The organism is Burkholderia sp. Ac-20379, assembly GCF_017104645.1.
Classification (GTDB): domain Bacteria; phylum Pseudomonadota; class Gammaproteobacteria; order Burkholderiales; family Burkholderiaceae; genus Burkholderia.
Genome location: NZ_JAAGPF010000010.1, coordinates 1 through 53,213 on the forward strand (window position 1 = coordinate 1; position 53,213 = coordinate 53,213).

46 protein-coding genes, 1 pseudogene and 1 riboswitch are annotated in these 53,213 nt (G+C 65.2%); of the genes and pseudogenes, 18 read left to right on the top strand and 29 right to left on the bottom strand.

The window, feature by feature from the left end; translation table 11 throughout:
* The 6 genes from G3N92_RS02370 to G3N92_RS02395 form a co-directional block, all read left to right on the top strand.
* Window positions 1-481, top strand: a 481-nt coding sequence (locus G3N92_RS02370; protein ID WP_206125831.1) for a hypothetical protein, incomplete at its 5' end; no start/stop codon positions are given.
* On the top strand, window positions 478-1,113 hold the full coding sequence (locus G3N92_RS02375; RefSeq protein WP_206125832.1) for a hypothetical protein: 636 nt from the start codon (window positions 478-480) through the stop codon (window positions 1,111-1,113). The genes G3N92_RS02370 and G3N92_RS02375, both read left to right, overlap by 4 nt.
* 277 nt (window positions 1,114-1,390) lie before the next feature.
* Window positions 1,391-2,677, top strand: coding sequence for a toxic anion resistance protein (locus tag G3N92_RS02380; protein WP_206125833.1), 1,287 nt, complete (start codon window positions 1,391-1,393; stop codon window positions 2,675-2,677).
* A gap of 1 nt (window position 2,678) precedes the next feature.
* The gene (locus G3N92_RS02385; RefSeq protein WP_206125834.1) at window positions 2,679-3,095 is read left to right on the top strand and encodes a hypothetical protein; all 417 of its coding nucleotides are present in this window, start codon (window positions 2,679-2,681) and stop codon (window positions 3,093-3,095) included.
* Window positions 3,096-3,131: 36 nt separating this feature from the next.
* A complete protein-coding gene (locus tag G3N92_RS02390) occupies window positions 3,132-4,058 on the top strand; it encodes a heavy metal-binding domain-containing protein (RefSeq protein ID WP_206125835.1) in 927 nt (308 codons plus the stop codon).
* Window positions 4,059-4,081: 23 nt separating this feature from the next.
* Window positions 4,082-4,921 carry a heavy metal-binding domain-containing protein gene (locus G3N92_RS02395; protein WP_206125836.1) on the top strand — a complete coding sequence of 280 codons (840 nt, stop codon included), beginning with the start codon at window positions 4,082-4,084 and terminating at the stop codon, window positions 4,919-4,921.
* Window positions 4,922-4,967: 46 nt separating this feature from the next.
* On the opposite strand, the gene G3N92_RS02400 is transcribed toward G3N92_RS02395, so the two are convergent.
* The 9 genes from G3N92_RS02400 to G3N92_RS02440 all read right to left on the bottom strand — a co-directional run bounded on the left by G3N92_RS02400 (window position 4,968) and on the right by G3N92_RS02440 (window position 14,413).
* On the bottom strand, window positions 4,968-5,762 hold the full coding sequence (locus G3N92_RS02400) for a glucose 1-dehydrogenase (RefSeq protein ID WP_339385926.1): 795 nt from the start codon (window positions 5,760-5,762) through the stop codon (window positions 4,968-4,970).
* 47 nt (window positions 5,763-5,809) lie between these two features.
* Complete coding sequence (locus G3N92_RS02405) at window positions 5,810-7,288, bottom strand: FGGY family carbohydrate kinase (RefSeq protein WP_206125838.1); 1,479 nt, start codon at window positions 7,286-7,288, stop codon at window positions 5,810-5,812.
* Between the two features lie 25 nt (window positions 7,289-7,313).
* A complete protein-coding gene (locus tag G3N92_RS02410; RefSeq protein WP_206125839.1) occupies window positions 7,314-8,396 on the bottom strand; it encodes an ABC transporter permease in 1,083 nt (360 codons plus the stop codon).
* Between the two features lie 27 nt (window positions 8,397-8,423).
* A complete protein-coding gene (locus G3N92_RS02415; RefSeq protein WP_206125840.1) occupies window positions 8,424-9,995 on the bottom strand; it encodes a sugar ABC transporter ATP-binding protein in 1,572 nt (523 codons plus the stop codon).
* Complete coding sequence (locus G3N92_RS02420) at window positions 9,992-10,651, bottom strand: DUF2291 family protein (RefSeq protein ID WP_206125841.1); 660 nt, start codon at window positions 10,649-10,651, stop codon at window positions 9,992-9,994. Before G3N92_RS02420 ends, G3N92_RS02415 begins: the two co-directional genes overlap by 4 nt.
* Before the next feature lie 78 nt (window positions 10,652-10,729).
* Window positions 10,730-11,677, bottom strand: a complete 948-nt coding sequence (locus G3N92_RS02425) for a D-ribose ABC transporter substrate-binding protein (protein WP_206125842.1) — start codon at window positions 11,675-11,677, stop codon at window positions 10,730-10,732.
* A 79-nt stretch (window positions 11,678-11,756) separates the two neighbouring features.
* Complete coding sequence (locus tag G3N92_RS02430; RefSeq protein WP_339385927.1) at window positions 11,757-12,554, bottom strand: GolD/DthD family dehydrogenase; 798 nt, start codon at window positions 12,552-12,554, stop codon at window positions 11,757-11,759.
* Between the two features lie 70 nt (window positions 12,555-12,624).
* Entirely contained in the window at window positions 12,625-13,566 is a 942-nt protein-coding gene (locus G3N92_RS02435; RefSeq protein ID WP_206125843.1) for a transketolase C-terminal domain-containing protein, read from the bottom strand.
* Window positions 13,559-14,413: a transketolase gene (locus G3N92_RS02440; RefSeq protein WP_206125844.1), complete on the bottom strand. Its 855-nt coding sequence runs from the start codon at window positions 14,411-14,413 to the stop codon at window positions 13,559-13,561. The genes G3N92_RS02435 and G3N92_RS02440 overlap by 8 nt, the downstream gene beginning before the upstream one ends.
* Window positions 14,414-14,596: 183 nt before the next feature.
* Between G3N92_RS02440 and G3N92_RS02445 the strand changes: the two genes are divergently transcribed.
* Window positions 14,597-15,358 carry a DeoR/GlpR family DNA-binding transcription regulator gene (locus G3N92_RS02445; protein ID WP_206125845.1) on the top strand — a complete coding sequence of 254 codons (762 nt, stop codon included), beginning with the start codon at window positions 14,597-14,599 and terminating at the stop codon, window positions 15,356-15,358.
* 89 nt (window positions 15,359-15,447) lie between these two features.
* Here the strand turns inward: G3N92_RS02445 and G3N92_RS02450 are convergent, their stop codons facing one another.
* The 4 genes from G3N92_RS02450 to G3N92_RS02465 form a co-directional block, all read right to left on the bottom strand.
* On the bottom strand, window positions 15,448-15,711 hold the full coding sequence (locus tag G3N92_RS02450; RefSeq protein ID WP_206125876.1) for a hypothetical protein: 264 nt from the start codon (window positions 15,709-15,711) through the stop codon (window positions 15,448-15,450).
* The gene (locus tag G3N92_RS02455) at window positions 15,708-16,118 is read right to left on the bottom strand and encodes a hypothetical protein (RefSeq protein ID WP_206125846.1); all 411 of its coding nucleotides are present in this window, start codon (window positions 16,116-16,118) and stop codon (window positions 15,708-15,710) included. Before G3N92_RS02455 ends, G3N92_RS02450 begins: the two co-directional genes overlap by 4 nt.
* A 115-nt stretch (window positions 16,119-16,233) precedes the next feature.
* Window positions 16,234-16,695: a hypothetical protein gene (locus tag G3N92_RS02460; protein WP_206125847.1), complete on the bottom strand. Its 462-nt coding sequence runs from the start codon at window positions 16,693-16,695 to the stop codon at window positions 16,234-16,236.
* 251 nt (window positions 16,696-16,946) lie between these two features.
* Window positions 16,947-25,202, bottom strand: coding sequence for a hemagglutinin repeat-containing protein (locus tag G3N92_RS02465; RefSeq protein WP_206125848.1), 8,256 nt, complete (start codon window positions 25,200-25,202; stop codon window positions 16,947-16,949).
* Between the two features lie 122 nt (window positions 25,203-25,324).
* On the opposite strand from G3N92_RS02465, the pseudogene G3N92_RS02470 reads away from it, so the two are divergent.
* Window positions 25,325-25,543: pseudogene (locus G3N92_RS02470) on the top strand (type II toxin-antitoxin system HipA family toxin); the annotation flags it as partial.
* A 16-nt stretch (window positions 25,544-25,559) separates the two neighbouring features.
* Here the strand turns inward: G3N92_RS02470 and G3N92_RS02475 are convergent.
* Window positions 25,560-26,519: a LysR substrate-binding domain-containing protein gene (locus tag G3N92_RS02475; RefSeq protein WP_206125849.1), complete on the bottom strand. Its 960-nt coding sequence runs from the start codon at window positions 26,517-26,519 to the stop codon at window positions 25,560-25,562.
* A gap of 168 nt (window positions 26,520-26,687) precedes the next feature.
* On the opposite strand from G3N92_RS02475, the gene G3N92_RS02480 reads away from it, so the two are divergent.
* The 3 genes from G3N92_RS02480 to G3N92_RS02490 all read left to right on the top strand — a co-directional run bounded on the left by G3N92_RS02480 (window position 26,688) and on the right by G3N92_RS02490 (window position 29,890).
* Window positions 26,688-27,947, top strand: coding sequence for an MFS transporter (locus G3N92_RS02480; RefSeq protein WP_206125850.1), 1,260 nt, complete (start codon window positions 26,688-26,690; stop codon window positions 27,945-27,947).
* Between the two features lie 358 nt (window positions 27,948-28,305).
* Window positions 28,306-29,670: a DUF3422 domain-containing protein gene (locus G3N92_RS02485; RefSeq protein ID WP_206125851.1), complete on the top strand. Its 1,365-nt coding sequence runs from the start codon at window positions 28,306-28,308 to the stop codon at window positions 29,668-29,670.
* Window positions 29,671-29,719: 49 nt separating this feature from the next.
* Window positions 29,720-29,890: a hypothetical protein gene (locus tag G3N92_RS02490; protein WP_206125852.1), complete on the top strand. Its 171-nt coding sequence runs from the start codon at window positions 29,720-29,722 to the stop codon at window positions 29,888-29,890.
* 104 nt (window positions 29,891-29,994) lie between these two features.
* Here G3N92_RS02490 and G3N92_RS02495 read toward each other — a convergent pair whose 3' ends face one another.
* From G3N92_RS02495 to G3N92_RS02515, 5 genes are all read right to left on the bottom strand, one after another.
* Entirely contained in the window at window positions 29,995-31,272 is a 1,278-nt protein-coding gene (locus tag G3N92_RS02495; protein ID WP_206125853.1) for an MFS transporter, read from the bottom strand.
* A gap of 61 nt (window positions 31,273-31,333) precedes the next feature.
* The gene (locus G3N92_RS02500) at window positions 31,334-32,497 is read right to left on the bottom strand and encodes a porin (protein ID WP_339385928.1); all 1,164 of its coding nucleotides are present in this window, start codon (window positions 32,495-32,497) and stop codon (window positions 31,334-31,336) included.
* Between the two features lie 450 nt (window positions 32,498-32,947).
* Window positions 32,948-33,697 carry an SDR family NAD(P)-dependent oxidoreductase gene (locus G3N92_RS02505; RefSeq protein ID WP_206125854.1) on the bottom strand — a complete coding sequence of 250 codons (750 nt, stop codon included), beginning with the start codon at window positions 33,695-33,697 and terminating at the stop codon, window positions 32,948-32,950.
* A 133-nt stretch (window positions 33,698-33,830) separates the two neighbouring features.
* The gene (locus G3N92_RS02510) at window positions 33,831-34,730 is read right to left on the bottom strand and encodes a LysR substrate-binding domain-containing protein (RefSeq protein WP_206125855.1); all 900 of its coding nucleotides are present in this window, start codon (window positions 34,728-34,730) and stop codon (window positions 33,831-33,833) included.
* A gap of 228 nt (window positions 34,731-34,958) precedes the next feature.
* Window positions 34,959-35,150: a hypothetical protein gene (locus G3N92_RS02515; protein WP_206125856.1), complete on the bottom strand. Its 192-nt coding sequence runs from the start codon at window positions 35,148-35,150 to the stop codon at window positions 34,959-34,961.
* A gap of 439 nt (window positions 35,151-35,589) precedes the next feature.
* Between G3N92_RS02515 and G3N92_RS02520 the strand changes: the two genes are divergently transcribed.
* The gene (locus G3N92_RS02520) at window positions 35,590-36,267 is read left to right on the top strand and encodes a hypothetical protein (protein ID WP_206125857.1); all 678 of its coding nucleotides are present in this window, start codon (window positions 35,590-35,592) and stop codon (window positions 36,265-36,267) included.
* Between the two features lie 216 nt (window positions 36,268-36,483).
* Here the strand turns inward: G3N92_RS02520 and G3N92_RS02525 are convergent, their stop codons facing one another.
* Window positions 36,484-37,842: an MFS transporter gene (locus G3N92_RS02525; protein WP_206125858.1), complete on the bottom strand. Its 1,359-nt coding sequence runs from the start codon at window positions 37,840-37,842 to the stop codon at window positions 36,484-36,486.
* A gap of 274 nt (window positions 37,843-38,116) precedes the next feature.
* Between G3N92_RS02525 and G3N92_RS02530 the strand changes: the two genes are divergently transcribed.
* From G3N92_RS02530 to G3N92_RS02545, 4 genes are all read left to right on the top strand, one after another.
* Window positions 38,117-38,677: an XRE family transcriptional regulator gene (locus tag G3N92_RS02530; protein ID WP_206125859.1), complete on the top strand. Its 561-nt coding sequence runs from the start codon at window positions 38,117-38,119 to the stop codon at window positions 38,675-38,677.
* Between the two features lie 153 nt (window positions 38,678-38,830).
* A complete protein-coding gene (locus G3N92_RS02535; RefSeq protein ID WP_206125860.1) occupies window positions 38,831-39,367 on the top strand; it encodes a GNAT family N-acetyltransferase in 537 nt (178 codons plus the stop codon).
* Window positions 39,368-39,764: 397 nt separating this feature from the next.
* Window positions 39,765-40,907: a porin gene (locus tag G3N92_RS02540; protein ID WP_206125861.1), complete on the top strand. Its 1,143-nt coding sequence runs from the start codon at window positions 39,765-39,767 to the stop codon at window positions 40,905-40,907.
* Between the two features lie 109 nt (window positions 40,908-41,016).
* On the top strand, window positions 41,017-42,012 hold the full coding sequence (locus tag G3N92_RS02545; RefSeq protein WP_206125862.1) for a methyltransferase domain-containing protein: 996 nt from the start codon (window positions 41,017-41,019) through the stop codon (window positions 42,010-42,012).
* 9 nt (window positions 42,013-42,021) lie between these two features.
* Here G3N92_RS02545 and G3N92_RS02550 read toward each other — a convergent pair whose 3' ends face one another.
* The 5 genes from G3N92_RS02550 to G3N92_RS02570 all read right to left on the bottom strand — a co-directional run bounded on the left by G3N92_RS02550 (window position 42,022) and on the right by G3N92_RS02570 (window position 45,684).
* Window positions 42,022-43,056, bottom strand: a complete 1,035-nt coding sequence (locus G3N92_RS02550; protein ID WP_206125863.1) for a YncE family protein — start codon at window positions 43,054-43,056, stop codon at window positions 42,022-42,024.
* Window positions 43,057-43,085: 29 nt separating this feature from the next.
* Window positions 43,086-43,808, bottom strand: a complete 723-nt coding sequence (locus G3N92_RS02555) for a phosphatase PAP2 family protein (RefSeq protein ID WP_206125864.1) — start codon at window positions 43,806-43,808, stop codon at window positions 43,086-43,088.
* A gap of 61 nt (window positions 43,809-43,869) precedes the next feature.
* The gene (locus tag G3N92_RS02560; protein ID WP_206125865.1) at window positions 43,870-44,556 is read right to left on the bottom strand and encodes an energy transducer TonB; all 687 of its coding nucleotides are present in this window, start codon (window positions 44,554-44,556) and stop codon (window positions 43,870-43,872) included.
* Window positions 44,557-44,561: 5 nt separating this feature from the next.
* Window positions 44,562-44,972 (bottom strand): biopolymer transporter ExbD, encoded by a 411-nt coding sequence (locus G3N92_RS02565; protein ID WP_277396130.1) that lies wholly within the window; start codon window positions 44,970-44,972, stop codon window positions 44,562-44,564.
* 28 nt (window positions 44,973-45,000) lie between these two features.
* Window positions 45,001-45,684, bottom strand: coding sequence for a MotA/TolQ/ExbB proton channel family protein (locus G3N92_RS02570; protein WP_241014530.1), 684 nt, complete (start codon window positions 45,682-45,684; stop codon window positions 45,001-45,003).
* A 280-nt stretch (window positions 45,685-45,964) separates the two neighbouring features.
* Here G3N92_RS02570 and G3N92_RS02575 point away from each other — a divergent pair, with 280 nt between their 5' ends.
* Window positions 45,965-46,645: a winged helix-turn-helix domain-containing protein gene (locus G3N92_RS02575; RefSeq protein ID WP_206125867.1), complete on the top strand. Its 681-nt coding sequence runs from the start codon at window positions 45,965-45,967 to the stop codon at window positions 46,643-46,645.
* Window positions 46,646-46,736: 91 nt separating this feature from the next.
* Window positions 46,737-47,792 carry a hypothetical protein gene (locus tag G3N92_RS02580; RefSeq protein ID WP_206125868.1) on the top strand — a complete coding sequence of 352 codons (1,056 nt, stop codon included), beginning with the start codon at window positions 46,737-46,739 and terminating at the stop codon, window positions 47,790-47,792.
* Between the two features lie 137 nt (window positions 47,793-47,929).
* Here G3N92_RS02580 and G3N92_RS02585 read toward each other — a convergent pair whose 3' ends face one another.
* The 4 genes from G3N92_RS02585 to G3N92_RS02600 all read right to left on the bottom strand — a co-directional run bounded on the left by G3N92_RS02585 (window position 47,930) and on the right by G3N92_RS02600 (window position 52,901).
* Window positions 47,930-50,659, bottom strand: a complete 2,730-nt coding sequence (locus tag G3N92_RS02585) for a TonB-dependent receptor (protein WP_346778324.1) — start codon at window positions 50,657-50,659, stop codon at window positions 47,930-47,932.
* Between the two features lie 506 nt (window positions 50,660-51,165).
* The gene (locus G3N92_RS02590; RefSeq protein WP_206125870.1) at window positions 51,166-51,795 is read right to left on the bottom strand and encodes a VC0807 family protein; all 630 of its coding nucleotides are present in this window, start codon (window positions 51,793-51,795) and stop codon (window positions 51,166-51,168) included.
* A gap of 147 nt (window positions 51,796-51,942) precedes the next feature.
* Complete coding sequence (locus G3N92_RS02595; RefSeq protein WP_206125871.1) at window positions 51,943-52,680, bottom strand: CbtA family protein; 738 nt, start codon at window positions 52,678-52,680, stop codon at window positions 51,943-51,945.
* Window positions 52,681-52,691: 11 nt separating this feature from the next.
* Entirely contained in the window at window positions 52,692-52,901 is a 210-nt protein-coding gene (locus G3N92_RS02600) for a CbtB domain-containing protein (RefSeq protein ID WP_206125872.1), read from the bottom strand.
* A 58-nt stretch (window positions 52,902-52,959) separates the two neighbouring features.
* A riboswitch (cobalamin riboswitch) is annotated at window positions 52,960-53,096 on the bottom strand.
* Window positions 53,097-53,213: the final 117 nt, after the last annotated feature.

A 53,213-nucleotide genomic window follows, 5' to 3' on the forward strand; every position in this document is an offset into this window, starting at 1 on the left:
TGGCGAGCGGCTCGCGGCGGTGGCCACGCGCGACGTGGTCGCGGGCTTGCCCGCGAGCGGCGCGACCTACAGCGCCCCGACCTGGGCGGGCCCGAACAACGAGGTGCCGCTCGAACCGGTCAAGGGCCGCCCCGGCGTTTACCTGTTGAGCACCGAGTTCCTCTATCCGACGCTGCCGAGCGACGGCGAACTGTCGGCGAACCTCGGCGACCTGGCCGCGAACGTGCGCTTCTTCGACGGTGTGGCGCGCATCCCGGTGGCGCCCGCGCCCGGCAACGACGATTCGGCGCCGATCGACGCCACCCGGCGCATCGCCGATACCGCGCCGTACGCGAAGGACGGCCGTTGCCTGATCGAACTGCGTCTTTCGGAACCCGAAACGCTGACCATCAAGACCATCGGCGATTACACCGCCTGCGGCTTCGGCCACAACGTCTCCGCCGACGGCATCTACCGGCTCACGAAAACTCACGCGAAATGAAAATGCTCGTGCATCTCGCCACGGCCGCCGCCCTGTTCGGCGCCGCCGCCACCGCGTTCGCGGCCTGCGACGTGGCGCCGTCTCGCTGCGACGGCAACCCGCCGCTGCCCGCCGCGGTCAAGAAGCTGATTCCGGCCGGCTACACCGAGATCGATCATCTGGCCGGCTCGCTGACCGATGCAGGGCGCAAGGATTATCTGGTCGTGGCGCATCGCGCGCCCGACACGCAGCAGCAGCCGTCGGTGCGGCCGCTGCTCGTGATCGTGCAGAACGCCGACGGCACGTACACGCTGGCGGCGCGCAACGATCGGGTGGTCATGAAGGCCGACGACGGCGGCATTTCCGGCGATCCGTATCTCGATCTCGACACCAACGGCCTCGCGATCAAGAACCGCTATTTCTCGGTGCAGAACGGCGTGGCCGCCGGCCCGAATCACTGGAGCGACAACATCACGTTCCATTACGATCCGGCGCGGCGCACCTGGCTGTTCCATCAGGAAATCGTGCACGACAGCGCGATGAATCCCGATCAAAACCCGAACGCCGACGCGCTGTTGCCGGACAAGGCCACCGTCACGCGCGCGGACCGCAACAAGCCGGTCACGTTCGACGCGTGGCGGCCGAAAAACTGAGATCGTCAGCCATACGAAATAATCGAATCGGCGATTCGAAAGCGGATTTCTCACAGTGCGGCAAGCGCGTTGCCGCACTGCAAAAAACCATTCAGGACTTCCACACAACGGCTATCGTTTGGTGATATAAATCGCTACGCAATTCCGATCCCATGTGGCTGAATTGGTAAAAAATGAAAGATTCGAGAGACCTTCCCCTGCCTTCCCGCTGACACCGCCCGCGCCGCGGCACCTCCGATTTCCCCCTGCTTCCCCTGACTCTTCGACGAGTACCGGTATGAGCGAACCTGTGTCCAAGCCGAGTTCGGCCGATTCAAGCCACGCGCCGATGGATCTGTCGGCGTATCTCAATCCCGCGAGCGAAACGCCCGCCATGCCCGATCCGGCGGTTGCCTCGCCCGAGCCTTCCCTGCCGGCCCCGCTGCCGCCCGACATGCTCGTGCCGATGGCGCCCGAGGCGCGGCTCGTCGATCTCGCCTCGCTGTCGCCCGAGCAGCAGACGCTGGCCCGCGAACGCGCCGCCCGGATCCGCTTCGACGACGGCACCTCCACGCTGCGCTTCGTCGATCAGGCGCTGCAGCCGCTCGCCACCGCGTCGCGTCGTCTGCTGTCCGAAACGACCGTGGGCGAGGCCGGCGAAATCGGCCGCATCGCGGCGGCCGTGATCGACGGCATCAAGATCCTGCGGATCGAGGAATTGCAGCAGGAAGCGCACGACGCCGCGCCGAAGGCCACCGGCCTGCTGGCGCGCCTCGGCCGCATCGGCAAGGTCGCCCACGGCGCGGTGAAATCGTTTCAGGAAAACCGCAAGGCGTTCCTCGCGCTGATGGACGACGAAGTCGCGCGGGCGCGCCGCATCCAGGGCGACCTGATGGTCACGATCCAGCAGCTCGACCAGCAATCGCAGGCGGTGCGTCACGGCGTGTCTGAACTGTCGCTGTCGATCGCGGCCATGCAGATCGCGCTCGATCGCGGCGTGGACGAAGCCGAGGCGCTGCGTCAGGTGGCGCTGCGCACGCGCACGGCCGGCGACGCGGCCATCGCGATGGATTACCGCAACACGCTCGCGAATTTCCGCGGCCGCATCGCCGACCTGCGCGAGGCGATGATCTCGGCGGCCAGCCTGATCCCGCTGATCGCATCGAACCGCAAGGCGGCAGAAACGCGCGCCAGCAAGCTCGGCACCGGCATCATGGTGACCATCCCGCGCCTGATGGCGGTGGCCGCGCAAGCCGTGGTGCAGGCCGACACGCGCCGCGCCGGCGAGGAAAGCGAGAAGCTCGACGCCGCCGCGCGCCAGATCACCGCGCTGGCCGTGCAGGGCAGCCACGAGGCGGCCGTGGAAGCGGCGCGCAGCCTCGGCGGCGATCCGCGCAACATCGACGCGCTGGCCGCCGCGGCCGCGCAATCGGTCGAGACGATGAAGGACGTGCTGGCGATCGAGCAGCAGGTGCAGGCACAGGATCGCGAACGCGAACAGAAGCTGATCGCCGTGCGCGACCAGCTCGTGGCGGGCATGAGTGGCGTGCAGGCCGATGCGCTCGCGCGCCCGCTGGAGCGCTGAGATGAGCGATGCCGATCATGTCGCGAGCGCGGGCAGCGCTGCCCCGCTCGCCAATTTCGATCTGGATACCGCATGGCTGCGCCACGCGCAGGCCGATCGCGCGAGCTTCTTCGAGCGCTTCGTGGCCATCGTCTCGCAAGCGCTGCCGCATCACGCGCAGGTGCATACGGTGCGGCGCGGCTTGCTGCGCAAGACCGAACACGTGGTCGGCATCTCGATCACGTTCGACACCGAAACCTTCGTCATGCGCATGAACGACGGCCACCACCTGAGCACCGAGGTCGAGAAGAAGGTGCGCGGCGTGGTGCTGTCCACCCGCGCGCTCGCGCCCGGCGCATGGATGCAGGCCGTGATGGCGCAGGTGCACGCCAGCACCGATCACGCGCGCGCCATCTCCGAGCTGCTGGCCGGGCTCTGATTTCCCAGGCATTCACACCACTTCGAGGAGCGCTCGATGGGTTGGTTGAAATCGCTGTTCGGCGGCACGGGGGCGGCAACGCCTGCCAGCGGCTCGCCGTTGCCCTCCAATGCGCCGGTGGCGCGCAAGCTGCCCGACGGCCCGTTCTTCGACGCGGACGAGGTGCCGTACCTCGTGCGCCAGCGGCTCGCCGATTCGAAGCGCTGCGCGCTGCCGTGGGTGTCCACGCTGACCGTGGCGGAGCTGTCGCTGGCGCGCAGCCACGGGCTGCGGATGATCGCGCCGATCGCGGCCACCTGCTGGATGCACTACGGCTATTCGTGGACCGAGGGGCACGCGCAAGGCTGGCACCGCGCGCTCGATCGCCTGCGCGCCGAAGCGGCCGCGCTGGGCGCGAACGCCGTGATCGACACGCGCATGGTCAGCACCGATCTCGAAGCCGGCGACAGCATGGATTACTCGCTGATCGGCACCGCCGTGCGCATCGAAGGCCTGCCGCCGAGCCCGCAGCCGATCGTCTCGACCGTGCCCGCGCTCGAATTCATCCAGTTGCTCGAAGCCGGCATCGTGCCGGTGGGAATCGCCGTGGGCGCGCATTTCGAGTGGAGCACCACGCCGCTCGACGCCCAGCCCGGCGACACCTGGAGCGGCAACCGTCCGCTCAATAAAACGGCCCAGTTCTGGGAACGCATCCGCCGCCGCGCGCATGCCGACCTGCGTTCCGACGCCCGCCGCCAGGGCAATGGCGTGCTCGCGCCGCTGCATTTCGGCGAGCTGTTCTACGACGAGGACACCGGCCTCGGCCGCGTGCTCGGGCGCCACATCGTGATCGGCACGGTGGTGGATTACGACGAACGCGTGCCGTTCGCGCATCCGGTCGAGTTCGTGATCGACCTCAGCGAGCGTCCCGACAACCTGCGCAGCACCGGCGAGCATCACCGCGCCTACGACGACAGCCTCTGAATCCTTCCCAGCGAGAGACCGGAATGAGCGACACCACCACGCAGCAAGCCACCCCGCAGCTTCCCGCCACCGCGCGCGAGCGCCTGCAGGGGTTACGCAGCAAGGCGCATCCCACCGCCGTCTTCACCTCGGATCTGTCCGTCAACGAATTCCTGCTGGTGCGCAAGGCCGGCTTCGAGCCGATCGGGCTGTGCGTCGGCAGCAGCATCTATCACGTCGGCATCCAGTACGGCGCATGGAATAAAAATCAGGAACTCGAAGTGTTATCGCAGGCCATGTACCACGCGCGCGAGCTGGCCATGTCGCGGATGCGCGAGGAAGCGCGCGAGATGGGCGCGCACGGCATCGTGGGCGTGCGGCTCGACATCAAGCATGTGGAGTGGGACGCGAACATCCTCGAATTCGTGGCGATCGGCACGGGCGTGGTGCACCACCACGAGCGCGAGGGCTTCCGCGCGCACGACGGCGGCCCGTTCACGTCGGATCTGTCCGGTCAGGATTTCTACACGCTGCTGAACGCCGGGTACCGGCCGATCGAACTGGTGATGGGCAGTTGCGTGTATCACGTCGCGCATCGCGGCCTGCTCAAGGCCTGGGGCCAGGCGTTGCGCAACGTGGAGCTGGAGGAATTCACGCAGGCGATCTACAGCGCGCGCGAGCTGGCGATCGAGCGCATGCAGGTGGAAGCGCAGACGGCCAAGGCCGAGGGCGTGATCGGCACGACGATCCACGAGAAATCGTATCGCTGGGAAAGCCATGTGATCGAGTTCTTCGCGATCGGCACGGCGGTCACGCCGCTCAACGCCGAGATCGACGCAAAGGACATCCCGGCGCCCACCTTCGTGCTGTCGGTCAACGACTGACGCCCGGCACGCGCGCGCCGACCTAACCGGTGCGCGCGCCCTGCCGTCACGACATGAACATCCCGCCGTCCACGTTGATCGTCTGCCCGGTGATGTAGCCGGCATCCTCCGACGCCAGGAACGCCACCAGCCCGGCCACGTCGCTGCCCTTGCCGGCGCGCTTCATCGGGATGTTCTCGACCCACTCGGCCATCAGCTCGCCCGGCTTGTAATCGCCGAGCAGCTTGCCCCAGGCCTCGTCGTTGTAGGCCCACATGTCGGTGGTGATGATGCCCGGGCAGAACGCGTTGACGGTGATGCCGGTGGGCGCAAGTTCCTTGGCGAGGCTCTGCGTGATGCCCAGCACCCCGAACTTGCTGGCCGCGTAGTGCGGCGTGTAGACGAAGCCCTGGCGCGCCTGCCCCGACGCCGTGTTGATCAGCCGGCCGCCCTTGCCCGCGCGCAGCATGCGCGTGGCCGCTTCCTGGCAGCACAGGAACACGCCCTTGGTGTTCACGGCCATCACCTTGTCCCATTCGGCTTCGGTCAGGTCGGGCAGCTTCGCGATGGTGATCACGCCGGCGTTCTGCACCGAAATGTCCACCTCGCCGAGCTTGGCGGCCACCTCGTCGTACAGCGCGGTCACGTCGGCCTTGCTCGTCACGTCCGCTTCCACGGCGATCGCGTCGCAGCCCAGCTCGCGCAGCCGCGCGGCCGCGTCGTGCACGCTCTTCTCGTTGGCCGACACGCACACCTTCGCGCCTTCCTGCGCGAAGCGCTCGGCAATGCCGAAACCGATGCCGCGGCTGCCGCCCGTCACCACCGCCACCTTGTTCACGAACCGCTTTGCTTCGTTCGCCACCTTGCGTTCTCCTGAATACGTTCCGTTGAGAGTGATTCGATGCCGCGTCACAGACGCTCGATCCAGCGCAGCCACTGCGCATGGTTGCGCGCCGCCGCCTCCACGCCCTCGCCCGGCTCGATGCGCCGCGCGATCACGCGCTGCGCGCGCCATGCCTCCAGCGTGCCGATCAGGCCGGCTTCGAGCGCCGCCAGCGCCGCCGCGCCCGACGCGGAAATCTCGCTGAGCACCAGCGTGCTGACGGGCCGGTTCAGCGTGTCGGCCAGCGTCTGCAACAGGAACGGCCGCTGCACGAGCCCGCCGTCGAGGTTCAGCTCGCTCAGCGGCACGCCGGCGGCCTGCTCCATGACGGTGATGACGTCCTTGATCTGATAGATGATCGACTCGTACGCCGCCCGCGCCACCTGCTGCCACGACGTCGAGAAATTGAGGCCGACGATCTGCGCGCCGCCCGGGTATTTCCAGTGCGGGCAGCCGATCCCGGAAAACGCCGGGATCACGTACACGCCGCCGTTGTCGTGCTCGGTGAACGCGCGCTCGGCATCGGCGAAATCGTCGAACAGGTTCAGCTTTTCCTTGAGGAACGCGGGCGTGGAGCCGGCGCTGATCACGATCCCTTCGAGCGCGTAATCCACGCGCTCGCCGGCCGCGAAGCACAGCGTGGACACCAGCCCGTGCGCCGGCGCTTGCGGCGCATGGCCGACGTTCATCAGGATCGACGAGCCGGTTCCGAGGGTGGCCTTCGCCACGCCCGGCATCAGGCAGCCCTCGCCCACGGCGGCCGCGTGCGAATCGCCGATCATCGAGACGATCGGCACGGGCCGCGCGAGCAGGCCGTCGAAATCGGTCGCGCCGAACGGCGAGGCCGACGGGCGCGGCTCGGGCAGCTTCAGGCCGTTCAGCCCGAATCGCTCGATCAGCTCGCGATCCCATTCGAGCGCGGCCAGGTCGAACAGCAGCGTGCGCGACGCATTGGTGTAATCGGTGCAATAGGCGGCGCCGCGCGTGAGGCGATACAGCAGCCAGCTGTCGACGTTGCCGAAATACGCCTCGCCGCGCGCGATGCGCTCGCGCACACGCGGTTCGTTCTCGTTCAGCCAGATCAGCTTGCTGCCCGAGAAATACGGGTCGATCAGCAGCCCGGTGCGTTCGAGGATCAGCGGTTCGAGGCCGTCGCGCTTGAGCCGCTCGCAGATCGGCAGCGAGCGCTGACATTGCCACGACACGGCCGGCACCAGCGGCCGCCCGGCCTCGTCCCACAGCACCACGGTTTCGCGCTGGTTCGAGATGCCGATGCCGGCGATGCCGTTCGCGTCGCCGCCCTGTTCGCGGTAAGCCGCCAGGCACTGCGCCACCGCTTGCAGCACCGAGGCGTACAACGCTTCGGGGTCCTGCTCGACGAAGCCGGTACGCGGATGCGTGCACGGCACGGCCACGAAGCCGCGCGCGTGCACCTGCCCCTGCGCGTCGAAAATCAGCGCCTTGGTGCCGCTGGTGCCCTGGTCGATCGCCAGAATGGTTTGCATGGGTCGTGCGCTCCGCGTGCGTGGCTCAGGCCGTCAGGGAAACCATGCGCGATTGCAGGCGCTGCTGGAGCTGATCCACCACCACCGCGAAGATGATCACGAGGCCCTTGATCACCATCTGCCAGAAATCGCTGATGCCGCACATCACCATGCCGTCGCCGAGGATGCTGATCACGCACGCGCCCACCACCGAGCCGAACACGGTGCCGCGCCCGCCCATCAGCGCCGTGCCGCCCAGCACCACGGCCGCGATCGCGTTCAGTTCGTAGGTCTGGCCCGTCAGCGGGTGCGCGGTTTGCAGCTGCGCCGTGATCACGAGCCCGACGATCGCCGCGCAGAAGCCCGAGAACATGTAGACGAACAGCTTGACGCGATGCGTGCGGATGCCCGAGAACTTCGCGGCCTGCTCGTTGCCGCCGATCGCGTAGATGCGGCGGCCGAGCGGCGTCTTGCGCGCGATGAAGATGGTCAGGATCGCCAACAGCGCCATGATCCACACCGGCGTGGACAGGCCCATGATCGTGCCGTTGCCGATGAATTCGAAGCCGGTGTTGCCGAGCGCCGGGTTGCCTTCGAGATCGGCGAACGTGCTGCCGTTGTTGACCAGCAGCGCAGCGCCGCGCACCACGTACAGCATGCCGAGCGTGGCGATGAACGGCGCCACGTTCAGCGCCGTGATCAGGTAGCCGTTCACGGCGCCGATCAGCGCGCCGAGCAGGCAGGCGATCACGGCCACGCCGAACGGCGTGAAGAACACCACGTGATGGCCCACGTGCACGCCTTCGAGCAGCAGGTAGCCGGCCGCCATGCCGCTGATGCCGACGATCGAGCCCACCGACAGATCGATGCCGCCCGTCAGGATCACGAGCGTCATGCCGATCGACAGGATCGCGACGATCGTGACGTGCTTGGCCATGATCAGCAGGTTGCTGGCGGACAGGAAGTTGTCGGCCGTGAACGCGAACACGATCACGATCGCGAACAGCGCGATGAAGATGCGCAGCTTGAGCAGGCCCACCGCGATGCGTGCGGCCGTGTAGGCGCCCTGCCGGTTCGGCTTGGCGTGGACGGGGTGCAGCGGGGCGTTGCTGCTGTCGGAAGAATTCATGATGTCTGCCTCGTTGCCTCGTTGGCTTCAGACCACTGCGGTGGCGGGCGTGGACGCCCGCACGATGCGTTCGCTGTCGAATTGCGCGCGGTCCATGACGGCCGACAGCTTGCCGCTGGCCATCACGAACACGCGGTTGGAAACCGCCATCGCCTCGTCCAGTTCGGATGTGGCGTAGATGACGGCGATGCCGGCGCGGGCCAGCAGGCTGATGGTCTGGTAGACGTCGGCCTTCGCGCCCACGTCGATGCCGCGCGTGGGCTCGTCCATCAGCAGCACCTTCGGCGCGGTCAGCAGCGCCTTGCCGATCACCACCTTCTGCATGTTGCCGCCCGACAGCGACGTGATCGGCGCGTCGACCGACGCGGCCTTGATCGCGAGCTTCTTGACGATGTCGTTGGCGGCGCTGACCTGGCTGTCGCGGCGCAGCGCGCCGAAGCGCATCAGGCTCGCGAACTTGCCGAGGCTCGACAGCGTCATGTTCTCGAGGATCGACATCAGTTGCACCATGCCCTGCTTCTGGCGATCCTCGGGCACCAGCGCGATGCCGGCCTCGATCCGCTTCGGGATCGGCAGGCGCTCGATCGCGCGCCCGGCCAGTTCGATCTCGCCCACCGCCAGCGGCTGCGCGCCGAGCAGCGATTCGAGCAGCTCGGTGCGGCCCGCGCCCATCAGCCCGTAGATGCCGATCACCTCGCCGGCGCGCACCGAGAACGACACGTGATCGACGGCGTAGATGCCGTTCGGCCGCTTCAGCGACAGTTCGCTGACCTTGAGCACCTCGCCGCCGAGCTCATGCTGCTCGAACGCGAAGCGCTTCTTCGCGGAGCCGACCATCGCCTCGATGATCCACGGAATGTCGATGTTGGGGATGTCGTCCTGCGCCACCAGCCGGCCGTTGCGCAGCACGGTGATGCAGTCGCCGATCGCCATGATCTCTTCGAGACGATGCGAGATGTAGATCACCGTCACGCCTTCGTCCTTCAACTGCCGGATGATCTTGAACAGGATCTCGACCTCGGTGCGCGACAGCGCGGAGGTGGGCTCGTCCATGATCAGCACCTTGATGTGCTTCGAGAGCGCCTTGGCGATCTCCACCAGTTGCTGCTGGCCGACGTACAGATCGCCGAGCCGCGTGCGCGGATCGATCGGAATCTGCAGGCGGTCGAGCAGCACGCGGGCCTGATGATTCTCGGCCTTGGCGCGGATCACGCCGCCGCTCGTCAGCTCGTTGCCGGCGAAGATGTTCTCGGCCACCGTCATGTCCGGGAACAGGTTCAGCTCCTGGAAGATGATGCCGACGCCGTGCGCCTCGGCGCTGCGCACGTCGCTGATCTGCGCGACACGGCCGTCGATCAGGATCTCGCCCGAGGTGGCCGTTTCCGCGCCGGCGAGCAGCTTCATCAGCGTGGATTTGCCGGCGCCGTTCTCGCCGATCAGCACGTTGACCTTGCCGCGCCGCACCTGGTAATCCACGTCCACCAGCGCGGCGGTGCCGGGGTAGGTTTTCGAGAGCTTGCGCGTCTCGATCACGTTGACGCCGTTGGCGAGCCGCGCGTCGCTCGCTTCCACGGCGGGAGCATGGGCGGGCGCGTTCATTTCCAGGCCACCGGAATCGCGCGGATCTCGCCGGCCGGCTCGCTCCAACTGCTGTACACCGCGGCCACGTCCACGCGCTCGCCCACCTTCAGCTTCGACTGCTCGGCGCGCGCCACCACCAGCTTGTTGATCGCCTGGCCGAACGCGGCGAAGCGCGTCTGGTCGTCGAAATCGCCGTACTTCACGCCGGGAAAACCGTCGCGCACGCCGGTGCCGATCAGCACCGGGCCGGTTTCGAGCGCCACCTGCACCGGCTCGCCGCCGCCGCTGGCCGGAGCCACGTCCACCACGGCCTTGCCGACGCGCGAGGCGGTGTCGATGCGCGACACGGTGCCCTGCACGCGGATCCAGAAATTGCATGGGAATGCCGAGCTTTGCCGGAAGCCGTACTGCTTGCACGCGTCGTCGAAATTCTGGTTCAGCGCGCCGATCACCTGCGCGGCCGGCTTCGCGTTCTTGTCGGCGTACGGGATCACCTGCTCGGTGAAGATCTTCTCGGGATCGGGGCCGTGATGCTGGCCCTGCGCGCGAATCGCGGCAAGCTCCTGATCGGTGACCACATGACAGCCCGCCAGCGAGGCCGCGCCGATCAGCAACAGCAGGCGCGTCGCCGCGCGGAACGATGCGCTGCGCGCCGCGTGAATGGATGGAACCATGACACCCTCATCTGAATACGACTTCGGCGCAGGCCGCCGCGCGCCGTGCGCGGCGCCTGCGCCAACCACCGGACACGCTTACTTGGTGTAGTAGAAATCGTTCACTTTCGCGGCATTGGCCTTGGTGATCAGGATGCCGCGGAACAGTTGACGCTCCGGCTCGCCGGTCTTGCCCGTCTTCAGGTACTTGTCGAGCAGGTCCACGCCGTGGCCGGCGATCGCCTGCGCCTGCAGCATCACGCTGGCCTTGAGCTTGCCGGCGAGGATCGAATCGCGTTCGTCGTTGCTGCCGTCGATGCCCATCACCACCACGTCCTTGCGGTTCGCGGAATCGAGCGAGGCGATCGCGCCCAGCGCGACCGGGCCGTTGCCGCTGATCACGCCCTTGATGTGCGGGTGTTCCTGCAGGATCGAATCCATCGCCTGCTTGGCCGGCAGCAGCGCGCCCTTGGCGTCCTGGCGCGCCACCATCTTCAGATCGGGGTACTGATCGAGCACCTGGTGGAAGGCCTGCGAGCGCGTCACGCAGTTCTTGTCGGCGAGGTTGCAGGTCAGCTCGACGTATTCGCCCTTCTCGCCGATCGCCTCGACGAAGCGCTGCGCCACTTCCGAGCCGGCCTGCAGGTTGTTGTGGCTCAGCTGTGCGATCGCAATGCCGTCCTTCGGGATCTCGCGGTTGATCAGCACCACCGGCACCTTCTTTTCCTGCGCGGTGCGCACCGTGGCGACGCTGCTGTTCGAATCGGCGTTGTCGAGGATGATGCCCTTCACGCCCTTGCCGATCACGAGATTGACCAGTTCGTTCTGCTTGTTGACGTCCTCGCCGTGCGACAGCACGATCGTGTCGTAGCCGAGCTTCTTCGCTTCCTTGTCGGCGCCCTTCGCCTCCGCCGCGTAATACGGGTTGTCGAGCGCATTCACCAGAATCGCGATGGTGCCCTTGCCGGCCGCGTACGCGCTGCCGGGCTGCACCGCCGCCACCATCGAAGCGGCCACCGCCGCCGTGACTGCAAGCTTCTTCCACATGTCTGTCGTCTCCGAATCGATTTTCTGTTTTTCAGGGAAGCGGCCGTGATTCGAGCGGGGCCGCGCCGTTACCGCCACTTCAGCAAATCGTGTAGCCGCCGTCGATCATGATGTCCGCGCCGGTGATCATGTCCGCGCCGTTCGACAGCAGGAACAGGATCGCCGCGGCGATCTCGTCGGTGTAGGCGAAGCGGCCGACCGGAATCAACTGCTTCATCCGTTCGCCCTTCTCGCCTTCCCACGCGGCCGCGCCCATCGGCGTCAGCACCACCGTGGGCGACACCGTGTTGACGGTGATGCCGCGCCCCGCCCATTCCTTGGCCAGCACCTTGGTCATGCCGATCAGGCCGGCCTTGGCCGAGGTGTAGGCGCAGTGCTTGTCGATCGCGACGGTGGCCGCCTGCGAGGCGATGTTGACGATCTTGCCGCCGTGCCCGCTCGACAATACATGGCGCGCGAAGTGCTTTGCGCAGAGGAATGGGCCGGTCAGGTTCACGCCGATCTGCTGCTGCCATTCGTCGATGCCGATCTCCTCGGCCGGCGTCAGCGTGATGCAGCCGGCGGCGTTGACCAGCAGATGCAGGTCGCCGAAATGCGCGAGCGCCGCGGCCATTGCGCGGGCCACGTCGGCTTCGTCGGCCACGTCGCAGGCGAAGGCCGCCGCGTTGGCGTGGCCGAGCGTGTCGAGCGCGGCCGGCACGCGCGCCGCCTCGAACGCAGGATGCAGGATCGCGACGCGCGCGCCCTTGGCGATCAGCGCGGCGTTGGTCGCCATCGCGATGCCGCCGAGGCCGCCCGTCACCACCGCCACCTTGCCGTCCAGGCGGAATTCGAAATCCACGCCGTGGCGCAACGACATGTCGTATTGGATGCTCACTCGCTTGTCTCCTGTCTTTATCCTGTTGTCCTGACTATCGGGCGGCGCCCGATCGGCGCCCGATCGGCGCTCAGTCGGCCGACAGCGCCAGCACCGCCTGCGCGATGCCTTCGGCATCGATGCCGTAATGGCGGCGGATGCCCTGGCGCGTGCCGTAATGCGCGAATTCGCCCTCGGTCACGCCGAGCGTGGTGAGGCGGCGATGCAACTGGCGGCGCGCCATCAGCAGCGCCACCGTGGCGCCGATGCCGCCATGCAGCGAATGCTCTTCGACCGTCACGACGGCCGCGTGACGCCCGATGATCGCGGCCAGCGCGTCCTGATCGAGCGGACGCAGCGACGACAGGTTCACCAGCGTCGGCCGCAGGCCGTCGCGTTGCAGTTGCTCGCAGGCTTCGAGCGCCTCGCCCACCACTGAGCCGAGCGCGATCACGGCCACCCCGGCGCCCTGGATCAGCACGTCGGGGCGGCCCGGCGCGAAGCGGTAGCCGTCGTCGTGCACCACCGGGAACTTGGCGTTGTCGAGGCGGATGTAGACGGGGCCGTCGACCGACGCCGCGTAGTCGATCACCTGGCCGACTTCCACGTCGTCGCACGGCGCGAAGATCTGCACGTTGCCGAAGCCGCTCATGATCGAGATGTCGTCGATCGCGTGGTGGGTGGAGGCGAGCGGCCCGTAGGCGACGCCCGCGTTCAGGCCCAGCATCTTGACGTTGGTGGCGCTGTAGCAGATGTCGTTCTTGACCTGCTCGTTGGCGCGGCCCACCAGGAACGGCGCGGCGTTCGCGGTGAACACGATGTGGCCGCCGAGCGCGAGGCCCGCCGCCATGCCCACCATGTTCTGCTCGGCGATGCCGACGTTGATCACGCGCTCCGGGTAGCGTTCCTGGAACGGGCCGATCTTCGAGGTGGAGGTGGAATCGGCCACCATCACGACGATGTCGCGGCCCGCCGCCGTCAGCCTGTTCAGCGCGCTCACCGCACCGTCGCGCAAATCCGCCTGCTTACGCATGATCGAGTTCCTTCAGTGCCTGTTCGAGCTGCTGCTCGTCGGGGAATTTGTGATGCCAGGCCGGCACGTTCTCCATGAACGACACGCCGCGGCCCTTGACGGTGTGCGCGATCACGACCTTCGGCTTTCCGTTCGTCACGTCGAGACTTTCTATTAGTTTCCAAATAGCGTCGACATCGTTTCCGTTCACGTCGTGCACTTCGAAACCGAAAGCCCGGAATTTCTCGTCGAGCGGATCGAGATCCATGATCTTGTGGGTGAAGTCGGCCAGTTGCAGGCGGTTGCGGTCGACGATCACGACAAGGTTGTCGAGGCCGAAGTGGGCCGCCGCCATCGCCGCTTCCCAGTTCGAGCCTTCCTCGAGTTCGCCGTCGCCGGTCAGCACGAACACGCGGCCGGGCGCATGACCGTCGCGCGCCGCGTGGCGCTGCCTGGCCATCGCCAGGCCGGCCGCGATCGGCATGCCGTGGCCGAGGCCGCCGGTGTTGACCGTCACCCAGGTCGGCAGCTTCTGCCGCACCGGGTGGCCCGGCAGGCGCGAATCGTCGCGCAGGTAGGTCTTCAGTTCCGGTTCGCCGAGCCAGCCGAGTTCGGCGAAGCAGGCGTACAGGCCGCCCACGCCGTGGCCCTTGCTGAGGATGAACTCGTCGAGCCAGTTCACGCTCGCATCGTCGTTCACGCGGTAGCGCAGCACATGGAAATACAGTGCGGCGAGGATGTCCGCCTCCGACATGTCGCCGCCCGTGTGCCCGCTTTTCGCGGCGGCGTTCATCACGCAGATCTTCTTGCGGATCTCCTGGGCGCGCCGGTGCAAGGTCTCGCCGGACTGCTTGTAAGGGTTTTCCATTCCTGCTCCCGCACTTCCTGTTTGCGTAGAACAAAGTTTCTGTTTCTTTCTTTAGAAAGTCAAAGAGAAAACGAGCGAAACAGGGAAAACACCGAGCCGCGTGCCGGGGGCCAGGCAAATCGGGCACAATACAGCCCGTAAACTTGATGCCCGCGAGCCGCGGCGCTTTGCGGGGAAAGCCCAATGGATCAACGGACCAGAACAGAAAAAATTTTCGAAAGGGTGCAGGCGGCCAAGCTGGTCAAGCTCTCGGAGCTGTCCAGCGAGTTCGGCGTGTCGATGCCAACCATTCGAAAGGACATCGACGAGCTGCAGCGCCTCGGGCGCGTCGAGCGCGTGCACGGCAACGTGCGCCTGAAGCCGGCGCAGCCGGCGGGCGGGGCGCCGCGCGCGGCCGTGCTGCCCACCAGCGAGGAGAAGGCGCAGATCGGCCGCAAGGCGGCCAGCCTGATCGCCAACGGCGACGCCGTGATCCTCGATTACGGCGCCACCGCCACCGAGCTCGCGAAGAATCTCGTCGAGCGCCAGAATTTGCGGATCGTCACCACCGGGCTGAACATCGCGATCCTGCTCGGCGCGGAGCCGACCAACCGGGTGATGCTGACGGGCGGCGTGTTCAAGGCCGAGACGATCGCCGTGTCGGGCGAGAAGGCGTCGCAGTTCTTCGAGGGAATGTTCGTCGACAAGCTGTTCCTGGCGGCGGGCGGCGTGTCGATCGAGGCCGGCATCTCGTACCCGGATTTCATCGATTTGCACGTCAAGCACGCGATGATCGGCGCGGCGAAAACCGTCTACCTGCTCGCCGATTCGAAGAAGTTCGGCAAGCGCGAGTTCGCGACGTTCGGCGCGATGGACCGCGTGGATTTCCTGATCACCGATGCGGGGCTGGCGCCCGAGTATGTGGCATGGGTGACGGGGTTGGGGATTGGGATCATTTATGCGTGAGGCATCGGCTGGCGTCGGCGTGTGCTGCTGTGCGCTGACCGCGAGCGAGACCAGCGCGAGTGGCAGTGCCGCCAACCGAAGAGAGGTTTTCACTTCGTGTCCTCGTCGCCGTCTTTCGTCTTGTAGCTGTCGCGTGCTTTCTTATAGCTATTGTCGAAGGGCTTGACTCTTAACATTCTGGCTCTGCTAGTCATTCCCCCAACCGCTGCGATACCAAAACCGACACAGACCATGAGCGCGCTAATAATCGACGGTGAGCCATACTTTAAAAACCCGAACATGACAGCGAATCCCACAAGAACCAGAAAAATACTAACGCTCCACGTGAAATTTCCATCTTCTATAATTTTCATTTCTTTGCGCCTTCAGCGACATACTTCCACGACGTATTTACAAAACCCTGCAGAAATATTGCTGCCGGCGCGTTGTTGAATTCGCTAACCATCGCATTAAAAGCTGGTGCCCCACCGGGGAATTTGCCCGCCCAAACTCCATTCCCGACAATGTTGGCAGAGTTGCTTACGAGGTAACCACCAATATTTGGATTGAGTACTTGCGAGACAGCATCAGCCCCAATGCCGGCTGCGGTTGCAACGGAGGCGATCCCGACAAATGCCGGCGAATATAGCGAAGGAGCAGCAGCCAAAGCACCAGTTGTCGAGGAAATCCATCCTGCCGTCGCTGACGTAGCAGAGGCCAGGTTCCCAGTGGTAATCGAGGTGACTAGGGAAAGCGCAAAGAATGAAAAAAGACGAATCACTTCCTTTCCCCCGATTGGTTCTTTAGCCCATTTGCTGCTGCACCAGCCGTTTCGGCTCCTACGCCTCAACCAATCGACGCACCCACAGTAGACCAGTTGTTAGGGCCGAAGATATTCAATCCCGATGCGCCCGCCCATTGTCCAACGCTCGACCATCCTGAATTTCCGTTAAGTGTTGGTCGTGCAAATTATTGGAACCCAAGCCGATAAGCTTACCTGTCCCGTAACTGGCTGCTGAAGCGACCGCCCCTGCGACTGCGCCGAATGCAACACTGTCACTCTCTCCATTCAGGACATTATTGAGCGCCGCCGTCGCTGCTCCACCAATGGAATTGACGCCGATATTCCAAAGTAGCTCGTCGTACGAACCCGCGGTGCCTGCACCAAATGCTCCCGCCACGCCGATCGGATTGATACTAACGTCCTGGATATACTGAGAACCCGCATTGATACCGGCCGAGATCACCCCGGTTCCGATCGGCGACGCCAGTGCTTCGAAACCAAGTGCACCGCCCGAACTGAAGCGAGCGAGGCCAGCGCGAGCTGGCAGTGCCGCCAACCGAAAAGAGGTTTTCATAAAATATTGTTTTTGTAGACTTAGCGTTGCGTTCGGCTTCTAATGTATTGGGCGACTACAACTACGCAAAAGAATCCGCCTAGCAACATCGCCTGGAGAAACACATCCTTCGCATCACTCCAACTCCATTGGTGGCACCCTCCGTGGAAGATATTCACCATGAGAACAGCAATTATTTTTATCCCCGATATGCCAACCAATGAAACTAGAAATACATAAAGACATAGCAGTAACATACGAGTCATATCGCTTCACCGATTCGGTTTTCCAATATTATTTAATTCCGCGCTACCGAACTCGGCCCCTATCCCTGCGCCGACAGAGGAGCCAATTGTTGGGATATCGTTAGGCGAAAAGAGATTCCAGCCGAATGTTCCTGTCCATTTTCCTGCCTCCGCCCATCCCGAACTATTGTTGATTGATGGTCGCATAGCGGAGCTGATTCCTGCTGCTACACTCTTGCCGATACCATACCCGAGAGCGGCTCCAGCACCACTGATTGCCCCGCCAAGCGAAATGCTATCGTTTTTCCCTTGGAGAATATTATTAAGCGCCGCCGTCGTTGCCCCACCAACGGTATTGACGCCGATATTCCAAAGTAGCCCGCCGTACGAACCCACGGTGCCTGTACCAAATGCTCCTGCCACGCCGATCGGATTAATACTACCGCCCTGGATGTACTGAGCACCCGCATTAATACCGGCCGAGATCGCCCCGGTTCCGATCGGCGACGCCAGTGCTCCGGAACCTAGTGCGCCGCCCGAACTGAAGATCGGTGTGCCCGGCAAGGCAGCAAGCGGACCACCCGCGGCAATGGCGGCAGCTCCGACAGCGGCGCCCCAGGTACGCTTGCCGTACGCATCGCGATACGCCTGTTCTCGATTTGCCGAATCCGCAACCGCCTGCGTGCCCGGTACGTTCATGCCGTTTCCGCTCGGATAGTACTTGCCGTACATACTGGAATCCGCTTTCTGGTCGGGGGGCGCGTAAAACATGTAACCCGGCCCGCTGTTTCCATCGGCAGGCAGCATGCCGTGCGCCTGGCCCAGGAACACACGTGCGTTTGCATCCCAAGCTCCTGCAGAACCGTTCTGCACTTGGCGATTCGCTTGCGCCGTCAGGTCGTTGATTGCCTGATCGACCGAAATCCCCTGCTGAGCAGCGTATTTGGCCGCATTGTCCTTGATCCACTTCGTTTCGTCCGGATGCAACTGCCGATTGAAGCGGTCTACGTTGTACCCGGAAAACGCACCGGATTCACCGCCCACGGCCCCGCCGAACCCGGTCGCAATCACGTTCGCCACGATGTTGCCCAGCGCCTGATTCAGGTTGGCGTTGCCGGTCGGATCACTGCCCGCGATCGCGCTGCTCAGGTCGTTCAGCTTGCCTGCGGCGATCGACGATATCGCCGCGCCGGCGGCACCGCCCACTGCGTTTCCACCGGCCAGCCCCGTCACCAGTGCCGCGCCGGCCCCCTGCATCAGCGCGCGGTTCGCACCACCCTCCTTCCACGCATCGACGCCGGCCTGGTCGCCATTCGCTTTGGCTTCCTCCATCATCTTGTCCGCGTAGTCGCCGATCCGGCGCGACACCGCTTCGCCCGCTGCGCAGGCTGTCACCATCATGTCCGCCTGCTTGTCCAGCAGGTTCTGCATGTCGGGCAGTTTGGCCACCGTGCCGTTCGTATCGATCGTGTCGCGATTCAGGCTCGCCAGATCCTGAGTCTGGTTCGCTGAATCCGTGATCGTGACGGTTCCCGCACTCACGCCGCTCTGCGTCGTCGCGCTGTCGCTGCCGCTCTCGTGCTGGCCGAGCATCGGCGACGCACCGCCAGCATTCCTGCCTGATCCGCTGCCATGCGTGTTGTAGTTCATCCCGCCGTCACCCGTCGTCGCGCCAGCGCTGAAGCCGCTCGACTTCGCATCGTAGCTCGACTGGTTCTGGATATCCGAGAAGGAAAGGGAACCGGTAGTCAGCGCATGCTTCGACGCATCCGCGTCGCTCGCAATCACAGCTCCCTTCAGATCGATATTGCTCGTGACGTTAATGTTGAATCCGCCGTCGCCCGCCTGAATCCCGGCCTGCTCGTTCACGCCCGCGTAGCTGCCCGTCGCGTTGCCCTTGCTCTGGCTGAAGTTCGCGCTGGCGCCGCCCTGGCTAACGCTGAAGCCACCGCCCGAGCTCGACTGATGCGCCGCGCTCGACAACGTGTCCTGCACGCTCGCAATATTCAAGTTGCCGCCCACGTCGGCATTCACCTGATTGCCGCTCACGTTCGAGCCGATGATGTTCGTATCGCCGCCCGAGATGATCGTGACCGTATTCGCCGCGTTCACGTGACTGTTGTTCTGCGTGGCCAGATCGCTGTTGCCGTCGCCATCGGCCTTCGACATCGCCGCCGACACGCCAAAGCCGCCGGTGCCCACCGACACGCCCACGCTCGCGCTCTTAGACTCGTTCGTGCTGCGCGTGGAATCGGTATCCGTTGTATTGACGATGCTGACCTGATTCCTGGCCGCCAGAATCACGTCGTTCGCGTTCACGTCGGAACCGGCGATCGTCACGTTGCCGCTACCCGGTTGCCCATTGCCCGTTGCCGAAAACGCCACCGTTCCGCCAGCATTCACGCTCGAGCCACGATTCGTCACGCTGTCCTCGGTGAACGCGCTCTTGCTATGGCTGCTGCCGACGCTGAGCTCGACCTTGAATTCGGGCGTCGCGCCTCCGGCCAGCGCGGCCGCGCCTGCGCCAACTGTATCGATCGTGCCGCTGGCGGCCGCCATCCCGTGCAGCGCCGCTGCACGACCATCCTGACTCTTGCTGGCCGCGCGCGACTGATCCACCACGTTCGACACCGCATCGATCACCGGCGCCTTCAGTGCCAGCGTCAGCCCGCTTTTCGACACTTCCTGCGTCTCGTCACGATGACCGGTGTCCTGCGCCGCATCGATCGTCACGTTCGCGCCCGTGCCACTGAGGTTTTTCGCTGCGATCAGGTCACTGCCCGTCACGTGCAGGTCATTCCCGGCAGTGATGCTCAGATTGGCGTTCAACGAACCGATCGTGCTGCCGTTGTTCGACACCTCGTTCGTCTGGCTCGTCGTCTTCATCGAGCTGCTACCCACCGACACCGACAGGCCGCCGCCCGACATCAATCCCGTTTCCTTCTTCTGGTAATAGCTCGACGAGTCCAGGGTATCCTGCGTCGTCGTGGCCGTCACGTTGCGCGCTGCGCTCAGCGCGACGTCGTTGGTGCCAGCGACCGTGCTGCCCTGGATATTCAGATCCTTGCCGCTGGCGATCGTCACGCCGTCGGCGGACACCAGGCTGCCCTGATTCAGCCTCATCGTCTGGTCGATCCCGCTCGCGACCTTCGTGCCGCTCACCACGCCGCTGCGGCTGTGCGTTTCGTGCGAGCTCAGTTCGTGCGTCTCGGTTGCCGCGCCGATGTTCACGTCGCCAGCCGCCGCCAGCGTCACATTGCCCTTGTCCAGACTGATCGCACTGCCGATCACGTTCAGATCCTTGCCAGCCACGATCGCAACGCTATCGCCACCGGTCAGCGTCGTACCGGTCAAGGTCTGATCCGACGTATGCAACGTCTCCGCATAGCTGCGGCCACCGCCGTCGCCCGAGCTGTTACTGTTCACAGCCGACGTCGCGCTCGCGGCACCCAGCGTCACGGTGCCGCCAGCCACGACGGCGCCACCGCCACCCAGTTCAATCTGTGCACCGTGCGCCGTCAGGTCGTTGCCGACCGCGATGCCGGAGACACCGCCGACCTTGACCGAACTGCCGACGCTTCGATTGATGTCCGTGTCCGATGCGCCGTTCGCGCGCTCGACCACCTTATGCTCGCCGACCTGCTGCGCGCCGAGCGTCCAGCCGCCACCGACCTGCATCCCGAGATCGCCGCCGACGCTCAGATTGCCGGCGTTCTGCTGGAAGTTGCCGCCGGTCACGATCGCCGCATTGCCGACGACATCGATGCTTGCTTGCGGCCCGAGCGTCGTCGAGACACGCGTCGCGCCGTCGGCGTTCGTCTGGCTTCGCGTCTGCGTCGCGGTATCGAGGATCAGGTCGCCTCCGGCCACCAGCGCCAGGCTGCCGGCCTTCACGCTCGCCGAGGTCAGATCGACCGTGCCGGTCGTCGCCAGCGTCATCTGACCGCCGCTTTGCAGCGCGCCGAAGCGGTTGTCGAGGCTCTGGCCACCGATCGACAGGCTGTCCGCTGCGCGGATCGTGCCGCTGTTCGAGAACGACTGCACCTCTTTCAGATCGATGTCGCCGCCGGCGATCAGCGGGCCGTTCATGTCTTGCTGACTTGCCTTGGCCAGATACACCACGGGCACCAGTACGGACCGGCCGTCGACGACGCGCGTCTCCAGCAGCACCACGTTGCTCGTGAGCTGTGCGACCTGTTCGGCCGACAAACCGATCCCGAGCGGCAGATTGAGCGACTTCGCCAGATCGGCACCGGACGACAACAGCGCCTGGTACATCGATTCGATGTCCGTGTACGGCCCCAGCACCGCCTTGCCGGTCAGGGAGGTGAGCTGATTGCGCACCAGCCATTGCTCATAAAATCCGTCGCCCAGACGCTTCTCCGTCTGGCTCGGGTTCAGCCCGAGCTGCTGCAGGTAGTAGTCGCTCGACGTGAACGCGCGCGTGTTCGTGAATGCCGGATTCGTTTCGATCAGGTAGTTCGCGTTCGGCGCCGGGTTCGGGTGGAACAGGCCACCCTGCGGAATCATCAGGTTCGTCAGCACGTCGACTGCCGTCGCACTAGCGATTACCCGGTCGATGCCGCCACCGACGGCGCTCACGTCGACGCCCGGCGGCAGCCCGATCGATGGGATCCGCGCATTGCCGGCCGGGTTGTCGATGTTCACGCCCGTGCCGGAGAGCGTACCTTTTGCGACGAAGCTCGATTCGTAGCCCGGCAGCGCGTACTCGCGCAGGTCCGAAGGCGCGTTGCAACCCGGCGTATCGCAGAACGAATAGCTCCAGAACTTGGTGCCGTCGTAATTGCGGTACCAGTAATTGCCGGTGTAGGTCACCTTGATCCGGGGCGCAAGCTGCCCCTTCCAGTTGTCCTGATCAAGTGTGCCGGGCATCGCGATGTCACCGGCTGCCGTCACCCGGCTCCAGTAGTTCTGGAACGTGTCGACGGACGACACGTTCAGATTCCCACCCACTACGATCTGCGCGGCCGGACTGATCTTCGAGATCAGGTTCGCCAGCGGCGTGCCCGTATAGGTCGTGTACTGGTACGTGCTGTTGAATTCGCCGCCGTGCGGCGGCTCGACGTAGACACCGCCGATGCTGTCCGGATCCTTGAAGCCAACCTGACCGGTGCGGCCGGAGAGACTAATCCCCAGACTCTCGAGCAACTCGACATCGACTTGCGAAGTCCATGCCGTTTGCATCTCGCGACGCGTGTTCGTTGCGAGATCGGCATGCAGCGCCATGTCGCTGTCCGACTGGATCAGGCCAGACTGGTTCAGGATACGCGCAGCCTTCGTGTATTGGCCGCCGGCTGCATTCTTGCCGCCCGCCAGCACCACGCGCCCCAAACCGTAGATCGCGGCAAGCGCCGGCGCATCGGTCGCCGTCGTGTCGTCGCGGTTCTCGATGTTGAGCGCGAGCAGTTCGAGCAACCCATCGCTGTCCGATGCGCCTATCAGCGCGGTCGGACCGACGTTCGCGAGCGTAGACGCAGCCGAGAGCGACACGCTGCCGCCCACCAGCGTGCCGGTGTTGATCAGCGTGTTCGACTGCGTGCGCAGCCGGCCGCCCGCGGCCATAGCGCCGCGGTTGACGACGTCGCCCGCGTCGATGCTAAGGTCGTTCACGCTCATCAGACCGGCAACGTTGTTGAACGTGCCGGTCAGTGTGAACGCCAGATTGCGGCCTGCATTGAACTGGTAGCCCGACGTATTCGTAAAATCGCCTTGCAGGTACAGCGCCAGGTCATTCGCCGCACTGTATGCGCCGCCACCGTAGAGCGTGCTCGCCCTGACCGACAGATTGCGCGTCGCACCAATCTGGCCGCCCGCGTTCGATACTGCGCGGGTCGTCGCAATGTCGACGTCGCCGTCGGCACTGATTCGGCCGTTGTCGTTGTTCAGGCTATTCGCGCGCAACTGCACGTTCGCGCCGCTGAGCTGCCCACCTTGGGCGTTGGTCAGCGAGCCAGCGTCGAGCGTCACGTCGCCGTTCGCGGCAAACGAGCCACCCGTGTTGTTCAGTTCGCCGTCGATTCGGGCCGAGGCCGAACCGAGTGCGGCCAGCATGCCGCCGATGTTGTCAAAAGCGCCCGCCTGCAACCCGATCGTGCCACGGCTCAGGATCGTCCCACCGGCGTTCGTCAGCAACCCCGAACCAAGCCCCGGCATCAGGGTCAACGCGCCCATGCCGGCGTGCATAATCGTTCCGTTCGCGTTCGTGAGTGCCGCTGGCGCCAGTGTCAGGTTCGCGCCGTTGGTCTGGATCGTACCGTTTGCGTTTTCGAGCATGCCGCTGACGTCGAGTGTCGTGTCCTGACTGCCGTACTGCGTGAGCGTGCCGTGCGCGTTGTGCAGTTCCGTTGCCTTTACGTTCAGCCGGTCCGCCGCCATTGCGCCGTCGCCGTTGTCGAGCAGGGCCGTCGCGACTTGCAGCGCCTGCTGCGCCGTCAAACTGCCGCGGTTCACGACAGTCCCGGCCTTCACGGCCACGTCGCCGTTGCCACCGATCACGCCACCTTGCGCACCGGTCGCCGTCGTGCCGCCGGCGTTCGTCAGTTGGCCGGTCGTGGACAGCGACAGGCCGCCGCCATTGAGCGACACAATCCGGCCCGCTGAGTTGTCGAGTGATGTACCCGACACCGACAGGGCGCCGCCGCTCTGCATCGTGCCAGCGATGTTCGCGATATCACCTGCATTCAGTGTCAGGGCGCCGTCAGTAACGAGCGTCCCGTCCTGGTTCGCGACCTGTCCCGACGTGTTGATTGCGAGCGGACCGACTGTGGAGACCCGGCCGTTCCGGTTCGACAGGGCGCCTGCCTCGAGCGTCGTGCCGGCCTGGCTCGACAGCGTGCCGTGGTCGTTGACGAGCGTGCCCGCGGCACGCGCTTCGATCGCGCGTTGCGCGCTGGTCGTCGCGTTCGTCAGGTTGAGGTCGCCTGCCCGAGCCAGCAGCGAAACGTTTGCGTTCGCAGCCGTCTTCGAGCCAGACAGATCGATACCGCTGCCCGTCAACGTGAGGCTGCCGCCCGCCACGTTCCGCCCGTTCGCCGTCAGTTGCCCGGCAGTGGTCACAGTCAGGTCGCTGTTATGGGTGACCGCACCGTCGGCGTTCACGCCGGCGCCCAGCGAGCCAGTCGACGCGACGCTACCGGCCGAAACGTTCAGCGCCTGCTGGGCGACCAGTGCGCCGCTGTTCGACAGCGTGCCAGCGGTTGACACCAATACGTTCTGCTGACCATAGGTTGTACCGCTGTTCTGAATACCGCCCTGTGCAACGATCGCGAGGTTGCCGGTTGCATTCGTCTTGCCGGTCAGCACGAGCTGGCCGTTCGACTGCAGCGTCAGGTCGCCCGACTGCGCGGCTATCGTGCCGGCATTGGCCACCCCGACGCCGTGTTCGTTCGAGACCAGCAGGATCCGGTCGGCATACATGCCACCCAGTTGACTGACGTCAATCGCCACGCCCGCCGCAGCTCGATCGCCTTGAATGGGCGTCGCGGCGAGCGTATGACGATCGACTTGATTCGGGCCGGCGATCACGTTCAGGTTCTTTGCATAGATCGCTGCATTGGCCTGTACGGCACGGGAGATAAGATCCACTTGGTCGACGTTCGACGCGTTCAGGCCCGCGCCCTGGACTGTGATCAGCCCACGGTTGACCCGATAGCCCGCAAGCGAGCCGTCAGCACCGTAGTACGGTTGGCCAGTCGTCAATGTGGCGCGGCTGGTGTTGATGAAGCCGCCACCGTCCATCACGATGCCGGCCGGGTTCGCGAGCACGACTTCCGCGCGATTGCCTGCGACCTCCACATAGCCGCGAATCTGGCTTGCAGCCGTACCGTTGACCTGATTGACGATAATGCGTGCCGACTGTCCGGGCCCGAAGTTCGGGTTGCCGTTAATCATCCCCGCCTGCTGCGTCTGCACCATCGTGGGCGAGTTGTTCAGCAGCGCGCCGGTGCGTTGTACGTCGAATTGATTGTATTTGTTGATCGATACGCCCGCGCCGCTCGGTGCGGCGATGTTGACCTGCGGCAAGCCGTTCGGCGTCTGGATCACCTGCGTCGACGCGCCCGGTGTCGGCACGATCTGCGCCGGCGCGATTGCAGGCATGACGCCCAGCGCGGTGGCGGTGGCCACAATCGACGCGCTGCGCAACAGGCGGCAAGCACGAGTCTCACCACCGGCTGATTTCCCCGTGGTAGTCGCGGTTTCTGCTACCGCCACCACCATCCCTCGACGTCTGGAACACACCAGACGGTAGGTCCCTTTGTTCATCGTTCTTCTGCTGGCCTGGATTGAACCGACGAACCATAACCGACAGAACTGAAAGCAAAACGTTATAAAGCATAAAAATCAGATTCTTCTGATTGATGCGCATCACGGGGCGCGCATTCGCGGAGGCGAACGGGATTGGCCACTTCAACAGCACGGCCCGGAAACTCGGCTATGGAGAAGACGCCGAACCGCTGATCCAGGCCTTGATCGCGCGCACGCCGGCGGCGATCGCGGAAGTGCAGGCCGATCTGCCGCCGGGCTTCTCCCAGCGCGTCGCCGACAAGGTTCTGGGTGGGCTGCTGAGCGCAGTCCAAGCGCTTGAACGGATGCCGCCCGCTTGATCGCCGCGAGGCGGCGTCACGACGTGCCGTTCGCCCCGCCCCCCTGCTGCGCCATCCCCGTCACCCACCGCTCGAACGCCGCCACCGCCTCGTCCCCGGCGCGCTCCTCGTTCACCATCAACGTGAAATCCGGCGCGAGCCACACCGGCCCGGCGATCGGGCACACCAGCCGGCCGGCCGCGAGATCGCGCTCGATCAGCGGCAGCGACGCGAGCGCCACGCCCAGCCCCTCCTGCGCGGCGGCCAGTTGCAGATAGACGTGATCGAATTCCACCTGCCGCGCCGGCTGCAGCCCGGCCGCACCCGCCTCCTTGAGCCAGCGCGACCACGCCGTGCGCGTGCTCGACGAATGCAGCAGCGTGTGATGACGCAGATCGGCGACGCCCTGGATCGGCTTGTGCCGCAGCAGCGCGGGGCTGCACGCCGGAATGCGCGCGTCGGCCATCAGCACGCGCGAGGTGGCACCCGCGCCGGGCTCCGGGCCGGAGCGCACGCCGATGTCGAACGCGTCGCCGATATAGCGCAGCTTGCGCGAGGTGGTGGTCACGCGCACGTCGATTTCCGGGTAGCGCGTGTGGAAATCGCCCAAGCGCGGCAGCAGCCAGCACAGCGCGAAGCTGGCCAGCACGTTGACGCGCACCACGCCCGACACGCGCCGCGGCACCTGATCGTGGCGCAGCCGCGCCGCGCCGAACGCGAGCCGCTCGAACGCGCCGCTGACGTCGCCGAGCAGCGCCGCGCCGTCGTCGGTCAGCACCACGCCGCGCGCGCGGCGCTCGAACAGCGGCACGCCGAACCAATCCTCCAGCAAGCGGATCTGCTTGCCGACGGCCCAGTGCGTGACATGCAGCGCGTCGGCCGCGGCGGCGAAGCTGCCGAGCCGCGCCACCGCCTCGAAATGGCGCAGCGCGTTGAGCGGCGGCAGCGCGTCGCGCTCCGCGCCGTGCCCAGGGCCGATCGGTGCATTGATGCTCATGACGTGACTTTTATTCCCGTGAAGCCCGATATTACGTCAATTGAGCGGCGCGCCGCCGCGCCCTAGAATTTCCCTCGAATCGCCTTGTGGCGCGGGCCAACCCGCGTTTCGATCCGGTTCCTCCACCGCCTCGCGTGCCCCAACCGCCCGTCACCCGCGAAACCGCTCATGCGTTCCAGACTGTCCGCCGTGCTGTCGTCGTTGTCCCCCGCCCGCTCGCCCGAGCCGGCCGCGTCGCCGCGGCGCGTGCTGTGGCTGTCCTGCGTGGCGCACGCGCTGCACGACGGCTACACGGACATGATCTACGTGCTGCTGCCCGTCTGGCAGGCCGATTTCGGCCTCGGCTACGGCGCGCTGGCGATGCTGCGCGGCATCTACGCGGGCACCATGGCGAGCCTGCAACTGCCGGCCGGGCGCGTGGCGCAACGCTTCGGCGCGCGCGCCACGCTGGTGGGCGGCACGCTGCTGGCCTCGCTCGGCTACGCGTGCGCCGGGCTGTCGGGCAGCCTGCTCGGCCTGTGCGTGGCGCTGGCGATCTCGGGCAGCGGCTCGAGCACGCAGCATCCGCTCGCCTCGGGCGCGGTGTCGCGCGCCTACGGCCGCGACGCGCGCGGCCCGCTCAGCGTCTACAACTTCGCCGGCGATCTCGGCAAATCGGCGCTGCCCGCGGCCATTGCGCTGCTGATCACGCTGATGCCGTGGCGGCACGCGCTGTGGCTGATGTCGGTGCTCGGCGGCGTGGTGGCGCTCGGCCTCGCGATGTGGCTGCCGAACCTCGCGCGCTCGGCGGCGGCCAGCGCCGACGCCAAGGCATCCGAAGCATCGGCCTCGCCCGCTCGGGCGGCCCACGGTGCGCGCGCGCTGCGCTACGGGTTCTGGCTGCTGTTCTCGATCGGCGTGTTCGACACCGCCGTGCGGATGGGCGTGCTGACCTTCCTGCCGTTCCTGATGAAGGCCAAGGGCGCGTCGGGGCCGCAGGTCGGCACGGCGCTCGCGCTGGTGTTCATCGGCGGCGCGGCGGGCAAGTTCGCGTGCGGCTGGATCGGCGCGCGGATGGGCGTATGCGGCACGGTGCTGGCCACCGAAAGCGCGACGGCCGCCTGCATCGTCGCGGTGATGTTCGCGCCGCTTGGGCCCACCTGGGTGCTGCTGCCGCTGCTCGGCACGATGCTGAACGGCACGTCGTCGGTGCTGTACGGCACGGTGCCGGAACTATCGCCGGCCGACGGCACCGAGCGCGCGTTCGCGCTGTTCTATACCGGCGCGATCGCGGCCGGAGCCATCGCGCCGGTGCTGTACGGCGTGCTGGGCGACCGGATCGGCGTGACGGGCGCCACCGTGGCGACAGCGCTGACGGCCATCGCGATCCTGCCGATGGCGCTGTTGCTGCGTGGCTATCTGACACCGGACAAAACGTCGCAGGCCTGAGCGCACAGCGCGTTTCCGTTCCACGCGCCCGGTGCGGCGCGCCCCCTCCCGCCTATGTCCCGGCACCGCGGCGATCTCCCGCTTCGGCCCGCCCATCAAGCCTCTCCGGCCGATTCGCCAGCTTGCCGCGCCGTCGTCGTGCTTCACGCGATCGCATGGCCACCGCGCATTCCATCAGAAAACCTGATAGCTCGAATAAGCAATATTCGCTTTGTCGAAGATATTCGCTCCGGCATAGTCGAATCGCGCAGGCAGCCCCGCCGGCCGGTTCGTGATCCTGACCAACCGGCCTCGCCAGGCCGCCGTGCGCGCCGCGCCGAACCTTCGGTTTCCGAACCTTCGACCATTCGCCACGACCATGGATCATCCGCTCCGCGCGGCGCTTGCCGCCGAACTGCATGCCCGGCCATTCCTGCGCGTGACGAGGGCCGTCACGCTGACGCACTTCGCGGTTTACAGCGATGCGGACCCGGCCCTGCACGAAACCCTGCTCCACACGCTGTGCGCGGCGGCCGGTCTGCCCGCGCCGCCCGAGGGCGCAACCCATCACGCCGCCGACAGCACGCTCGGCTGGCAGTTGAAGTGGGAGCGCCACACCGAGTTCTCCACGTTCACGTTCCTCGCGCCGCGCGACGACACGCAGTATTTCGACGACCTCGCCACGCGCCGCATCCCCGCTGGCTGGTTCGCCCAATTGGCCGGCGTGCGCTTCGTGGCGGCGCGGCTCGAACTGTTGTCGGGCAGCGCGGCGCAGGCCGCGCGCGCCTCGGTGCGCGACTGGATCGACGGCCCGGTGCTGACCGGCAGCAACGTGCTCGGCAGCGGCAGCGTGTTCTGCGACTGGACGGTGCGCGACGACGGCTTCATGCGCTTCCTCGTGATCGACGACGATTTCCGCGAGGAACAGGGCGGCCGGCTGCTGCAACGGCTCTACGAGATCGAGACGTATCGCATGATGGCGCTGCTCGCGTTCCCGGCGGCCCGCGCGCTGGGCCGCGAACTCGACGGCATCCACGCGTCGCTGCAGGCGCTGGTGGGCAGCATGGACGGCCGGCTCGCGGCCGGCGACGACGCCGATCTGCTGATGAAGCTGACCCACCTCGCCGCGCGCGTCGAGCATCTGGCCGAGGTCAGCGGGCGCTTCAGCGCGTCGCGCGCCTATGAAAAGCTGGTGCTCGCGCGTATTCACGAACTGCGCGAGGAGCGTATCGAGGGCGTGCCCACCATCTCCGAATTCATGGAGCGCCGGTTCGCGCCGGCCATGGAAACCTGCCGCAGCGTGTGGTCGCGCCACGAGCAGATCGCCGCGCGCATCGCGCGCGCCGTGGACCTGCTGCGCACACGCGTGAATCTCGCGCAGGAGCGCGACGTCACGCGTCTGCTCGAAGGCATGGAGCGCACCTCGCGCAACCAGTTGCATCTGCAGCACGCGGTGGAAGGCCTCTCCGTGGCGGCCATTTCGTACTACGTGCTGTCGCTGGCGGCCACCGCCTTCAAGGCGCTGCACGTGATGAACCTGCCGATCGACCCCGAACTCGCCGAAGGCCTGCTGATCGGCCCGGTGGTGCTCGCGGTGGTGGCGATCACGCGGCGCACGCGCGCGCGGATCCGCGCCGCCGACGCAGCCCACGGCGGCCACGATGCCCATGCCGCGCCGGGCGCGCGCCGCTCCGCAGGCGGCCAGCCGCTGCACGCGGTGCGGCAGCCCACGCCCAGCGCCTGATGCTCAGGATTCCCATCGACTTACCTACCTTCCACTTCACCGAACGATCATGAACGCCATCAACGAAGCTGCCCCCGTCGCCCCGTCCACCGCCGCACGCACGCCGGCCCAGGCCGTCACGCCGTATCGCGCCGTGCTGCAACACCCCACCTCGGCGCTCGCCGGCCACGCGGGCGATCACCCCGACGTCGGCACCAGCGCGATCCTCGGCTACAACTGATCGCCTCGCGCGCGGGCCGTGCAAGCGCAACGGGCGCCGGTGTCGTCGACACGGGCGCCCGTTGCGAAGCGTGCCGCTCGGGCGCGCGTAGGAAATGACGCCACTCAGGCCGGCGTCGGCTCCGGCTGATTGTCGCGGCCGCTGACGAACGCGGCCAGGATCAGCGTGCCGACCAGGCCAACCGTGCCGGCCAGCACGAACGCGCTCAGAAAGCTGCCGGTACGGTCGATCAGCACGCCGGTGATGGCCGGCCCCACAATGCCCGAGCAGTTCGCGAGGCCATGCATGAAGCCGCTCGCGGTGCCCACCTGGTGGCGCGGCACGCTGTCCTGGATGATCGCCCAGTAAGCCGGGCCGGCCAGCATCAGCAGCCCGATCGCCACCGTCATCACGGCCACCGCCGCGGCGCTGTCGTCCACCAGCCCGGTCAGCGCCGTGCACGAGGCCGCGATCAGCAGCGAGGTGACCAGCACCACCTTGCGCGAGAACATCCGGCGGCCGGTGCGGCGGTAGATGGCGTCGACGATGAAGCCGCCCGAGAAGAAACCGATCGCGCCGGTGATCCACGGCAGCGAGCTGACGAGGCTCATGTCCTTCAGGCTGATCCCCTTCGCATCGACCAGATAGCTCGGGAACCAGGTGATGAAGAAGAACAGGATGTAGTTGTAGCAGAACAGCGAAATGCCGGTGGTCACCACCGCGCGGTTCGTGATCACCTCGCGGATCGACACGCGCTTGCCGCTCGGCGCGGGCGCGGCGTCCTGGCCGGCCTCGATGTGGGCCAGCTCGTCGCGGCTCACGCGCGGATGCAGCGCGGGCGTCTCGGTCGCGACGCGCCGCCATGCGATCACCCACAGCAACCCCAGCACCGCCATCACGACGAACGCCGCGCGCCAGCCGAACGACAGCGCGAGGAAGCCGACGATCGGCCCCGCCAGCGCGCCGCCGATCGGGCCGCCAGACTGGCCGATGCCGGCCGCCGTCGCGCGCTCGCCGAGCGGGAACCACGTATTGACGACCTTGTTCGCGGTGGCCGCGTTCGGCCCCTCACCCGCGCCGAACGCGATCCGCACCGCCAGCATCGACCAGAAGCCCGACACCAGCGCGGTCAGCCCGCAGGCCAGCGACCAGAACGTCATCGACACGCCGAGCACGCGGCGGCCGCCGAAACGGTCGGAGAAATACCCGCCGAGGAAGTTGAACAGCGCATAGCCGACCGAGAACGCGCCGAAGATGATGCCCTTCTCGCTCGCGCTCAGGTGAAAGTCGCGCGAGATGAACGGCATGGCGATCGACAGCGCCGAGCGGTCGATGTAGTTGATGACGGTGGCGAGCAGCAGCATCGTCAGGATCGTGGTCCGGTATTGGCCGCGAAATTTCATCGTGTGTCTCCTTGAAGCGGGGCAACGGCGGATGCGCCCGGCGCAGGCCGGGCGCATCCGGTCAGAACTTGTGACGCATGCCGAGCACGACGCCGAGCTGGCGGTTCGACGCCGACGGCGACAGCGCCCACATCTGCGCCACGGCCGCCTGCCCCGTCGAATCCTTGCCCGACGCCTGCTGCGCCATGACGAGCGCGTACACGTCGGTGCGCGGCGACAGGTAGTAGTCGAGCGACACGTCGGCCTCGTGATACGTGACGCGGCCGATGTCGCCGCCCGCCACCGGCGCGCCGTGGATGTACTGATACGACGCGCCGAACTTCAGCGACGGCGTGATCGCGTAGCCGAGCGCCAGCTCGGCCGTGTTGAACGCCGCGGTGCCGCGATAGCCCTGCGGGTTCAGCGACGTCAGCGCGCCGAGGCCCGAGAAGCGCACGTTGGTGTAGGTCGCGGCCACGCTCAGCGCGCCGATCTTGTACGACGCGGTGGCGCCGAGCGTTTCGAGCGTCTGCGCCGAGGCGTAGCCCGAGAAGATCCGGTATGCCGACATGTTGCTGGCGGTGGTGCTCGACGACGGGTTGTTGCCGTAGTACGAGAAGTTCGGATCGCGTGCGTTGACGTAGCCCACGCCGAGGAACAGCGGCCCGTTCGCGTACGATGCGCCGAGCGACCACGCGCGATTGCGATCGAAGCTGCCCGCCACGCCGCCCGTGCTGAACAGGCCGCCGAACTTGAAGCCGCCGTAGCTGACGCTCGCGAACTTCACCGCGTTGTTGATGCGGTAGTCGTTGCCGAGGTTGTCGAATTCGGCGGGGTGGTTGATCAGCAGCGCGGTGCCGGAGCGGCCCGGTTCGACGTAATCGACGATCGCGTCGTATTGGCGGCCGGCGGTGACCGTGCCGTACGGGCTGGCGATGCCCACGTAGGCCTGGCGGCCGAACATCGCGTTGCCCTGGCCCATCGCGCCGGTGGTCGACGAGAAGCCGCTTTCGAGGCGGAAGATCGCCTGATAGCCGCCGCCGAGATCCTCGGTGCCCGTGAGGCCCCAGCGGTTGCCCTGCATCCAGCCGTTCGACATCGCGTACTGGTGCGCGCCGCCGTTGTTGTTGGTGTAGAGCAGGTCGGTGTCGATCACGCCGTACAGCGTGACGCTGCTCTGGGCGTGAGCGGAAAACGGCACGGCGAGGGCGAGCATGCCGAGCAGCGTGAGGCGCGAATGGGTCACTGCGAGTCTCCTGTTTTTCTTTCGTATCACTAATCGATCTGCCTGTCGGCCGGCCCTTCGATGCGCGGCGGCGCGGGTGGCGACGGCATGCTGCGGGCAACGGATGCCGCAGCGGCGGCGCATCGTGCCGCGCGCCGGACATGCGTTGGCAGGACGAATCCTAGAGGGATTGATACGGGCGGGACATTCGCCGTTGGCGGAAACAGGGCAGCCGGTTCCAACGGATGGTACTTGGCCGCCGCGCGCGGTTTCGGGCGGGGACGAACGCGCGGGCGGGATCCGGGTCAACCCGGAACGGGGCGCGGCAACAGGCGGGAAACCACGCAACGGCGCGGCAATCGTCGGGCGAAAGCGGGTGGCGCGCGGGCGCGTCGGCGTGCGCCCGATGCTTGCCGGCGCAACGGATGAAGGCGCGAACGACGGCGCGCATCGAGCGCGCCGCCACGTGCGTCAGTGAATCAGCATGCCGCCGTTCACGTCGAGCGTGACGCCCGTCAGATAGCTCGACAGGTCGCTGATCAGATACAGGCACGCGTTGGCCACGTCGGCCGCCTCGCCGAGGCGGCCGAGCGGAATGCCCTTGACGATGTCGGCGCGCATCGCGCCGGTCAGCTTGTCGCCGGTGATGTCGGTCTGGATCAGGCCCGGCGCGATCGCATTGACGCGAATCCGGTCGCCGCCGAACTCGCGCGCCATCGCCTTGGCGAGCCCGAGCACGCCGGCCTTGGCCGCGCTGTAGTGCGGGCCGCCGAAGATGCCGCCGCCGCGCTGCGCCGACACCGACGACATGCACACGATGCTGCCGCCGCCCTGCGCCTGCATCGCCGGAATCACGGCCTGCGACATGTACAGCGAGCCGCGCAGGTTGACGCCGACGATCGCGTCGAAGCCGTCCGCCGAAATCTCGAGCGTGCGCACCGGCTGCGTGATGCCCGCGTTGTTGACCAGCCCGTCGATGCGGCCGAACCGTTCGAGCGCGGCGCGCGCCGCCGCCAGGCAGGCGGCCTTGTCGGTCACGTCGCAGGCGAGGCCCAGATGCTCCGCGCCGAGATCGGCCGCGGCCGCCTGCGCGTCGTCGCGCCGCACATCGAGGATCGCCACGCGCGCGCCCTGCGCCGCCAGCGCGCGCGCCGTAGCCTTGCCGATGCCGCGCGGCGAAGCCGCGCCCGTCACGATGACCGCCTTGCCTGCGAGCAACATCGCCTGTCTCCGGGTTGTGTTCGGAACGGCAGTGTCGCGCCGGCCGCGCGCCACATCAACGCGGTCCCGCTCAACATCGGCTGAGAAATTTTCAGGTCGGGCGCGAGGGGGCCGCAAGCCGCCTCGAATCGCCTCAGATGCCGCCCGCCGCGTGCTCGCGTTCGATCCAGGCCAGGAAGCGCGCCACGCGCGGCAGCTCGCCGTTCCGCGACGGGTAGGCCAGATGGTGCGCGCCCACCTCCACGCGGTGCGCCTCACCGAACACCGGCACCAGCAGCCCGTCGCGGATGCGCGCCGAGGCCAGCATCAGCGATTCGAGCGCGATGCCGAGGCCCAGCGCGGCCGCCTCCAGCGACATGTACGAGCGGTCGAACGAGAAATCGAACGTCTTCTGCTTGCCCGGCACGCCGGTGCGGGCGAACCACTGCTTCCATTGCAGCAGCGGCGATTCGGAATTGATCAGCCGGTGGCCGAGCAGATCGCCGGGCGCGGCAACCGGATGGCGCGCCAGATAGGCCGGCGAGGCCAGCGGCGCGATGGTTTCGGCGCGCAGCGTGCGCACTTCGAGGTTGTCCCAGTTGCCGTAGCCGTGGCGGATGTCGATGTCGTAGAAGCCGTTCGAGAACGACACGTTCTCGTACGAGCAGGCCAGGTTGAGCTGGATGTCGCCGTTGGCCGCCTGGAACGACGCCAGCCGCGGCAGCAGCCACATCAGCCCGAAGCTCGGGCTCGAATGCACGCGCAGGATCTCCACGCCCTTGCCGCCTTTGTCGCCAGACGCGCGCTCGGTGGCGCGGCTCAGGTCGGCCAGCGAGCCGGTCACGTCGGCCAGGTATTGCTCGCCGGTGGGCGTCAGCACCATGCCGCGCCCCGAGCGGACGAACAGATCCTGGCCGATGGTCGCCTCGAGGTTGGCGATCTGGTGGCTGACGGCCGAGGGCGTCAGGCCCAACTCCTCGGCGGCGCGGTTCACGCTTTGGGTCCGGGCGACGCACTCGAAGGCGATGATGGATTTCAGCGGCGGGATGCGCATCGTGACGAGGCCCGGTGGCGATCGAAGGACCCCGGCGGCGGCGCGGCGGCCGCGCTCCGGGAGGGCAATCGACATTATGCGAAGTTCGCCGGCCGGTGCGCAGTGCGGTGGTACAGGGAGGGAGCCCGCAACCTGCGATTGCATCTCCGCTTGACGTTGCTTGGACCTTGAGTAGCGCGACGCTTGAGAGCCCTGGATCTCCCAAAACCCACCCGGCGCCCCGGACTTTCACGTCGCGGCTTGTCTAAGGACCTCGATGCAGTCGAATACGTCGGCGCACGCCATATCGCTGATTTCATGAACGCGCTTGCGAATCCGCTCATTCCTCAGCCTAATGAAAATGATTCCGTCGTGACGTTGCCCCATCAATTGCCGTGCAAATTCATAGCGAGCGCCAGCCACTACCACCAGCCGGTTCATGCTAAACCTCGCGCTGAGCGCCTTATTTATGCACATGCTGCCAGATTTCGCATTGCTCAAATCATACGAGTTCATTGTCAACTTTATAAATACCCAATCGACCTGAGCGTCGATCAATAAAAATTACTTGCATTACCTACCTATTGAATTTCTATAATTGTATGAAGTTAAAAAGAAACAAAATGTAACAGATCATCGATCACTACGTTATCAGTGCTTAACTCGCGCGGCGGGAGCAAATACCTTTCGCATCCATTTCAAAATGAGACGATCAGAGGGGGCATTAAATTTCGTCGAATTTGAAATTTTCCAGCCAAAGAAACTTGCCTTTTCTCGCTACAACAACCGAGAGCACCTGGCAAGCGTGGCATATAAAATCCGTTCTCTTTAAAAAATGGGGTAAATAATGAAGAATGTAAAATTTGCTGCTGGTTTAATCATGCTATCGATCGTGACCGGCTGTGCCACAGGTATATCTCAGCCAACAGTTCAAATGGACGCACTCCTGAAATCTCCTTGGAATGTCAATAGTAAAGATTGGATTCCGACCGAACCAATGATTTACGATCTTTCAGAGTTGGGTTTCTCAGGACTCAACTCGGAACAGATGCTGACAAAACTCGCAGTCGGACAGTGGACAACTACGATTGGAAAAATCGACGAGAAGGGGTCAATCAGTTATCTTGTGGCAACGGGTGGGCTGGAAAGGGGAATGTATAAAATATCGTACGAATTCCTACGATACATAGTTGTTCCTGTCACAAATCCAAACACTAAAAAAGACTACGCCCTTGCCCGCATCGGAATCGGCGTTCGAGTTGATGCTGTCGTGAATACAACCAAGGCCGGATTAGATCTTGGCAGCCTATTCAAGCTAGGCATCGCAGCTTCAACCCAGAAAGCACAGGGAGCGATTACGGTCCAGACAATTGGAATTTCATCGCCCGGAATTAATTCCGCAAACTTCAGCTCCCAAACAATTGACGAAAATTCGATTGAAAGGATCTACGAATCGATCGGGCTCATCAATGCAAAGCTCGATGATGCGAAAACAGTTCTGACACCGATGGAAGTTGCGGTTAAGTATTACCCGAAGGAGCCAAACTCGCCTCAGTAAGGACTCCCCCCTCCCAGAGGCGATAAAAACCCGGCGTCAAGCCGGGTTGAATAAAATTACTGAAAAACCGAATTCAAGCACATTGCTTTTACCGAGAACCACGAGAGGAAGCCGCCTCTCCTCTATATTCCGTTCGGGGCGGCCCAACTGAATACCGCTGCCCGTTGGGCGACGTTCTGAACTCGCAGCCCCATCTCTACATTGGGTTAGCCACGCTCAATGCCCCAGCGATTCGATCTTCTCCCCGCTCGGCGCAACCTGCTGCGGACGCACGCTCTGCTTGACCAGCAGCGCGACGCACGACACCAGGCCGGCCACGGCGACGGTGGCGAACACATTGGCGAAGCTGACGTGGCGCGCCGTGAGATTGGCGACCAGGAACGAGCCGGCGATGCCGCCGAAGCGGCCGATACCGAGCATCCACGCCACGCCCGTGCCGCGGCCGGCCGTGGGATAGAACGCGGCGGCCAGCGCCGGCAGCGACGATTGCGCCGTGTTCATCAGCACGCCGGCCAGGAACACGATCACCACCAGCGCGCCCACGTTGCCCGCGGCCTGCCCGATGAAGTAGACGCTCACCGCCGTCAGCGCATAGCACACGGCCACCACGCGGTTGGCGTTGAAACGGTCCATCAGCACGCCGCTGAGCACCGCGCCCACGCCGCCGAGCGGGAACAGCGCGGAAATCAGCGTGGCCGTTTTCGGCGCGAGGCCGGCGTCCTTGAGCAGGATCGGCATCCAGTTGATCGACGCGTAGAAGATCACGAGGCCCATGAAATAGGCGATCCAGAGCATCACCGAGCCGACGATGTACTGGCGCGACAGCACCACGGCCGCGCCCTTGCCCGGCGTCTGCGGGGCGGTTTCGGTCAGCACGAAGCCGCCCGCTTCCATCGCCGTCGCCGACACGCGCGCCAGCGTCGCGCGGATCCGCTCGACCGGCTTGCGCGTGGCCACCATGAAGCGCACCGATTCCGGCATCTTCGCCATCAGCGCCACGCTGAGCACCAGCGGCGCGATACCGCCGAGCATCAGCACGCTGCGCCAGCCGAACTGCGGGATGATCCAGGCGGCCAGGAAGCCGCCGAGCGCCGCGCCCAGCGGGAAGCCGCAGAACATCAGGTTGATCACGGTGGCGCGGCGGCGGTCGGGGCAGAACTCGCCCATCATCGTGACCGCGTTCGGCATCGCCGCGCCGAGGCCCACGCCGGTGATGAAGCGCAGCGTGGTCAGCTCGCCGATGCTCGACGAGAACGCCGAGCCGAGGCAGGCCACGCCGAACAGCAGCACCGAGCCGGTCAGCAACACGCGCCGCCCGAGGCGGTCGGACAGCGGCCCCGAGGCGAGCGCGCCGCAAGCCAGGCCGAACAGCGCGGCGCTCAGCACCGGCGCGAGATCGGGTTTGGTCAGATGCCATTCGGAGAGCAACGACGGCGCGATGAAGCCGATCGCGGCCGTGTCGAAACCGTCGAGCAGCACGATCACGAAGCACATCAGGAAGATCAGCCACTGAAAGGCGCCGAACGGCTGTTCGTTGATGAACGTCTGCACGTTCACGACGGGGCTACGACTCATCTCGGTCTCCTGCGGCGGTGGGCGGACTGCGCCGCCTCTGTCACGTTGATCGGCTCGGCTGCGTCAAAAAAATTCGCATGTCGAACTTTGGTTTCTAAGATGAACACTTTAGTGTTGCGACGCAAGATCGGTCAACGCGGGGTAGTACTAATGGTGATCGTCATGCGGGAGAAAGCTTGTCGTGAGGTTGGCGGCTCGCGTCGCGTGGCTTGACAGGCGAATATCGATCATCCAGTTTACCGGACGTCATATCCATCAAACTGGAAACCGCCTCATGACCGTCCACGCCCGGATCGCCGAACGCCTGCGCGCCCTGCGCGACGCCCAAGGCTGGCCGCTCGATGCGCTGGCCGAGCGCAGCGGCGTCAGCCGTTCCCACATCTCGCTGATCGAGCGCGGCGAGAGCAGCCCCACCGCAGTGGTACTCGACAAGCTCGCCACCGCGCTCGGCGTGCCGCTGGCCTCGTTCTTCGGCGAGGCCGAAAGCGATGCCGCACCCTCGTCCATCGCGCGCGCGGCCGAGCAGCCGGAGTGGACCGATCCGGCCTCTGGCTACCGGCGCCGCCAGCTTTCGCCGGCGCTGCCCTCGCCGATCCAGCTCGTCGAGGTGCGGTTTCCGGCCGGCGAGCGCGTGCATTTCGACACCAGCGCGCGCGACGCCGACATCCACCAGCAGATCTGGCTCATCGAAGGCGTGATGGACATCAGCGCCGGCGACACCACCTGGCGACTCGAAGCCGGCGACTGCGTGGCGATGCGGCTCGATTGCCCGATGCGGTTCCACAACCCGACGCGCGAGCCCGCACGCTACCTGGTCGCGCTCGGCACGCGCTGAACGCCCGTCGTTTTCCTTGAGAGCCTGCCGTGTCCGTCGCGCCCCTCGCGTCCACGCTTGCGCCGCGCCATCTCGACGCCCGCCATAACCCGACATGCAACGCAGCGCGCTTCTCGTCGCGCTGAACGCCGGTCTTTTCTTCATGGAGCCTGTATGTCCGCGACATCCGCATTCCCGTTGCGCCGCCTCGACGCCCGCGAGGCCGAAGCCCGATGCGCCGAGCTGGCCGACGTGCTGATCGATTGCGTCGAAGGCGGCGCGTCGGTCGGCTTCATGCTGCCGATCGCGCGCGAAACGGCGCTGCGGTTCTGGGAGGCAGTGGCACGCGAGGTCGCGCCGGGCCGCCGCGTGCTGCTGGTGGCCGAGGATGCGGAAGGTGTGGCGATGGGCACGGTGCAGTTGATCGCGGCGCAGCCCGAGAACCAACCGCATCGCGCCGACGTCGCGAAGATGCTCGTGCATCGGCGGGCGCGGCGGCAGGGCGTGGGCGAGGCGTTGATGCGAGCGATCGAGGCCGAGGCGCGCGAGGCCGGCAAGACGGTGCTGGTGCTCGACACCGAAACGGGCGGTGCGGCCGAGCGGCTGTATCGGCGCGCCGGCTGGCAGCGCGTGGGCGACGTGCCCGGCTACGCGCTGATGCCGGACGGCGCGCCGTGCGGCACGACGTTCTATACGAAGCGGATCGGCTGAACGCCGCGCGCCCGACGCGGCAACGCGACCGCCCCGCTGGCGCGCCAGGTCGGTGAGGTTGAGCGACAGGCCCGGCTCGATCACGACCGCAACATGTTCCGCCACACCTCGGCCGGGTTCGATTTCGGAAAAACAAATCGTGTCGAGCCCGCATCCGCCGCCGGCCATCGAAAAAACAACGGACTACGACGCAATTCTGAATTGAAGGCGGCATAGCCGGCGCGCCCCAATAAGATCCTCACGCCTTGAAGCGCTGCCGCCGATGGCTCGGCCCACCGCGTGCTCGCATGCTTCATCGATTGCGCCCCCTCGAAAATTCCGCGTGCGGTTCGAACATCGCGCCGCTCGAAGGCTCACCTGAAGCCTGGAGCAACCTGCACGCCATAGGAGATCCACCATGGACAAAACCCTCGTGAGCGTGGGCCTAGCCGGCGCGCTCTGCACGCTGCCCGCCCTCGCCAGCGCACAAAGCAGCGTGACCTTGTACGGCCTGATCGACGCCGGCATGACCTATGCCAGCAACCAGCATGGCAGCCACGCCTTCCAGGCAACGAGCGGCGATACCAACGGTTCACGCTGGGGGATCCGCGGCGCGGAAGATCTCGGTGCCGGCTTGAAGGCGATTTTCGTGCTCGAGAACGGTTTCAACGTGCAGACCGGCGCGCTGGGCCAGAACGGTCGCATGTTCGGACGCCAGGCGTTTGCGGGCCTGTCGAGCGACGCCTACGGTGCGGTGACGCTCGGCCGCCAGTACGACTCGATGGTGGATTTCGTCGGCCCGCTCTCGCTGACCGGCACCCAGTACGGCGGTACCCATTTCGGGCACCCGTACGACAACGACAACCTCGACAACTCGTTTCGCGTCAGCAATTCGGTCAAGTACACCAGCATCAGCTACGGCGGCCTGAAATTCGGCGGACTGTACGGCTTCTCCAATCAAGCCGGCGGCTTCGCATCGAATCGCGCCTACAGCGCGGGGGTGTCGTACAGCAACGGGCCGTTGAATGCGGCCATCGGCTATCTGCAATTGAATAACGCCGGCGCGGCACTCGCCAACGGTGCAGTCAGCAACGACGCGACGTTCTCGGCGCGCGTTCAGCGCACGTTCGGGGGCGGCGCCAGCTATGCGTTCGGCCCGGCCGTGGCGGGCATCGTGATCACGCAGACGATGCTGCAGGCCGCCAGCTCGATCGGCGCCTATGCGTCGGGCACCGCCAGCGGCTTCGGCCTGAACAACACGGGCGCGCGCTTCACGAACTACGAGGTCAACGGCCGCTACAACTTCACGCCGGCTGTCTCGCTGATCGGCTCTTACACGTTCACCGATGCCCGGCTGGCGGGCGCCAGCCCGAAGTTCAACCAGGTGAACCTGCGTGCGGACTACATGCTGTCGAAGCGTACCGACGTCTATGTCGAGGGCGAATATCAGCACGTCGGCAGCACCGGGAAATCCGGTATCACGGCCGATCTGCTCGGCTTCTCCGCCTCGTCGTCGAACAGCCAGCTCGCCGCGACGATCGGCATTCGCACGCGCTTCTAAGCGGACAGCCGCGTATCGCATTGCCGGCGGGCCAATTGCCCGAGTCCGCCCGCCGGCAACGGGTCATGCCACCAGGCGCCCGACGGCCCGCCATCTTCCGCCCAATCGAATGGAACACCGACCCATCCAATCCGTACGCCCCGGCCCGTCGCCGGCCCCGGATCGCACATGCGCGGCTGACGACGTCGGGCCGCCCGCATCCGACCTGTGGTCGGATTGGCTGCTGCATATCCGCCATGGCGGCAACGCCGATCTCGAAGCCGAGATCAACGCCGAGCTCGAACCTTGCCTGCAACGCGTGCTGGATAGCGCGAAGCTCGGACCGGGCATGACCTTGGCCGATATCGGCACGGGGGCCGGGCTGGTGGGTTTCGGCGCCATCGACAGGATCGGCCCATCGCTGCACGTTCTGATGACCGACGTATCGGCCCCGCTGCTTCGACATGCGCAGGCGCTCGCGGTGCAGCGCGGCGTCGCCAGCCAGTGCACGTTGATCGAATGCCCGGCGGATTCCCTCCTGGCCATTCAAGACAACGCTGTCGATGCTGTGTGCACGCGCGCGGTTCTGGCATACGTCGCCGACAAGCCCGCGGCGATGCGCGAATTCTTTCGCATCCTGCACCCGGGAGGGCGACTGTCGTTGTCGGAGCCGGTAATGCGGGACGCCGCCATCGAAACACATTCGCTACGGGAAGCCGTCGCGAGCCTGCCCGATTCTTCCGAAGCGCGCTTTCTGCGATTGCTGCATCGCTGGAAGGCCGCACAATTTCCGGACACCGAAGAAAAAATCTCGGCCAGCGCGCTGGCGAACTACGGCGAGCGCGACCTGGTCCGGTTTGCGCTGGAAGCGGGCTTCGAGCAAGTTCACCTGGAGCTGCACATCGATGTCCGCCCCGCCCCGGTGACGTCCTGGGACGTGCTGCTACGCTGCTCGCCCCACCCGTGGGCGCCCACGCTCGAGACCGTTCTCGCCACGCAGTTCACGCCCGCGGAACGGCTGTGCTTCGAACAGTGGCTGCGGCCGCGGGTCGAGGCGCGGCAGTTGCGCATGGCCGAGCGCGTGACCTATCTGAGCGGCACCAAGCCGATGGCGCACGCCGGATGACCTGATAGCTCAATGCGCGGGCCGCACCACCATGACGTTGTCCGTACCGGACGCCACATCGGAATGGCGGCGCGCCGGCGTGTCGGGAGGCACCGTCGACGACACCAGGTAGGCCCGATGTCTCGCTTCATCGAGCACGATCGTGCCGGTGCCCTGTTGCGTGAGGACGGTATCGACGACGCGGTACCGGTTAGCGGCATCTTCGTGGACGACGCTCATCGTCCCGTCACCGCCGTTCGGCACGAACACCAGCTTGAGCAACGGATCGAACGCCACCATGCCGGGGCGCCCGCCGATCGGCACGCTGGCGATTTCCTCGCCCGAGCGGGCATCGACGACATCGAGAACATGGTTGGCGCACGCGGCGAACAGGCGCTGCGTATCGCTGTCGATGGCGAGTCCGGACAGCTTCTCGCAACGTGCCAGCGGCCAGTGCGCCAGCACGTTGTTGCCCACGCCGTTGATGGCGACGATCTCCGCCTTGTCTGCCATCGCAACGAACACCCGGCCGCTTCCATCGCTCGCGAGCGATGCCGGCTTTCCGCCGACCGCCACGGTCGCAACGATCTTTCGCGACACGATATCGAGCGCGCTGACGCTGGCGTCATGGCCGTTGCCGATATACAGCCGGTTGAGCTCGGGCACGTAGCGGATGGCGTCGGGGCCCGCACCGCCGGCCTTGATCGTGTCGACGCTCCGTAGCGAATCGAGCTCGACGACCGAGATGCTGTTGGCACGGTCATTGGTGATGAAGCCAAGCTTCAACGGTTGGACAAAGGCAAAGCCGTGAACCCCATTCGTGCCGGGGAGGGTTCCGGCCAGCTTGCCGGTATCTGCATCCACGACCAGCACATCGCTGCCGCGGCCGACGAACAGCCGTCGCCGCGCGGCGTCGTAGCCGAGCTCATCCCGACGCGCCTGGCCGCCCAGCCCGTACCGGTTCGCGACTTCGAAGGCGGGAGACGAGGCTGCCGCGCCGCGGCCGGCATCGGCGACCGACGCCAGGGCGAACGCCAGCGTGATGAGCGCGGTATGTATCGACATGGTTGAGGCTCGCTTCGACGGCGGCCGTCTCAATGCATCCCCAACGCGCCGCGCAGTTCCGTGCGAGCCGCCAGGAAATCGGCCTTGAATGTCGGATTCCGCATCATCTGCGCGGCGATGACCGTCGCGTCGATACGCCCCGCCTCGACGTCGCTCGGATAATGAACACCATCCACCACGCGATGCTCGCCGAACAACCTGCCGCGGGCGTAAATCTCGGCGCGTTTTTCCGGCACCATGTTGGCGAGCAGGATCGCGTCCAGATAGCCCATCGTCGCGTGACCGCTGGGATACGATTCATAGGCGCCTGCCGCGTGCTCGGGCACCGTGGGATGCACCTGGCTCGATGCGACATACGGCCTGGCCCGATGAAAGTACGCCTTGGCGGGCTTGACGGCAAGGCTCGCCTCGTGGTTCGCCACCTCGAACAACGCGGCCAGTTTCGGCAGATTTTCCGGCATGAAGGCCGGGCCGAGCACGTCGGCAAACCGGAACACGGATTTCTGAACGTCCGCGATGCCGGCTGCCACCTCCTCGCTCGTGCGCGTATTCTGAACCGTCAGGACTGCTTCCAGATCTCGGCGCTGGGCGGCCGAACCCGGCTCCGGCGGAGGCGCGAGCAACGCCGCGACGTCGATCTCGTCCGGAGACAGATATACGCTGTCCCTGGCCTGCGCGAATGACACCGTGAGGCCGAAAGACACCGCCGATGCAGCAATGACGGCGCGGGTAATGTTGTCGTTGATACTCATGATGAAGATCCGGTAAGCCGATCCCGGCACCGTCGGCGGGATCGGAAATGCGAAATGGCGCTTAGTCGCCGACCGCGAATTCGAAGGTCTGTTCGACAACGATCGCTTCGTCGCCGTTGGTCCTGCACTGGTACTGACGCATCGCGCGTCGCACCGCGTCGTCGAAGACTCGCGCCGGCTGCGATCGAACGATATCGACCGCCACCACGCGGCCTGCCTGGATCGTCGCGCGGGCCGTCACCTCTCCGCTCAATCCTTCCGCCAATGCTTTCGCGGGCGTCTGCGGCTTGATCTGAACGGGGCATTCGATGGCGATATCCACGGCGGCCGGCCCAGCCGGTGCCTTCGAGGCGGCCGTCGCGGCCGAGGGCACGGCGGGAAGCGGCGCGGGGGCAGCGGCAACGGCCGGCGCGTTGTCGTGCACGGGCACGGCTGGCCGGGCGGGCGCCGCCGGGGCGGGATGCGGAGGCGCCTTGGGCACCAGATGCTTGACGATCTTCTTGATGACCGGCGGTGGCGGTGGCGGCGGCGGCTTCGGCGTCACGATGGCCGCCATCATCACCGGCGGCGGCTTCGGCGCCGGCGGGCGTGGCTGATGCACGTGGATGGCCGCGGCGATGACAGCCGCCTCGATGGCGATGGCAATGCCGAGCGCGACCATCGGCGACATGCCGTCCTCGCGCCTAACCTGCCGTGCGTGAAGGCTGCGCGGCGCGGCGGCGTCGATCGGGTTCACAGTGTTTGTCATGCGAATCAGGACGCCTTGGCCGCGAGGCCAACTTCGGTAATACCGACCGCCCGCGCGATATCCATCGCCTTGACGATCGCCTGGTACGGCGTGCCCTCATCCCCGGTGATGGTCACCGTGACCTTCTTCTGTTGCTCGAGCGCCGCCAGTTGCGACGACAGCGCTTCGGGCGCGATCGTTTGATCCTGGAAATGCAGCGCGCCGTCCTTGCTGACTGCCACATTCACCTCGACGGAATCGAGCCGCGTGGTGGTGGACGAATCCGGCAAATGCAGCTTCAGCCCGGTTGCCGCAACCATTTTGAGCATGACCAGCATGAAAAACACGAGCAGGAACATCATGATGTCGATCATCGGGATGATCTCGATCCGTGCTTTTTCGTCGTGGCCGAGGTAATGGGAGAGATGTTTCCGCATGGTGCGCCTCCGTGAAATTAGCGTCCGCTCATGCCGCGAGATGGCGAACCAGCATCGACTTGATCAGTTCCATCTGCAGCAGGGCGTTGCGCACCCGCTTGTTCAGATAGTTCAGCAGCGCGACGCCGACGATGGCGATCGTCAAGCCGGTGGCCGTGGCGATCAGTGCATGCGCAATGCCGCCCGATACCGCCATCGGATTGCCCGTGCCGGACGAACCGAGCACGTCGAAGGAATTGATCATGCCGACGATGGTGCCGAACAGCCCCAGCAGCGGGCCGAGCGTGACGGCCGTATCGAGCACCCACAGCCGCTTGTCGAGACGGGGCATCTGCAACATGATTTCCTCGTCGACCGCGCGCTCGAAATCAGTTTCGGCCTGACCGCCAGAGGCAAGCGCGCGCTTGAGCAGCGCGCCATGCGGCGACCCGGCATAGCGGCCGGAAAGCTTTTCGATCGATGCGCCTGATCGGGACGGCAATTGCGCCAGTTCCCGAACGAGCTGCTTGCCGACTCGCATGGAGCGGACGAAAAAATTGAGCCGCTCGACGATCACCATCACCGCGGCGAGGAAGACCAGCGCCATCAGCGGGAGCAAGCCAAGAGATTGAACGGACAGATCGACAAGAGTTTGCATCGTTTCAATTGGAAGATGATTAAGCGCTCGCCTTTGAAACGCGAGCAATGAATGTCTTGAAGGCAGCAAGCTCATACGTCGGCTCAATTGAATCGACGCATTTAAACTTTCACCCAAAAACCAGGAAGATCCGCATTCTATTCGCTCGCCATTTCAACTCTATTACCAGTTATTACAATTCAATTCATCGAATACAGACTTGCGAGAAACGACACCTCCGAAATTCCTTTCTATCACATTTTTGACACATTTCAAAAACGTAATGGACAAGCCCGCCGTCGGTCATTCCGCATCGTTATAAACACCCCTTGTCGCGCCGCCAATTGCCCGGCGGCGCAAGTCTTTGGGGAAGGAAATGAGAATTTTGATATTCAGCGGCTCATCGGAAACCGGGCCGGAACTGCTTCGCGATCTGCGAGCCGTCGAGCATGAGGTGGAGTGGAGTTGCTCGTTCAGCGATGCGTCATACACGCTGTTGCGGGACTTCTACGATGTGCTGCTGATCGATCTCGACGGAACCGGGCAAGACGGATTGCGGCTGTTGAACGAGCGCCCCGGCGATGCGCAACATTGCCGCGTCATTGCATTTTCCAGAGAAGAAACGCCCCGCATCGAAACTTTTCCAGATAGAAAGATCGATATCGATACCGTCCTTATCAAACCGACCGACATCGGCCAGATTATTTCCCTGATCAATAAATATTCATACCAACACGAAAACCGGCAAATTACCCGTCTCGGCGACATGAGAATCGATTCGCTGACCCGAACGGTTTTGATCGGATCTCATCGAAGCACGCTATCGCCAACCGACATGGCGATATTGACGATGTTCATCAATGAACCCAATCGAATATTCTCGCGCGCCGAAATTGCCGCCGATCTGGATTCCTACGGGGATCAATTCAAGAACAATTCGATCGATGTTTGCCTGCACCGGCTTCGATCCAAAATCGGCCGGGGCCGTATTTTGAATATCTGGGGGCGCGGTTTCAGGCTGGCCGTCTACAGCAGGAACGGCGCCCGTACTCCGTAATTTCATGAACCCGGGAGATCGCACCATCTGAAGTAACGACACCGCCGGCACCCGCCATTGCGTCGCTCGACGCAAAGCAGATCACGCACTGTTGCTGATCGATATCGAACACATACCTTCTTCAATGCAAAAAAACCTTTCCCTGATTGCCCTCGCGACAGCCTTGGCCGCGTCCCTCCCGGGATGCGCCAGCGTGTCGCCGCCACCGCTGGAACTGATCTCGCAAGTGCCCTTGCCGGCAGTCACCGGCGGAGATTTCGACCATTTCGACGCCGACCTGACCCGCCAACGGCTCTACGTTTCGGCCGAGGAATTCGGGTCGATCGAAATCTTTTCACTGCCCGGCGGCGAGCATCTTGCGAGCGAAAGAACCGTTTCGGCCAAACCGCACAAGATTCAGTTGACCGACGGCGGCAAGCAGCTGCTCATCGCCGATGCGGGTGTCGCACGTCTCAATATCGTGGATACCCGAACATTCTCCGTTACCCAGTCGGTACCGCTCAAGCCGCAACCCGACAGCGGTATTCTGGATCGCCGCACCGGAATCTTCTATCTCGGCAATGGCGGATCGAAATCCCACGAAACGCAGTCCGTCATCACGATGCTGCGCGTATCGGATGGCGCCGTGCTGGGCGCGATCGAAGTGCCCGCCGGCCAGGTCAAGGCGATGGCGATCGACGAGGCCACCGACCGCCTGTTCGTGAATTTCCGCGATCGGCATGAAATCGGCGTGATCGGCCTGAACGACCACACGCTGAGCGCGATCTGGCCGATCCCCGGCCCGAGCCGGAATTCCGCCATGGAAATCGATCCCGATTCGCACCACCTGTTCGTGGGCGCGCGCAATCCTGGCGTGCTGCTTGTCCTCGACACTCGCGACGGTCACGTCATCCAGACGCTACCCACGGTCGAAACCTCCGATGAAATCATCCTCGACAAGCAGCATGGCCGCCTCTACGTGGCGGGGTCGACCGGCCTCGACGTGTTCAAGAAAAACGATCGGAGCCGCTACGAACCGATCCAGCACATCGACACGCACGGCGGCAAGACGGCGATGTACGTGCCGTCGCTCGAGCGTTTGTACGTTGTCCACACCAAGGGACCGGCCGCGGCGGAAGCCGGGTTGCAGGTTTTCGCGGTTCACTGATCAAACCGGCGTTGCCCTGAATGCCGCCCGCCATGCGTGATGCGGCAGTCGCAAAAAAAGCGGCTGCATCGAGTTGAAAACCCGATGCAGCCGTTCAAATACGGCTTCGCCCGAGCCGTCAAAGGTGTGTGAAGCGCTTAATCGAAGCTGCCGCTCAGCCCGAACATGTAGGTTCGGCCATACGTCTCGCGTTGAATCAGCTGATGGTTCGAGCCCTCGGATTGCGCGACCGGCGTATCGAGGAGATTGCGCGCGGCGGCATACACCGACACATGCTTCGTGAGCGCGTACGACGCGCCGAGATCCAGCGAGAAGCGTGGCTCCCAGTATCGATCGCTGGCCTTGCTCTTGCCGATGGACGCCAGCATTCTGCCAATATAGGAACCCGCCAAGCGCACGCTGAACCGCTGGTTCTCCCAATAGAGCTGGGCGTTGTACGTATCGTTGGCGGTGGACGGCAGGGAAGACGATTCGCCGGGACGAATTTCTCCGCTCGAATTCACGTGGGTCCAGTTGAAGCTGCTGCCCAGCCCGCTCAGAATGCCCGGCAGCATCGTGTAGTGCTGGTCGTAATTGAACTCGAGCCCGCGCGCACGCGCGTGCGAGATGTTCTTGTAGCTCAGCACCTGGCTGGGCGTTCCCGCGAGTGCGCCGAACAGCGGATCGGTCGGGCTGAACATCACGGTGTTGGAGTTCGCGACGATATAGTTCGACAGTTCCTTGTCGAACAACCCGAGCGAGACGATCCCGCCGTGATCGAGATAGCGTTCAAGCGACAGGTCGAAATTCTGCGAGACGGTCGGCTTCAGGTTCGGATTGCCCTGCGATACGACGAACAGGCTCGGATCGATCGTCGCCGCCGGGTTTGCCTGATTGAATCCGGGTCGCGCGATCGTGCTCGAATAGCTCGCGCGGCCGATCGTGTCGGGCGTGAATTCCCAACGCGCCTGCAGCGACGGGAAGAAATTCACGTAACTCGTGCTGTTCGAGATCGGCGATGCGGACGTGAGGTTCTTGTCGGCCGCGTAGCCGCTGTAGGTGGCACGCGTGGCCTCGACGCGCAGGCCCCCGATCAGGCCCAGGCGACCGAACGTCATCTGATCCTGGCCATATACGGCAAACACGTTTTCGGTGTCGCGGCTGCCCGACGACAGCCCGGAGATGCCATCGGTCGACTTGCCCTTGAAGCCGTTACCCGCCCCGTTCGCGAACAGGTTCGACATGGTGTTCGGATCGATGTTGTAGCCGTTCGCATAATGGTCGCCATAGAACGTGACGGGCGAACCGGTAATCGCCTGCCCCATGCCGAGCGACGGCACCGCTGCGGAGTTGTACGGATCGATCGTATGCGTCGTCGTGCGAAAGCGCACCGACGTGCCGAATTTCAGCTGCTCGTCCGTAGCGCCCTTGAAAAAGTGCGTGGGCAGTGTGAGATTGCTGCCGCCGGACCATTCCTGGGTACGATAGGTCTGCGTGTTGTTGGTCAGTTGACTCAGCTTGTAGAGGTTCGGATCGAGTTGATTCGCGCCTTGCACCACGTACGACGGATACCTGCGGTCGAACTGGTTGTTGTAGGTGACGCTGGCGCCGGTCGGGCGATACGAGAACGTGCTCGACGTGTCGTAGGGGCGATAGTCCTTGCCGACCGCATACGCGACGTTGTAATCCAGCTTGGCGCCGCCGCCGAACTTGTTTTCGCCACCGATCTGGAACACGTCGAGGCTGACCTGCTCCTGCATGTGACGAACAGCCTTGTCGAATCCGACGCCCGACGTGATCGAACCGTCGGCGTTTTGCGTCGCCTGCCCCGACATCTTGAAGATCAATTGCTGGCGATTCACGTCTTCCGTATAACCCGAATGCAGATATCGCGCATACCAGCGATTATCCGCATCCGGTTGATAAGCCAGTTCCGCGCCTCCGCCAAGCGTCGTTCGATCGAATCGATAATAGGCCTGGGTAAAATTCGAATAAGCGGCGGCCGGATACTTGCTTTGATTGTAATAAGACGCCCCCCAATTATCCGTGCCGCTCTGATCGTGAAAATATGTCAGCGATCCGATGATCGAAAACGGCTTGTCGCCATACGACGAGATACCCGATTTATCCTTGTCGGACGTGCCGTGAAAACCGAAACGCGTGCCGCCGGTCACGGAGATATCTTCCAGCGCGGTAGTGCGTGCGGTGCGCACGCCCGTGCCGAGGCGGTAATCGAGGAAGCTGTCCTTGCCCTTCGGAATTTCCTTCGGCGCGATTTCGATCGTGCCGCCGAGCGCTTCCGCATCCTGTTCGGGCTTGTTGGTCTTGGTCACGGTGACCGAGCCGATCATCCCGGTCGGAAACGAATCGAACGCGAACGCGCGGCCGCCGCCCTGAGGCGTGACAGGGTTGGTCGGCGGCAGATGGATGCCTGCGTAGGTGGTGCCCGACAGGTCCGAATCGAGGCCGCGGATATAAACGTACCGCCCTTGCCCGGTACCCACGTACAAGGCCACGCCCGGCAGCCGCGTGGCGGCTTCGCCGGCATTGAAATCGGGCAGCTTGCGGATCTCTTCCTGCGTCGTGGTGCTGATGATATTCAGCGCGACTTCCTGTTTGGCGCGCGACACGACTTCAGGATTCGGGCGCCGGGCCGATTGAACCGTCACCCGATTGAGCGACGTCGCCGCGCGACCCTTTTTACTCGATTTCGGTGCAGCTTTTTTATCGACTGATTCCGTTTTCTCCGACAAGGCCTCGCTTGCCGGCGATGAATCGATTTGTTGAGCGAATGCCGAATTCATGGCAATCGCCAGCAACGACATTGCAAATGTAGCGGGAACTGCCGCACGCACCCCCGCGCGCAAACCAACTTCCAGATGGCGCATTTCTTTCACCTTTTTGATGTCGACTACCACGAAAGCTGCGGATTCTATGGACGCGAGGCTTCATCGCCATTACTACTTCTTACAGTTTCGTATGCGTGACGCAGGGGGCGGCATGCCTGGATGTGGAGTGGGTTTCGGGGGCGAAAGGGCATGACGCGAGCAGGCCCGCACGCGGGGAAATAATAAGTTTTCCTACATAATTTTCCCGGGATGGTTCGACGGTGAAAAACCGCGTGAAAGCCGCATCCGATTGCCGATGAACCTCAGGCAATCAACGGTGCGAGCCAGGCAAGATGCGCGCGCGATCGGCCGCCGAACGGCCAGTTCCTGCGGTGGGAGATCGGTGGATGCACGCGGGAAGGCGCGACGATTGACGCCGGTACGATACCGTGCACCCGGGATGCGACTGGACGCTACGGCAAACCGTCATTCGCTCGAGCCGGCGGCCGCCGCGCGGCACGTCGGCTGGCTCTATTGCTTCAGGCCGTCGATGCCGGCGGCCCCGCTCACAACGTCGCTTCCCCCATCCGAACGCGACCGCGCATGCGCTTGCGATACCAGAACGTCCACGCCATCAGCCCGCCGAACGTGATGTAACTGAGGATCGGCGTGACCACCAGCGTGCGCTCGATCGGCCAGACCCACGCGCACCAGCTGCGCAGCGCGCATTCGATCGTCAGGCCCAGCCCCCAGGCCAGCGTGATGAGCCGCAGCGCGGTGCGCACCGAGGCGCTTTCCTCCCACAGCGCCTCGAAGCGCGGCACGCCGTGCTCGCCCTCGCGCGCCATGGTGGCGCGCGTCAGGTAATAGGTGATCGGCCGCCGGAACGCGAGCGACACCAGGAACACCACGCCGATCGTGCCGGACACGAACGATTCGCGCACCAGCAGCAAACGCGGGCTGCCGCCCATCGCCATCAGCGCGATCGACAACGCGATGCCGAGCAGCGCGATGGCCGACAGCGCGTCCACGCGGCGCGTACGCGCGAATTCGACGATGCCCCACGCGAGCGGCGGCACCGCCGACGCGTACAGCGCGCCCGCATCGCCCCACACCGGCATCGCGAGCCGGTAGACGACCCACGGCAGCACGAAATTGACGACAAGCTCGGCAACGAAGGCAGCGCGAATTTTCACGGCGGGGGTGCCGTGCGAGCAGGCCCGCGCGGCAGGAACAATGAGGGACGGGCCAGTATAAAGGCGAACGGCCACCGAAGTGGCCGAGCCGGTTGCGCGCCCGTCGGGCGGCGGGCCGCGGCGCAAGCCGCGTGCGCCGGGATTGCGTCAGGCCGGTGCGCGGCCGCCGCGCGGCGCGCCGACCAGCCCGCTGCGCTCCACCAGCGCGCCGAACAGCAGGCCGAGCGTGGTCCACAGAATCGCCTGCATGCCGATCGCGGCCATGCGGAACTTCCACAGCACCACGGCCGGGAACGCGGCCGGCACCTCGTTGATGGTGGGCAGCGCGTATTGCACGGCCGCCACGATCGCGAGATAGATCAGCCCCGCCACGATCGACGCGTTCCACTGCCCCATGCGCGCCGCGAACGCGCGCCGCAGGTTCAGCGAGAACACGGCCACGGCGATCGAGATCGCGATCATCAGGAAGAACAGCCCGGTGCGATAGCCGATCGTGTCGGGATCGCCGACCGAGGGCGGATTCGCCGGGTACTTGAGGTTCGGCACGATCACGAGCGAGACGAACGCGGCCAGCGCGAGGCAGGCCGACAGCGTGCGCGGGCGCGTGCTGCCGATCCGCCCGTACGAAAACGCGAACGTCAGCGCGAACAGCCCGCCGAGCGCCGCGCCGTACACCAGCACGCCGGTGCCGAGGCCGAGCCCCGCCTGCGTCGGGCGGCTGACGAGCTCGGGTTCGGGCGCCTCGCCCTTGGCGGCGTCGATCTTCTCCTCGAACGAGATCGCCTGATCCACCTGCGGCTCGCCGGCGATGCGGGCGAAGCCGAACGTGAGCAACCCGGCGGCGATGCCTGCGAGCATCCCGCGTACCAACAGTTTTCCGACCATGAACGCCCCCGTCAGTGGCAGGGGAAGCCGAGCAGGTGGCGCGCGTCGTGCACGAACTCGTGCACGTACATGCCCGGCACGATCGACGTCGCGCCCTCTTCCGCGCCGACGAAATAGACCGCCAGCAGCATCAGCAGGCCGCCGAACACGATCCACGGCATCAGCTCGCGGACGGGGATGGGCGCCGGCACGGCGACCGGCTTCAGGGTGACTTCGGACATGAACGGTTCTCCAGGGATGACGCGCCCCGACTGGCCAGCGGCAAGCAGTCAACGGAATAAAGGGATGAATCGCCAAGGCAGGTCTGGCTTGGGCACGCGAGGTGCCGCTCACAGTGGCGCGACCGCGCCGGGTTCTCACCGGCTTCCGCTCCTGGCAACGGCTGGATTCTACGCGCGATGCCGGTGCGGCGGAAAGGGTCGGGCCGGGTGGCGTCGCTCGGGGCGGCGCGCCGGCTGGGGTGGCTGGGGTGGCTGGGGTGGCTGGGGCGGCTGGGGCGGCTGGGGCGGCTGGGGCGGCTGGGGCGGCTGGAG

Bases quoted from the DNA above. Each gene is read 5' to 3' on its own strand.
- G3N92_RS02375 (WP_206125832.1), top strand. From the start codon at position 478: ATGAAAATGCTCGTGCATCTCGCCACGGCCGCCGCCCTGTTCGGCGCC.
- G3N92_RS02380 (WP_206125833.1), top strand. From the start codon at position 1,391: ATGAGCGAACCTGTGTCCAAGCCGAGTTCGGCCGATTCAAGCCACGCG.
- G3N92_RS02385 (WP_206125834.1), top strand. From the start codon at position 2,679: ATGAGCGATGCCGATCATGTCGCGAGCGCGGGCAGCGCTGCCCCGCTC.
- G3N92_RS02390 (WP_206125835.1), top strand. From the start codon at position 3,132: ATGGGTTGGTTGAAATCGCTGTTCGGCGGCACGGGGGCGGCAACGCCT.
- G3N92_RS02395 (WP_206125836.1), top strand. From the start codon at position 4,082: ATGAGCGACACCACCACGCAGCAAGCCACCCCGCAGCTTCCCGCCACC.
- G3N92_RS02405 (WP_206125838.1), bottom strand. From the start codon at position 7,288: ATGCAAACCATTCTGGCGATCGACCAGGGCACCAGCGGCACCAAGGCG.
- G3N92_RS02410 (WP_206125839.1), bottom strand. From the start codon at position 8,396: ATGAATTCTTCCGACAGCAGCAACGCCCCGCTGCACCCCGTCCACGCC.
- G3N92_RS02415 (WP_206125840.1), bottom strand. From the start codon at position 9,995: ATGAACGCGCCCGCCCATGCTCCCGCCGTGGAAGCGAGCGACGCGCGG.
- G3N92_RS02420 (WP_206125841.1), bottom strand. From the start codon at position 10,651: ATGGTTCCATCCATTCACGCGGCGCGCAGCGCATCGTTCCGCGCGGCG.
- G3N92_RS02425 (WP_206125842.1), bottom strand. From the start codon at position 11,677: ATGTGGAAGAAGCTTGCAGTCACGGCGGCGGTGGCCGCTTCGATGGTG.
- G3N92_RS02435 (WP_206125843.1), bottom strand. From the start codon at position 13,566: ATGCGTAAGCAGGCGGATTTGCGCGACGGTGCGGTGAGCGCGCTGAAC.
- G3N92_RS02440 (WP_206125844.1), bottom strand. From the start codon at position 14,413: ATGGAAAACCCTTACAAGCAGTCCGGCGAGACCTTGCACCGGCGCGCC.
- G3N92_RS02445 (WP_206125845.1), top strand. From the start codon at position 14,597: ATGGATCAACGGACCAGAACAGAAAAAATTTTCGAAAGGGTGCAGGCG.
- G3N92_RS02450 (WP_206125876.1), bottom strand. From the start codon at position 15,711: ATGAAAATTATAGAAGATGGAAATTTCACGTGGAGCGTTAGTATTTTT.
- G3N92_RS02460 (WP_206125847.1), bottom strand. From the start codon at position 16,695: ATGAAAACCTCTTTTCGGTTGGCGGCACTGCCAGCTCGCGCTGGCCTC.
- G3N92_RS02465 (WP_206125848.1), bottom strand. From the start codon at position 25,202: ATGAACAAAGGGACCTACCGTCTGGTGTGTTCCAGACGTCGAGGGATG.
- G3N92_RS02475 (WP_206125849.1), bottom strand. From the start codon at position 26,519: ATGAGCATCAATGCACCGATCGGCCCTGGGCACGGCGCGGAGCGCGAC.
- G3N92_RS02480 (WP_206125850.1), top strand. From the start codon at position 26,688: ATGCGTTCCAGACTGTCCGCCGTGCTGTCGTCGTTGTCCCCCGCCCGC.
- G3N92_RS02485 (WP_206125851.1), top strand. From the start codon at position 28,306: ATGGATCATCCGCTCCGCGCGGCGCTTGCCGCCGAACTGCATGCCCGG.
- G3N92_RS02490 (WP_206125852.1), top strand. From the start codon at position 29,720: ATGAACGCCATCAACGAAGCTGCCCCCGTCGCCCCGTCCACCGCCGCA.
- G3N92_RS02495 (WP_206125853.1), bottom strand. From the start codon at position 31,272: ATGAAATTTCGCGGCCAATACCGGACCACGATCCTGACGATGCTGCTG.
- G3N92_RS02505 (WP_206125854.1), bottom strand. From the start codon at position 33,697: ATGTTGCTCGCAGGCAAGGCGGTCATCGTGACGGGCGCGGCTTCGCCG.
- G3N92_RS02510 (WP_206125855.1), bottom strand. From the start codon at position 34,730: ATGCGCATCCCGCCGCTGAAATCCATCATCGCCTTCGAGTGCGTCGCC.
- G3N92_RS02515 (WP_206125856.1), bottom strand. From the start codon at position 35,150: ATGAACCGGCTGGTGGTAGTGGCTGGCGCTCGCTATGAATTTGCACGG.
- G3N92_RS02520 (WP_206125857.1), top strand. From the start codon at position 35,590: ATGCTATCGATCGTGACCGGCTGTGCCACAGGTATATCTCAGCCAACA.
- G3N92_RS02525 (WP_206125858.1), bottom strand. From the start codon at position 37,842: ATGAGTCGTAGCCCCGTCGTGAACGTGCAGACGTTCATCAACGAACAG.
- G3N92_RS02530 (WP_206125859.1), top strand. From the start codon at position 38,117: ATGACCGTCCACGCCCGGATCGCCGAACGCCTGCGCGCCCTGCGCGAC.
- G3N92_RS02535 (WP_206125860.1), top strand. From the start codon at position 38,831: ATGTCCGCGACATCCGCATTCCCGTTGCGCCGCCTCGACGCCCGCGAG.
- G3N92_RS02540 (WP_206125861.1), top strand. From the start codon at position 39,765: ATGGACAAAACCCTCGTGAGCGTGGGCCTAGCCGGCGCGCTCTGCACG.
- G3N92_RS02545 (WP_206125862.1), top strand. From the start codon at position 41,017: ATGGAACACCGACCCATCCAATCCGTACGCCCCGGCCCGTCGCCGGCC.
- G3N92_RS02550 (WP_206125863.1), bottom strand. From the start codon at position 43,056: ATGTCGATACATACCGCGCTCATCACGCTGGCGTTCGCCCTGGCGTCG.
- G3N92_RS02555 (WP_206125864.1), bottom strand. From the start codon at position 43,808: ATGAGTATCAACGACAACATTACCCGCGCCGTCATTGCTGCATCGGCG.
- G3N92_RS02560 (WP_206125865.1), bottom strand. From the start codon at position 44,556: ATGACAAACACTGTGAACCCGATCGACGCCGCCGCGCCGCGCAGCCTT.
- G3N92_RS02565 (WP_277396130.1), bottom strand. From the start codon at position 44,972: ATGCGGAAACATCTCTCCCATTACCTCGGCCACGACGAAAAAGCACGG.
- G3N92_RS02570 (WP_241014530.1), bottom strand. From the start codon at position 45,684: ATGAGCTTGCTGCCTTCAAGACATTCATTGCTCGCGTTTCAAAGGCGA.
- G3N92_RS02575 (WP_206125867.1), top strand. From the start codon at position 45,965: ATGAGAATTTTGATATTCAGCGGCTCATCGGAAACCGGGCCGGAACTG.
- G3N92_RS02585 (WP_346778324.1), bottom strand. From the start codon at position 50,659: ATGCGCCATCTGGAAGTTGGTTTGCGCGCGGGGGTGCGTGCGGCAGTT.
- G3N92_RS02595 (WP_206125871.1), bottom strand. From the start codon at position 52,680: ATGGTCGGAAAACTGTTGGTACGCGGGATGCTCGCAGGCATCGCCGCC.
- G3N92_RS02600 (WP_206125872.1), bottom strand. From the start codon at position 52,901: ATGTCCGAAGTCACCCTGAAGCCGGTCGCCGTGCCGGCGCCCATCCCC.